The 57,671-nt window shown below is 35.0% G+C and carries 45 protein-coding genes and 4 tRNA genes (2 of these 49 only partly in view); 23 read left to right on the top strand and 26 right to left on the bottom strand.

Annotated features, from left to right (window positions below; all coding sequences use genetic code 11):
* Together J3U66_RS01280 and J3U66_RS01275 are read right to left on the bottom strand one after the other, a co-directional pair.
* Positions 1-1,191, bottom strand: the 5' portion of a protein-coding gene (locus J3U66_RS01280) for an FTR1 family iron permease (protein ID WP_267333488.1). The gene continues 6 nt to the left of window position 1, outside the view; only the first 1,191 of its 1,197 coding nucleotides appear in the window; its start codon is at positions 1,189-1,191; the stop codon falls past the left edge of the window.
* A gap of 12 nt (positions 1,192-1,203) precedes the next feature.
* Positions 1,204-1,833 (bottom strand): nitroreductase family protein, encoded by a 630-nt coding sequence (locus J3U66_RS01275; protein ID WP_267347639.1) that lies wholly within the window; start codon positions 1,831-1,833, stop codon positions 1,204-1,206.
* 405 nt (positions 1,834-2,238) lie between these two features.
* Between J3U66_RS01275 and J3U66_RS01270 the strand changes: the two genes are divergently transcribed.
* Positions 2,239-3,165 carry a TIGR01212 family radical SAM protein gene (locus J3U66_RS01270; protein ID WP_267347638.1) on the top strand — a complete coding sequence of 309 codons (927 nt, stop codon included), beginning with the start codon at positions 2,239-2,241 and terminating at the stop codon, positions 3,163-3,165.
* A 594-nt stretch (positions 3,166-3,759) separates the two neighbouring features.
* Here J3U66_RS01270 and J3U66_RS01265 read toward each other — a convergent pair.
* Positions 3,760-4,698, bottom strand: a complete 939-nt coding sequence (locus J3U66_RS01265) for a DMT family transporter (protein WP_267333492.1) — start codon at positions 4,696-4,698, stop codon at positions 3,760-3,762.
* A 735-nt stretch (positions 4,699-5,433) separates the two neighbouring features.
* Here J3U66_RS01265 and J3U66_RS01260 point away from each other — a divergent pair.
* Genes J3U66_RS01260 through J3U66_RS01250 form a run of 3 tightly spaced genes read left to right on the top strand, consistent with a single transcriptional unit; the run spans position 5,434 to position 8,998 of the window.
* Entirely contained in the window at positions 5,434-6,564 is a 1,131-nt protein-coding gene (locus J3U66_RS01260; RefSeq protein WP_267347637.1) for a glycosyltransferase family 4 protein, read from the top strand.
* Positions 6,551-7,354: a lipopolysaccharide core heptose(I) kinase RfaP gene (gene rfaP, locus J3U66_RS01255; protein ID WP_267333494.1), complete on the top strand. Its 804-nt coding sequence runs from the start codon at positions 6,551-6,553 to the stop codon at positions 7,352-7,354. Before J3U66_RS01260 ends, rfaP begins: the two co-directional genes overlap by 14 nt.
* A gap of 15 nt (positions 7,355-7,369) precedes the next feature.
* Complete coding sequence (locus J3U66_RS01250; RefSeq protein WP_267347635.1) at positions 7,370-8,998, top strand: DUF2813 domain-containing protein; 1,629 nt, start codon at positions 7,370-7,372, stop codon at positions 8,996-8,998.
* Positions 8,999-9,115: 117 nt separating this feature from the next.
* On the opposite strand, the gene J3U66_RS01245 is transcribed toward J3U66_RS01250, so the two are convergent.
* The 5 genes from J3U66_RS01245 to nfsB form a co-directional block, all read right to left on the bottom strand.
* A complete protein-coding gene (locus J3U66_RS01245) occupies positions 9,116-10,708 on the bottom strand; it encodes a hypothetical protein (protein WP_267347633.1) in 1,593 nt (530 codons plus the stop codon).
* Between the two features lie 411 nt (positions 10,709-11,119).
* Positions 11,120-12,787: an energy-dependent translational throttle protein EttA gene (ettA, locus tag J3U66_RS01240; protein WP_267347631.1), complete on the bottom strand. Its 1,668-nt coding sequence runs from the start codon at positions 12,785-12,787 to the stop codon at positions 11,120-11,122.
* A 445-nt stretch (positions 12,788-13,232) separates the two neighbouring features.
* The gene (locus J3U66_RS01235) at positions 13,233-14,885 is read right to left on the bottom strand and encodes a hypothetical protein (protein ID WP_267347630.1); all 1,653 of its coding nucleotides are present in this window, start codon (positions 14,883-14,885) and stop codon (positions 13,233-13,235) included.
* 534 nt (positions 14,886-15,419) lie between these two features.
* Positions 15,420-16,919, bottom strand: coding sequence for a hypothetical protein (locus J3U66_RS01230; protein WP_267347629.1), 1,500 nt, complete (start codon positions 16,917-16,919; stop codon positions 15,420-15,422).
* Between the two features lie 490 nt (positions 16,920-17,409).
* A complete protein-coding gene (nfsB, locus tag J3U66_RS01225) occupies positions 17,410-18,054 on the bottom strand; it encodes an oxygen-insensitive NAD(P)H nitroreductase (protein WP_267333500.1) in 645 nt (214 codons plus the stop codon).
* 343 nt (positions 18,055-18,397) lie between these two features.
* On the opposite strand from nfsB, the gene J3U66_RS01220 reads away from it, so the two are divergent.
* The 6 genes from J3U66_RS01220 to J3U66_RS01195 all read left to right on the top strand — a co-directional run bounded on the left by J3U66_RS01220 (position 18,398) and on the right by J3U66_RS01195 (position 25,954).
* Positions 18,398-20,050 carry a hypothetical protein gene (locus J3U66_RS01220; protein ID WP_267333501.1) on the top strand — a complete coding sequence of 551 codons (1,653 nt, stop codon included), beginning with the start codon at positions 18,398-18,400 and terminating at the stop codon, positions 20,048-20,050.
* A gap of 319 nt (positions 20,051-20,369) precedes the next feature.
* Positions 20,370-21,917 (top strand): 2-isopropylmalate synthase, encoded by a 1,548-nt coding sequence (leuA, locus tag J3U66_RS01215; RefSeq protein ID WP_267347628.1) that lies wholly within the window; start codon positions 20,370-20,372, stop codon positions 21,915-21,917.
* Positions 21,918-21,979: 62 nt separating this feature from the next.
* Positions 21,980-23,059, top strand: coding sequence for a 3-isopropylmalate dehydrogenase (gene leuB, locus J3U66_RS01210; RefSeq protein ID WP_065633829.1), 1,080 nt, complete (start codon positions 21,980-21,982; stop codon positions 23,057-23,059).
* Between the two features lie 64 nt (positions 23,060-23,123).
* Positions 23,124-24,533 (top strand): 3-isopropylmalate dehydratase large subunit, encoded by a 1,410-nt coding sequence (gene leuC, locus J3U66_RS01205; RefSeq protein ID WP_267333503.1) that lies wholly within the window; start codon positions 23,124-23,126, stop codon positions 24,531-24,533.
* 11 nt (positions 24,534-24,544) lie between these two features.
* Positions 24,545-25,147 (top strand): 3-isopropylmalate dehydratase small subunit, encoded by a 603-nt coding sequence (gene leuD, locus J3U66_RS01200; RefSeq protein ID WP_267333504.1) that lies wholly within the window; start codon positions 24,545-24,547, stop codon positions 25,145-25,147.
* Positions 25,148-25,189: 42 nt separating this feature from the next.
* Complete coding sequence (locus J3U66_RS01195; RefSeq protein ID WP_267333505.1) at positions 25,190-25,954, top strand: class I SAM-dependent methyltransferase; 765 nt, start codon at positions 25,190-25,192, stop codon at positions 25,952-25,954.
* A gap of 35 nt (positions 25,955-25,989) precedes the next feature.
* Here J3U66_RS01195 and J3U66_RS01190 read toward each other — a convergent pair whose 3' ends face one another.
* From J3U66_RS01190 to manD, 10 genes are all read right to left on the bottom strand, one after another.
* Positions 25,990-27,405, bottom strand: a complete 1,416-nt coding sequence (locus tag J3U66_RS01190; protein ID WP_416379704.1) for an RNA polymerase factor sigma-54 — start codon at positions 27,403-27,405, stop codon at positions 25,990-25,992.
* The gene (lptB, locus tag J3U66_RS01185; protein WP_267333507.1) at positions 27,405-28,130 is read right to left on the bottom strand and encodes an LPS export ABC transporter ATP-binding protein; all 726 of its coding nucleotides are present in this window, start codon (positions 28,128-28,130) and stop codon (positions 27,405-27,407) included. Before lptB ends, J3U66_RS01190 begins: the two co-directional genes overlap by 1 nt.
* 1 nt (position 28,131) lies before the next feature.
* Positions 28,132-28,683, bottom strand: a complete 552-nt coding sequence (gene lptA, locus J3U66_RS01180) for a lipopolysaccharide transport periplasmic protein LptA (RefSeq protein ID WP_267347624.1) — start codon at positions 28,681-28,683, stop codon at positions 28,132-28,134.
* A gap of 3 nt (positions 28,684-28,686) precedes the next feature.
* Positions 28,687-29,250 (bottom strand): LPS export ABC transporter periplasmic protein LptC, encoded by a 564-nt coding sequence (gene lptC, locus J3U66_RS01175; RefSeq protein WP_267347623.1) that lies wholly within the window; start codon positions 29,248-29,250, stop codon positions 28,687-28,689.
* 99 nt (positions 29,251-29,349) lie between these two features.
* Entirely contained in the window at positions 29,350-29,628 is a 279-nt protein-coding gene (yccX, locus tag J3U66_RS01170) for an acylphosphatase (RefSeq protein WP_267347621.1), read from the bottom strand.
* Between the two features lie 502 nt (positions 29,629-30,130).
* Positions 30,131-30,814, bottom strand: a complete 684-nt coding sequence (locus J3U66_RS01165; protein ID WP_267347619.1) for a GntR family transcriptional regulator — start codon at positions 30,812-30,814, stop codon at positions 30,131-30,133.
* A gap of 138 nt (positions 30,815-30,952) precedes the next feature.
* A complete protein-coding gene (locus J3U66_RS01160; RefSeq protein ID WP_267347618.1) occupies positions 30,953-32,434 on the bottom strand; it encodes a mannitol dehydrogenase family protein in 1,482 nt (493 codons plus the stop codon).
* Positions 32,435-32,446: 12 nt separating this feature from the next.
* Entirely contained in the window at positions 32,447-33,790 is a 1,344-nt protein-coding gene (locus J3U66_RS01155) for an MFS transporter (RefSeq protein WP_267347658.1), read from the bottom strand.
* Between the two features lie 67 nt (positions 33,791-33,857).
* Positions 33,858-34,874, bottom strand: a complete 1,017-nt coding sequence (locus J3U66_RS01150; RefSeq protein ID WP_267347616.1) for a Zn-dependent oxidoreductase — start codon at positions 34,872-34,874, stop codon at positions 33,858-33,860.
* Between the two features lie 15 nt (positions 34,875-34,889).
* A complete protein-coding gene (manD, locus tag J3U66_RS01145; protein WP_267347614.1) occupies positions 34,890-36,104 on the bottom strand; it encodes a D-mannonate dehydratase ManD in 1,215 nt (404 codons plus the stop codon).
* Positions 36,105-36,392: 288 nt separating this feature from the next.
* On the opposite strand from manD, the gene J3U66_RS01140 reads away from it, so the two are divergent.
* Positions 36,393-36,962, top strand: a complete 570-nt coding sequence (locus J3U66_RS01140; RefSeq protein WP_267347612.1) for an anthranilate synthase component II — start codon at positions 36,393-36,395, stop codon at positions 36,960-36,962.
* A gap of 8 nt (positions 36,963-36,970) precedes the next feature.
* The gene (pabB, locus tag J3U66_RS01135; RefSeq protein ID WP_267347610.1) at positions 36,971-38,716 is read left to right on the top strand and encodes an aminodeoxychorismate synthase component I; all 1,746 of its coding nucleotides are present in this window, start codon (positions 36,971-36,973) and stop codon (positions 38,714-38,716) included.
* Positions 38,717-38,766: 50 nt separating this feature from the next.
* Here pabB and J3U66_RS01130 read toward each other — a convergent pair whose 3' ends face one another.
* From J3U66_RS01130 to J3U66_RS01120, 3 genes are read right to left on the bottom strand one after another with little or no spacing between them, the layout of a single operon-like run.
* Positions 38,767-39,351, bottom strand: coding sequence for an ABC-type transport auxiliary lipoprotein family protein (locus tag J3U66_RS01130; RefSeq protein ID WP_267347608.1), 585 nt, complete (start codon positions 39,349-39,351; stop codon positions 38,767-38,769).
* Positions 39,351-40,988, bottom strand: a complete 1,638-nt coding sequence (pqiB, locus tag J3U66_RS01125) for an intermembrane transport protein PqiB (RefSeq protein WP_267333518.1) — start codon at positions 40,986-40,988, stop codon at positions 39,351-39,353. The genes J3U66_RS01130 and pqiB overlap by 1 nt, the downstream gene beginning before the upstream one ends.
* Before the next feature lie 10 nt (positions 40,989-40,998).
* The gene (locus tag J3U66_RS01120; RefSeq protein WP_267343940.1) at positions 40,999-42,249 is read right to left on the bottom strand and encodes a PqiA/YebS family transporter subunit; all 1,251 of its coding nucleotides are present in this window, start codon (positions 42,247-42,249) and stop codon (positions 40,999-41,001) included.
* A 473-nt stretch (positions 42,250-42,722) separates the two neighbouring features.
* Between J3U66_RS01120 and recA the strand changes: the two genes are divergently transcribed.
* From recA to rarD, 10 genes are all read left to right on the top strand, one after another.
* The gene (gene recA / locus J3U66_RS01115) at positions 42,723-43,769 is read left to right on the top strand and encodes a recombinase RecA (protein ID WP_267333520.1); all 1,047 of its coding nucleotides are present in this window, start codon (positions 42,723-42,725) and stop codon (positions 43,767-43,769) included.
* 2 nt (positions 43,770-43,771) lie between these two features.
* Positions 43,772-44,275: a regulatory protein RecX gene (locus J3U66_RS01110; RefSeq protein WP_267333521.1), complete on the top strand. Its 504-nt coding sequence runs from the start codon at positions 43,772-43,774 to the stop codon at positions 44,273-44,275.
* 206 nt (positions 44,276-44,481) lie between these two features.
* On the top strand, positions 44,482-47,115 hold the full coding sequence (alaS, locus tag J3U66_RS01105) for an alanine--tRNA ligase (RefSeq protein ID WP_267343942.1): 2,634 nt from the start codon (positions 44,482-44,484) through the stop codon (positions 47,113-47,115).
* Positions 47,116-47,256: 141 nt separating this feature from the next.
* Positions 47,257-47,457, top strand: a complete 201-nt coding sequence (gene csrA / locus J3U66_RS01100; RefSeq protein ID WP_065633847.1) for a carbon storage regulator CsrA — start codon at positions 47,257-47,259, stop codon at positions 47,455-47,457.
* A 124-nt stretch (positions 47,458-47,581) separates the two neighbouring features.
* Positions 47,582-47,674 (top strand) — tRNA-Ser (locus tag J3U66_RS01095).
* 21 nt (positions 47,675-47,695) lie between these two features.
* A tRNA-Arg gene (locus tag J3U66_RS01090) sits at positions 47,696-47,772 on the top strand.
* Positions 47,773-47,791: 19 nt separating this feature from the next.
* Positions 47,792-47,868: transfer RNA gene (locus J3U66_RS01085), tRNA-Arg, on the top strand.
* Positions 47,869-47,887: 19 nt separating this feature from the next.
* Positions 47,888-47,964: transfer RNA gene (locus J3U66_RS01080), tRNA-Arg, on the top strand.
* Positions 47,965-48,118: 154 nt separating this feature from the next.
* Positions 48,119-49,411, top strand: a complete 1,293-nt coding sequence (gene serS / locus J3U66_RS01075; protein WP_065633848.1) for a serine--tRNA ligase — start codon at positions 48,119-48,121, stop codon at positions 49,409-49,411.
* Between the two features lie 68 nt (positions 49,412-49,479).
* Positions 49,480-50,376 carry an EamA family transporter RarD gene (gene rarD, locus J3U66_RS01070; protein WP_267333524.1) on the top strand — a complete coding sequence of 299 codons (897 nt, stop codon included), beginning with the start codon at positions 49,480-49,482 and terminating at the stop codon, positions 50,374-50,376.
* A gap of 44 nt (positions 50,377-50,420) precedes the next feature.
* Here rarD and pflA read toward each other — a convergent pair whose 3' ends face one another.
* The 5 genes from pflA to J3U66_RS01045 all read right to left on the bottom strand — a co-directional run bounded on the left by pflA (position 50,421) and on the right by J3U66_RS01045 (position 56,376).
* Positions 50,421-51,197, bottom strand: a complete 777-nt coding sequence (pflA, locus tag J3U66_RS01065; RefSeq protein WP_267333525.1) for a pyruvate formate lyase 1-activating protein — start codon at positions 51,195-51,197, stop codon at positions 50,421-50,423.
* 255 nt (positions 51,198-51,452) lie between these two features.
* Positions 51,453-53,735 (bottom strand): formate C-acetyltransferase, encoded by a 2,283-nt coding sequence (gene pflB / locus J3U66_RS01060; protein WP_267343943.1) that lies wholly within the window; start codon positions 53,733-53,735, stop codon positions 51,453-51,455.
* 69 nt (positions 53,736-53,804) lie between these two features.
* Positions 53,805-54,653, bottom strand: a complete 849-nt coding sequence (gene focA / locus J3U66_RS01055; RefSeq protein WP_267333527.1) for a formate transporter FocA — start codon at positions 54,651-54,653, stop codon at positions 53,805-53,807.
* Between the two features lie 374 nt (positions 54,654-55,027).
* The gene (gene mltC / locus J3U66_RS01050) at positions 55,028-56,098 is read right to left on the bottom strand and encodes a membrane-bound lytic murein transglycosylase MltC (protein WP_267333528.1); all 1,071 of its coding nucleotides are present in this window, start codon (positions 56,096-56,098) and stop codon (positions 55,028-55,030) included.
* An 8-nt stretch (positions 56,099-56,106) separates the two neighbouring features.
* A complete protein-coding gene (locus J3U66_RS01045) occupies positions 56,107-56,376 on the bottom strand; it encodes an oxidative damage protection protein (RefSeq protein ID WP_267333529.1) in 270 nt (89 codons plus the stop codon).
* A gap of 212 nt (positions 56,377-56,588) precedes the next feature.
* Here J3U66_RS01045 and argD point away from each other — a divergent pair, with 212 nt between their 5' ends.
* Positions 56,589-57,671, top strand: partial view of a bifunctional acetylornithine/succinyldiaminopimelate transaminase gene (argD, locus tag J3U66_RS01040; protein ID WP_323849493.1) — the 5' portion only. It continues 132 nt past the right edge of the window; the window shows 1,083 of its 1,215 coding nt (coding positions 1-1,083); it begins with the start codon at positions 56,589-56,591; its stop codon lies off the right edge, out of view.

The following is a 57,671-nucleotide window of genomic DNA, read 5'->3' as shown; positions in this document are numbered from 1 at the left end:
GTTTTGTTTATTATGTTTAGCTTTTAAATAAACCACTGATATGATAACAACTAATATCATAAATATTTGTGGTATTAACGTTTCAATGGTTGGATAAATCCCTAAAATATCGATTGAATGCACAAAATCAACCGGCGTTACAGGAATTATATCGGCTTCTTGTAACTCTTTTACTCCACCTCCAGCAAAAGCTATAGCCATAATATACATTAGTGTACTTGTGCCAATAAAAAATGGTCTAATTGGTAATTTCATGGTACCAAAACGAATTAGCATAAAGATAATAGCAAGCACAATACAACCTACAGCTAAACCATACCACACCATATCCATATGATCTTTAGCTTCAGCCAACATTGCTTGGTAAAATAAAATAGTTTCAGCACCTTCACGGAAAACAGCTAAAAAGGCGGCAAATCCCAATGCAAAACGACTACCCGATGAAACTGCCGTTTGCACTTTACCTTCAACATAGTTTTTCCATGCTTTTGCTTCAGCCTTTGAAAACATCCAATTACTGACAAAAAATAGCACGACGGTGGCAAGTAACATTGCAACACCTTCTATCATTTCTTGATTAGCGCCACTAATATCAAAAATAGAGTGAAGCGCAATTGCCGCTAAAACACTGGCAAATATTGCAAATAACGAGCTCATGTAAACAACTTTAACCATAGGTAAGTTGCCTGAACGCACTAAATAGGCCGATATAGCAGCAATAACTAAAATAGCCTCTAATCCTTCACGGAAAATAATAATAAATGAAGCTAATAAAATACTCCAACCGCTCTCTTTTTTACCATCGAGCTCATTGGCATCTTCATGTAGCATTTTTAATAAAACGTCGATTTCTGCTCGTACTGTTTTATTTGGTGCACCATCAGTCATTAAACGTTTTATTTTAGCAAATTGGTATTCGGTATCGGTACCACGTTTGCCAGAAATATATGACATCACAGCCCTTTCGACACCATGCTTTTCATAAAAACCAAAATAGGCGTTATTTACGCGCTCTTTTGCTCTATCACTGTCTTTCATAAAATAGATATCGTAGGAATCATTGAGTATGCTATCCATTTCATCAATGATAGCATTCCAGCTTTGATATTTTTTTTCAGCAGCGTAAGAAGAGGGAGCAAAAACAATCACACTTGTAATTATCAACAATACTACTGCAAGAAATCGTTTCACTTTTTATTCCTTTTATTTTCCTAGTAACATAATACCAATTGGTTTACTATTTTCAGGCAATTGCAACGCTTGGGATATGGCATCTGGTTTAATAGAATGGATATATCTGGCGCTTAATTTTAACGCAGCAGCACTAAGGTAGATGTTTTGACTCATTGCACCCACAGCTATTTGGGCAAAATCATTAGCTTGATCTGCTGGCGTATCTGCAAGGGAGTTTTGATCGAACACAAAAATTAAAGAATAAGCTGCACGCTTGGTAAAGTTTTGCATCGCAATATCGGCACGGATGTCTTTATTATTAATTTCACGTAAATATTGACCATCCCATTCATATAAAAAGGTCCCTTTTTCACTAGCAACATACAAACGAACATAAGGCGCTTTACCATTCGCCATTGGTACCGTCCACCCCGTTTTACCACGATTTAAGCCACTTGCAGCCCAAAGCACTGTGGATAATTCATCATCGGATAAATTACCTATAGGAAAACCACCACCGGGGGTTGAAGCTCGTTTTTTTAGACTTTCAAATAGCCCCATTCCATCTTTGGTTTGAGGATTGGGTAAAGAAATATCTCCATAACATAACGATATTGAAAATATTGATGACAATAAAACAATAACTAATTTGCGCATCATGCAAGGCACAGTCCACCTCTAGCTAACTTGTAATGATTGCGATATCTTATTGCTAATAATGTTAATGATCAACAACAAATAATAATAATTATCATTTGACAATCAAAAAATAGTTATAATTTATTTTTAATAAGATAACTTAATATTTCAGTGGGAATTTTTATTTGATTTGATTTTCAATGTTTTACTTATACCTATCAATACTTAAATTGGTTATATTTTAACCTTAATTTGCGATTTGCTCCGACGCCAATATGGCGTCTGCACTAATTTTAAGAAAAGCTCAGAGATTTTGTCGAAAATAAATTTAATTCAATACAGATTATTGAATTAGGATTTTTGTTATATCTTGATGTTCAATAGCTATCTTCGTAGAATGGGCAAAATTTTTATTTTGGGTTTGTTATGCAATTACATTTAGTGGTTAATACCTTTGGCGCTGATTTGCAGCGACGTTATGGTGAAAAAATTTACAAACTCACGTTACATGGTGGATTTACCTGTCCTAACCGTGACGGTACTATTGGTCAAGGAGGGTGTACATTTTGTAATGTCGCCTCCATTATTGATGAGTCAATTCAAGTTAAGTCGATTGCAGATCAGTTAACTTCACAAGCTCAGCAAATGAAAAAATCGAAACGTTACCTTGCCTACTTTCAAGCTTATACCAGTACTTATGCCGAAGTTGAAATCTTAAAAAATATGTATGAAGAGGCGCTAAATAGTGCTGATATTGTTGGGCTTTGTGTGGGAACCCGCCCTGATTGTGTACCCAATGAAGCACTTAATTTATTAGCTAATTATCAAGCTAAAGGCTATGAAGTTTGGCTAGAGCTAGGTTTACAAACCGCACATGATAAAACGTTGCATGCAATTAATCGTGGACATACCTTTACTGATTATCAGCAAACAGTACAAAAAGCACGTAAGCTGGGTATTAAAGTGTGTACCCATTTAATTATTGGTTTACCAAAAGAGAGTAAACAAGATAATTTAGTGACTTTAGATCAAGTGCTTAATTCTGGTGTGGATGGTTTAAAACTGCATCCATTACATATTGTCGAAGGCAGTATTATGGCTAAAGCGTGGCGTGCAGGCCGGCTTGATGTATTATCTTTGGAGCAGTATGTCGCTATTGCAGGTGATGTTATCAGGCAAACCCCAGCGGATATTTTATATCACCGCATCTCGGCTAACGCCAGAAAACCGACCTTACTTGCCCCTGATTGGTGTGAAAACCATTGGCAATCGATGAATGCTGTCGATCAAAATTTACGTCAATTTGGCGTGCAAGGAAGTGCCATTGGTGACAGTTATTGTTTTAAAGCATAAAAGAGTTTAATGGATAATATCCAGATAGTTAAACATGCATTAAGTGATTTACTAACCGAAAATATTGCTATTAATTAATTGTAAAATATTTTGCCAGCAATTATCAGTAAACCATAGATGGAAAACGATTAGCTACAGTGAATTTATTGCCCATAGGCAATTACTGCATAGTGTAGTCAAATAATTGTCGTTATAGATGCAATAAGTCAATCCGGGGATCAGGTTTACACCCATCATTTTGTTAAAGTGACAAAATAGACAAACGTATCAGTAAATTTGAGGTTTTTACTTTATTTGAGATCGCCAATCACAAAATCATCATTTGTAATGAATAAACTCGGTAATTTTGTGGTAATAGTGATGATAAAGATCTAGGTGCCTAACATTGATTTTAGGTTGGTTGAAATATTGAGTTCAATCACCATAAAAATAACTAGGCGGCGGGTTATCTTTTTTGTTAATTAATGAGATCGGCTTAAGGCAATTATGTTTAACAATTGGTATAAAACATTCGGCACACAGGCCGAATGAGTATACTGCTTCAATTCCAGCAGTTTAGCTATCTCAAATTTTATTGAAAAAATTCGTTAATCTTTATTGATTATCTGCTGTTTTTCCTCGCGTTATTAACTTTTTAAAAATGCTGAGCGGTAATTTAGTTATAGCAAAACCACATAACATAATGATTGTACAAATAATAAAACGGGTTGAAATGATTTTATGCTCATAAATAGAGGAAATCAAAATTGCAACGACTGGAAAAATAATAAAAATGAATGATAAAACAACAGGGCTCATTCTTTTCAACAAAAAGAAATAAGCAATAAAACCAAACACCGAAGCAAAAATACCTAAATAAATTAATGCGAGCCAACTAGTTAAAGAAATAAGTTGGAAATTGTTTTCTTCAAACAAGAAACTTAACAAGCACAGTACAATTCCAGCGACGCCGATAGGTAAGGTATTAAAAGTAAATACATTGATGCCTGCGCCTGCTTTTTTGGAGTATACATACAAAAAACCATGCATCAATGCTGCTAAAAGTATTGATATAACACCTAAAAAATCGGTATACGAAAGAATAAATCCTTCAGAAACTAAAATATATATTAAGCACAAAAAGCCTACTGTAATACCGATTAATTGATTCAAATAAATCTTATCTTTTAAAATTATTTTAGCAAAAATAATAGAAAAAATAGGCATAGTACTAAATAGAAGTGATGTTAAACCTGACGATACATACTGTTCACCAAAACTAATTAAGAAATAAGGAATAGTAAAGTAAAATAGGGTTAATAACAGGAAAAAATGTAATGATTTTCGAGGAAACAATATTGGTGATTTAGCGATAATAGTAATTAATACTAAAAACGGAAATGCAATAACAAAACGTAAACCAGCCGCTAACAGTGGGTTAACGGTTTCAACAGCAAACTTAATGCCAATCCATGTTGTTCCCCATGTAAAACAGACAACAATAAATAACAATAAAATAATATATTTATTGTTAAAAAAAACGTCCTTATTCATTTTAAATTTTACTGACCAGATTATATGTAATAGGTTTGGCAATATAATATAAAATGCATAAGATTGTAAACATCAAAGTATCTCAAGAATTAATAAGCATTTTTTACGGTCAAACGTTTTACTTTCATTAACTTTGTATCGATAAGCAAATGGTGATTGAGTTATTTTGTTTTTAAATATTTGGCAATTAAAATTCTTTCACTAAATTAGTGGATATTTAGATCAACTGAGAATAAACAAGATAAATCGTCTAAAAGCAAGTCTTGCTTTAACCAGATTCAAGCTAAATATACGTTCATTTTAATTAGATATTAATCATCATTAACTTCTTTTTACCCGTTAAAAATAACTGATTTTTCAATACCAATAAAAGATTATGGTTAAGTTTGATCATAAGCTGCAACATAGAATGACACTGATCCTATAACAAGTATCATTATTGATTTAACGTTACCTCTTACCTCTATTTTTTGCTTATAGGGTGAAGTAATATTAATAATATTGAATTTTTTGTCGATAACAGAATGTTCAATAAACGTGATGAATCTTTGTGAAAAAGGATTCATCATTCAAATGATTTACACTTATCGATTATTTCGCTATGAATAAGATTACTCGATACTTATAAACTCGTCTGTACTAAGCATTGTGATAAGGCTCACTACTAAAAATCAAACTTTGCGCAACAATCAATACTGAGTATATAATACCCCTTTATTACTCGAGGCAATTTGCATGCAATTAGCTTTTTGTATCTATAAATATTTTCCTTATGGCGGTTTGCAACGTGATTTTTTGCAAATTGCTAAGGCTTGTTGTGATCGTGGTCATAAGATCCGTGTTTATGTCATGGAGTGGCAAGGCGATATACCTGATGAATTTGAAGTTATAAAGGTCGCCAAAAAGGGCTTTTCAAACCACAGCCGAAATCAATCTTATTATAATTGGGTTAAAGCTCATCTTGAGTCCAACCCTGTTGATTGTATTGTCGGTTTTAACAAAATGCCTGGCTTGGATGTCTATTTTGCTGGCGACACATGTTTTGCCGAAAAAGTAGCACACAAAGGTTTGCTTTATAAATTATCTAAACGATGTCAACACTATTTAGCTTTCGAAGATGCAGTATTTAATGCCGCTCATCATACAAAAATAATGGTGCTAACTAAACAGCAAATTAGTGATTTTGAAAAATATTATCAGACTCAACCTTCACGATTTTATCTGTTACCACCGGGCATTGCATCGGATAGAAAATACCAGTTAGCATCGCCTCTTAAAGGTCAACAATTTAGACAAGCCAATCAAATTGCGCTTGATGCTTTTGTGATAGTGCAAATTGGATCTGACTTTAAACGTAAAGGGGTTGATCGTTCGTTAAATGCTATTGCCTCCTTACCCATTGAGTTGAGGCAAAAAGTAATTTATTTAGTCGTTGGGCAAGATAATGCGCAACCTTATCAAAAAATGGCTAAAGCTTTGAATATTGGCAATCAAGTCAGGTTTTATTCTGGCCGTAATGATATCCCTGATTTTCTTTTTGCAGCCGATCTATTATTACACCCAGCAAGGCAGGAAGCTGCTGGCATGGTATTAATTGAAGGTTTAGCCGCAGGTGTACCAGTCATTGTCTCTGGTATTTCTGGTTATGCTTATCATGTCTACGATGCCGATGCTGGTTTTGTACTGATTGAACCTTTTGTGCAAGCAGATTTAAATTGCGCGCTTGACAATGCGATAACCAATCAAGTGCAACGATTGATCTGGCATAATAATGCTATATATTACGGTCAAACTACTGATTTATACCACTTAGCTGAGCGTGCTGCCGATATTATTTTAGATTGTGATAATCATGAACGAAATTAAACTTAAATCACCTTTTGCACAATTATGGAAAGATAAAGATCCCTTTCAAGAAGTTGAATTAATATCGGGAAAAGTTTATCGGGAAGTAAAACAACGTAAAACATTAAATTTCCAATTTAATGATGAATCTTATTTTATTAAGATTCATCGAGGTACAACAGTTAAAGAGATTGTTAAAAATCTTTTATCACTACGTTTGCCTGTTTTAGATGCTAAACAAGAATGGGATGCGATTGCTCGTTTAGAACAAGCCAAAGTTAATACTATGGATGGACGAGCATTTGGTCGAAAGGGCCTAAATCCCTTAACTCGCCATTCATTTATTGTTACTAAGGATTTAAACCCAACCATTAGTTTAGAAGACTTTACAAAAACATGGCTAACTTCGCCACCCAATTATCATTTAAAACGTTCACTAATTATCTATTTAGCTAATATGACAGCAAGAATGCATGCAGCTGGTGTTAATCATCGTGATTGTTATTTATGTCATTTTTTACTTGATATACCATTATTTGAACATCAAAAACAGATTAAGTTATCAGTGATTGATTTACACCGAGCTCAAACACGTAATAAAGTGCCTAGACGCTGGCGTGATAAAGATCTGATCGGACTTTATTTTTCATCAACGAATATTGGCTTAACAAAGCGCGATATTTGGTTATTTTTGAAAGTCTATTTCAATAAACCCCTAAAAACCATTTTGCTTGATGAGCATAAATTAATTAGCAATACAGAACAAAAAGCAGAAAAAATACGTAAACGCACCGAGAAGTATAATCTTTAACAATAAGGAAATACGATGTTTATTGAACAAATTGATATAGTAGGATTTAGGGGTGTAAGTCAATTATCGTTAAAATTTAATACAGAAGCAAGTGTGCTGATTGGTGAAAACCGATGGGGGCGATCGAGTTTAATTAGCGCTTTAATGTTATTGTCGCTAGACAATAAATTTTATGAATTTGTTGATTCTGACTTTTATCGTGATAAAGATAAACCTAATGACAATCATATCAGTATTAAAGTAACGTATTGTCAATCCTATGCCAACGAGTTCAATAATCAAGCTTATCAAGCATTATTGCCTGTTACTTATCAATCTAAAGAAGATCAATTACGACGGATAACTTATCAAATCACCGCCAAACAACAAAATAGTAAAATTGTAACTCAGCATCTGCTAGTCGACCAAAACAATAATCCTTTTACTATTGAAGATCATAAATTGCTGATTGCTATTGTTCTTAATCTTAATCCTGTAATGGCATTGAAAAACACTTTAAGTGCAGATGATTTACCCATCACTAACCAACCTTTATCAGAATACTTCATTAATGAACTGTCTAATCAATTAAAGCAACATTCAGCCTCGATTAGTGAAGAGGAATTACAACGAGGATTAAAAGCTGCACGTGCTTTGTTAGAATACTATTTTATCGATCCAGCTCAACGTTATCGTTATAAACATTTACCACAAAAAACAAGCCCACATCGTGAAGATTGGAATTCACTTGAACGTATCAATAATGCTTTAGATAATATTAATGATGATTATTTACGAACCGCTTTATTAGGTATTTTTGATTCAATTGTTTACGCTAAAGGTGACAATCCCCTTTCACCTAGCTCGATGCCAATTCTCATTTTAGAAGAACCTGAAAGCCAATTACATCCCATTATTTTATCGGTTGGTTTTCGCCTGCTTAAACACCTGCCAGCACAAAAAATTATTACCTCAAACTCCAGTGACTTAGTATCATTATTTCCATTAGAGAGTATTTATCGGTTAATCCGTCTACCCGGTCAAATTGTGACAAAATATGTTGCCCCTCATTCACTGAGTGCTGATGATAGTCGCCGTATTTTATTTCATGTACTTTATCGTCGACCATTAGCGCTTTTTGCTCGTTGCTGGTTATTAGTTGAAGGTGAAACAGAAGTATGGTTGTTGCGTGAATTAGCCGAACAAAGTGGTTATCATCTAGGTTCTGAAGGTGTGCAATTACTAGAATTTGCGCAATGTGGTTTAAAACCTTTAATAAAATATGCTAATAAGATGGGGATCCATTGGTATGTGATTACTGATGGCGATATGGCTGGAAAAAAATATGCCGATACGGTTAAATCGCTCACCCCACAAAATGAAGATTCGAATGACTATCTTACGATATTACCGGCAAAAGATATCGAGAATTTTTTGTTTAAACATGGCTTTAGTCATGTGTACAAACAGGCAGCTTATAATACAATTGAACATATCGATATGCCTGTATCTAAAATTATTCAAAAAGCCATCCATAAAAGCTCAAAACCGGATTTAGCTATTGCTGTTTGTGATGATGCAAAATCTAGAGGTATAGATGCGATACCAAGCTTATTAACCCATACTTTCGCCAAAATAATTCAGTCATCAAAAGATTTTATTTAACGTTGAAAACAATAAGCTCATAAATCAGATAAAACGCCACCAAATTTGATTGGCGGCGCAGTTAAATTATGAAAAAACACTGTATTATAGCGTGAATAAATTATTTTACTCATGCTTTCAAGGAGACACACAAACAACACGATGTGTTAATGTTGATGGCATATTATAGCCAATATAACCTTGTGAATACATCCCATTATTAATATCATAGATCAAACCATACATATTGGGTACAGCAAGTGATGTCCAGTATATACCTGAACCATCCCAATTTTTTGCAGCAGGATAATCAGTAGAAGTGTTACTCAGATACCCCCATTCATTCATTAAACCACCAACCCACTTATCTCCATTTTTATAACTGATTTGACGACGATAAGAGTTACCCTGCCCTGGAATTCCATTCTCCCAGCCATATCCATTTCCATTAGTAAAATCTTCAACTCCTGGTATTCGATAGGTAGCCCCCAGATTATTACAAAATGCTTTGGCATTTTCGTAACCATTTGCCTGTTCAATCTTAGTTATGTACCAACGCTCGATTTTAAAATTATAAAGCAACTGACTATGATTATTATCAGAATAGAGTTTAAACTCTGAGGGAGTGAAAGATTTATTAGTAGAATCTTGGGTTGGTCCATTTAATAGAATTTTTAACGCCAACTGTGGCTGCCCATTCCAATTCTGTGTCTTTTCTACAGTTAATGACAAATTAACGGTTTTATTACCATTTTCAGGGAAAACGGTAGCACCATTTGCAGCAATAACTTGATTTGGCGTAATACCTGCTAATAATAAATAAAAATGAAGACCATTTGAACCGGTTGTAGGAAAGTTATTTGCAACATTATCAATATTATCGACTCTAAATCCTTTCTTACTCACCCAATTTGGTCCATATGACTGATCCATAGAAAAGTTGGGCTGAGCATAACACACATAAGGCATATCTATCTTTGGGGTAATATAGTAAACACTTGTTGCAGCATTAAAACGCGTAGTATTCGGTATGCCATACTGGGTTGATAATAGACCATCAGTTGTTTGAATATTGAGTTGATAAGGTGCTTCACAGGGATCTAATGCTGTAATTGTATTATTACTAATCATACTGGTAACATTTTGCCCTTGCTTATTTATCCATGAAAGCGTTAACGATCCGGTAGCCGTTACGTTGCCATCACCATCATCATCCCCCCAATAGTTATATAATTTGATTAAACTGTTTAAAGCAACACTCGGATAATTACTATTCCCCTCTTTTTTAAGTGGAACAAATGTTTTTATATTAACAAAATCTAACTCTCCTTTATTTAAAATAATTGGATTTGTCATAGTTGAATCATTAACGATCGCATTTGGATATAAATGTGCCATATCACCGGATGACACATACAGACGACCATCTGGTAACGTTACACTTAACAAACCTTCTGTACTTGTTACTTTCGTTTTACCTTTATCAAAAGTTAAATAAGGTTTACTACCATTAATCTTGTTAATGGTCACCGCAGTTAACGCATTAGCGTTAACCGTAAAAATCATAGATATTAAGCTAACAACAGCAATATAAGAGCTAAAATTGTTTTTTGCTAATGGGATTTTTTTAAAAAGAATAATCCATCTAAAAAAGATAAATAACACTAATTGGTGAGAAAAAGTTAAGATAATACTGATGAAAAATAAACAAACTAGTTTGATACTATTCATTGGCAACCTATTATTAAAAAGTTTTTATTTAGAAAAATATGGTGTTTTCCTCTATATTAATTTTAGATATCCTTATCATAACCTGTTCAATATCGACCAAAATTTAAATATCTTTAATTTTTTTTCAAATTATTTTGAGAATCAAAATTTACATTACGTTTTAGCTATGATTATTTGAGCGTTAATATTGAAAATCATTATGTGTTAATCATTCAATATGATGAAAAAATGGATAAAATTTATATAGATAGATGAGGGCAAAAAAAGTTAGAAACTATCTTTTAAATTAATTAAAAGACACGTTTGGTGAAAAATGCTTGGAAAGTATTTGCTTAACGAATATGGATATAGTTGATATCAATGCTAAAGGATTTCCACTGCAGTAAACAGCAGAAATCCTGCAAAACATGATTATTTTGTGATTTTTTTGTATTTGGCACGTCTCGGCTCTAAGGCTTCTGCACCTAAGGTCCGTTTTTTCCACTCTTCATATTCGGTAAAGTTACCTTCAAAGAACTCAACATGCCCTTCGTCTTGGTAATCGAGAATATGGGTTGCAATGCGATCTAAGAACCAACGGTCATGCGAAATCACTAATGCACAGCCCGGAAACTCCAATAACGCATTTTCGAGTGCTCGCAGTGTTTCGACATCTAAGTCATTGGTTGGCTCGTCGAGTAACAGTACATTGCCACCAACTTGTAATAACTTGGCTAAATGCACTCGTCCACGCTCACCACCAGAGAGTTCACCGACTCGTTTTTGCTGATCAACGCCTTTAAAATTAAAGCGTCCAACATAGGCTCGGCTTGGGATTTCAAAATTACCAATACGCATAATATCTTGCCCATTGGATATTTCGTCCCACACTGTTTTTTTATCATCCATGCTGTCACGAAACTGATCGACTGACGCCAATTGCACCGTATCACCTAAAGTAATGGTACCTGAGTCAGGTTGCTCTTTACCCGATAGCATTCTAAACAGTGTTGATTTACCCGCACCATTTGGACCAATAATCCCAACAATCGCGCCTTTAGGAATACTGAATGAAAGATTATCAATCAATACCCGATCACCATACGACTTGGTTAAATTACTCACTTCGATCACTTTATCGCCTAAACGTGGCCCAGGTGGAATAAACAGTTCGTTAGTTTCATTACGTTTTTGGTAATCATTACTGTTTAATTCTTCAAAACGCGCTAAACGGGCTTTACTTTTTGCTTGGCGGCCTTTCGGGTTTTGGCGCACCCATTCCAGCTCTTTTTCAATCGATTTGCGGCGCGCTGATTCGGTTGCGGCTTCTTGAGCCAATCGCTGATCTTTTTGTTCAAGCCATGAAGAGTAGTTACCTTCCCATGGAATGCCTTCGCCACGATCAAGCTCTAAAATCCAGCCGGCGACATTATCTAAGAAATAACGGTCATGGGTTACAGCCACCACCGTACCTTCATAGTCATGTAAAAAACGTTCTAGCCAAGCCACCGATTCTGCATCTAAATGGTTAGTCGGTTCGTCGATTAATAACATATCCGGTTTTTCCAGCAATAACTGACAAATGGCAACACGGCGACGTTCACCACCGGATAAATTCTCAATTTTGGCATCCCAATCAGGCAGGCGTAGCGCATCGGCAGCGCGTTCTAGTTGGTTGTCCAGATTATGTGCATCTTGCGATTGTATAATTGCTTCAAGTTCAGCTTGTTCTTTAGCAAGTTTATCAAAATCGGCATCAGGATCAGCGTAAGCTGCATAAACTTCATCTAACCTTGCTAATGCCTTTTTGGCATCGCCAACGGCTTGTTCAATTGCATCACGCACAGTTTGTTTTGGATCTAATTTCGGTTCTTGTGGTAAATAACCGATTTTAATACCTGGCTGTGGACGCGCTTCACCCTCAATTTCGGTATCAACGCCCGCCATAATACGTAATAACGTTGATTTACCTGCACCATTCAAACCCAGCACACCAATTTTTGCGCCTGGGAAAAAACTTAAAGAAATATCTTTTAAAATATAACGTTTAGGAGGAACAATCTTCCCCACTCGATTCATTGTATAAACATATTGCGCCATAAAACATCATCCGCTTATTGGGTTAAACCTAGTAAAAGAGACCTTTTACTATAAAAGTATGGCGTATATTGTAACGATTCTGACAATAGGGTCTAGGGTTATTTATAACAATTAACTGATTAACTAGTGATGGAGCGAGTTATTCACCGCAATTGATAGGCTACTTATTATTGACAATATTTATCTGACTTAAATAATAACAAGTTCATCAAGAGGTTAACAAAAAAACAACTCTTTCACATAACAATTTTAGCCGTTTGACGACTCAGCAAAAGTAAAATCTGAGACAATGGGGCTGGATTTTCGAAATAACAGTTTTACGACCTAAGTGGTATTTTGACTATAATTGTAATGTAGTTAAATACCACGTTATGGGCAATTTGTCAGATTATCAATATCTAACCTGACAAACGACTAACAACATATAATTTATTAGGTAATTCTTTTATCTTGTAGGAAGTGTGCTAATTCCATTTTCGCCCCGGCAGAAAATTTGTGCTGATTGAGATTGACCAAGATAAAAACCGTCATCCTTAACGCTTCCCAACACACCATAATCGATTACAGCAAATGGCTTGTTTGTACGATACATTTCAGCTGTCCAAAGATAGGTTCCGAAGTAATAAGGCCCGCCCCATTCACTCATAAAAGTACCTAAATCTCGAGCAGCGGCATATTTGTTGGAATCAACTATTGCGTTAGCTGTCCATTCTGGTGTGTTAGCTTGTAAAGAGTTGGTCAATTCATCTCTTCGATACAGATATTTTTGTCGCCAAGCTTTGCCTGCTTCTGACATATCATTAACCTGAGCGGATGTTGTTTTCGGTATTGCTTGACCATCTATTATTCTTCTACATTCATCGTAGGCCATATAACTATCAAAAAGTGAAAATCCTTTTACTTGCGTAGGTAGTATTGCCCATTTTTGTGGTATAGGGAGCGTAATTTTACCGATGTTTTGCCAAGTTTTGCCTTTATCAGCACTATATTCCATATTAATCGTTAAGGGTGTTGTGGGCTTAGTGACACTGTCATAACGTACTTGGCAATTTGCACCTAAGTCTTTACTTGCGACCGGAGATTGCAATGTAACCCAGTTAGTACTATTGCTGCTATCTAGCTGGCAACGATACTGACTTTGATCGGCTCCCGAGCCGATTAACATGAAAGCTGCATCTTTAAAACCGGTTATTGGTTTAAATTGTTCAGCTTTAAATCCACCACCTTGTTGCAAGTTATTCGACGATGGGCTTGTACCAGAATCCCATACCTCCGGGTTATAACCATTAGGATACTTAGTCATGTAAAAACTATTCTTATTATAAACATTCATATTTGGTATAGAATTCGTACCTGGTTGAACAAAGCATAACTTAGGCCCCCTCTCAAGCATAAATTGGTAAGTAATAACGGGTTGGCTACCATAAATGTTTTTATTAGGTTGACCGTATTTAGTCGATACCGCAACGTTTTGAGCACCAATTTTTAAAAAGTAAGGTCCTCCACACACATTGAATTCACGACTTAAATCATTTATCACGTTATTATTATCATACCAGGTTGCTGTTAGTGTGCCTTCGATGGTTGTGTTTTCAGTAAGGGAAGCATCACCATCATCATCACCAACTTTAAATTGTGATAATGCATTTGCCTGACCATTAGCTGGAACCATCGTAATGATATCAGAAAATTTAGTTCCTTCAGGGATTTGCAAGGTTTTACCACCAAAAGAGAGCGATTCACTTACATCAACGAATTTTAATGCGTTATTATTTTCAGTTGTAGGCATTCTAAAACCAAGTAATTCATTCAATCCTTTGATTTTAGTCCCTACATTTCCGTCTTGATCTGATTTTAATTGTAAATAAGGTGCACTACCTACAATGGTTTTAGCTGTCACATTTGATAATGCTTCAGTATAAGGTGAAAAAAGAATAAATAAAAAATGAATACCAATAATAGATAACGTTGAGTTAAGTTTTAGGTGTATAACCTTATTGGAAGGATTGATCCGTTTAAAAATTAGATGCCATATTAATTGATTAAAAATATTAAATTTAAAATTAATAAAGAATAAGAAAATTAATTTTCGCTTCATTATAAATAACCTATAAATAGGATATTTATCATCTATGAAAAATTTCCTAATTTTAAACATATATCAAACCTATAACATTAGTTATCACTTAACGGTATAACAGCACAATGTTGATTGTTTTTAATTTTCACATATTTGAATATAATAATCTATAAATAATTGTTTAAATTTGTAAATCAATAAATTAATTGACAAGCATAATTCAACACACAATTGATAAAGATTATAGTGATATGGAGTTGAATGACTATAAAGGATTAAAGTCATATCAAAAATGATAATAATATTATTTTTTATGAAGAATTATTGCGTCGAATGAATGAATCGACATAACAATTTTACCCGTTTGACGACTCAGCAAAAATAAAATCTGAGACAATGGGGCTGGATTTTCGAAATAACAGTTTTACGACCTAAGTGGTATTTTGACTATAATTGTAATGTAGTTAAATACCACGTTATGGACAATTTGTCAGATTATCAATATCTAACCTGACAAACGACTAACAACATATAATTTATTAGGTAACCCTTTTATCTTGTAGGGAGTGTGCTGATTCCATTTTCGCCCCGGCAGAAAATGTAATTAGTATCATCATCAGTAAAAAGCTCATCCTCAACGATTCCCACCCGAAGATAGCCTGAAGTGATTGCTACAGCAAATGGCTTGTTTGTACGATACATTTCAGCTGTCCAAGGCACAACTGTTCCATAAGACCTTGCCCATTCACTCGCAAAAGTACCTAAATCTCGAGCAGTGACATATTTGTTGACATCATCTATTGCGTTAGCTGTCCATTCTGGTGTGTTAGCTTGTAAAGAGTTGGTCAATTCATCTCTTCGATACAGATATTTTTGTCGCCAAGCTTTACCTGCTTCTGACATATCATTAACCTGAGCGGATGTTGTTTTGGGTATTGCTTGACCATCTATTATTCTTCTACATTCATCATATGCAGAATAATAACCAAACTTCGATAAAAATGGAGCACGTGTTTTTATTGCCCATTTTTGTGGTATAGGGAGCGTAATTTTACCGATGTTTTGCCAAGTTTTGCCTTTATCAGCACTATATTCCATATTAATCGTTAAGGGTGTTGTGGGCTTAGTGAGACTATCATAACGTACTTGGCAATTTGCACCTAAGTCTTTACTTGCGACCGGAGATTGCAATGTAACCCAGTTAGTACTATTGCTGCTATCTAGTTGGCAACGATACTGACTTTGATCGGCTCCCGAGCCGATTAACTTGAAGGTAATATCTTTAGAACCGGTTATTGGTTTAAATTGTTCAGCTTTAAATCCACCATCTAGTTGATAATTCGACGATGGGCTTGTGCCAGGATCCCACACCTCTGGGTTATAACCATTAGGATACTTAGTCATGTAAGGACCACTATAATAAACAACCATATCATCAGGTTGAACAAAGCATAACTTAGGTCCCCCATCAATCATAAATTGGTAAGTAATAACGGGTTGGCTACCATAAATATTTTTATTAGGTTGACCGTATTTAGTCGATACCGCAACGTTTTGAGCACCAATTTTTAAAAAGTAAGGTCCTCCACACAAATTAAGTTCACGACTTAAATCATTTATCACGTTATTATTATCATACCAGGTTGCTGTTAGTGTGCCCTCTATGGTTGTGTTTTCTGTAAGGGAGGCATCACCATCATCATCACCAACTTTAAATTGTGATAATGCATTTGCCTGACCATTAGCTGGAACCATCGTAATGATATCAGAAAATTTAGTTCCTTCAGGGATTTGCAAGGGTTTACCACCAAAAGAGATCGATTTACTTACATCAACGAATTTTAATGCGTTATTATTTTCTGTTGTAGGCATTCTAAAACCAAGTAATTCATTCAATCCTTTGATTTTAGTCCCTACATTTCCGTCTTGATCTGATTTTAATTGTAAATAAGGCGCACTACCTACAATGGTTTTAGCTGTCACATTTGATAATGCTTCGGTATAAGGTGAAAAAAGAATAAATAAAAAATGAATACCAATAATAGATAACATTGAGTTAAGTTTTAGGTGTATAACTTTATTGGAAGTATTGATCCGTTTGAAAGTTAGAAGCCACATTAATTGATTAAAAATATTAACTGAAAAATGAGTAAAATATAAGAAAACTAGTTTTTTCTTTGTTATAAAAAGTTTACAAATAGAATATTTACTATATATGTGAAAATCCTTAATTCTGAACATACACAAAACCTAAAATCCAAGTCCTTTTGAAGTTTAAATAAACAATCATTTTGATTATTCGTTATTTTTTATTTTTACATATATGAAAACAATAATCTATAAATAACTTTTTTAAATTGAACAAACAATAAGTTAATTTATGCGAACAACTCAACACAACAACACAATATAGATATAGAGTAGAAAAAGTATAAAAGGATTTGTGAGCATATCAAAAACGATAGTAATATTATTTTTTATTGAGAATTATTGCGTCGAATGAATGAATCGACGCAATAATTTTTAATTTCAAAGCAGGAAATTATAGAAAAGTGAAAAGTTGTTCTTTTGGTAAACGTGATTTTGGTCGATGTGCGTTGCCATCATCAGCAGCGCGATAGCCTAATGTCGCAACTACAACACTTTTCAATCCCTTACTTTTAAGATCTAAAATTTCGTCAATTTTAGCTGAATCATATCCTTCGATAGCCGTAGAATCAACACCAATTGCCGCAGCAGCAAACAAAAGTTGCCCCAATGCAATATAAGTTTGCTTTTCTTCCCAACACTGTTGCGATTCAGGGGTTGCACTATTTAAATTAACAAAATAACGTCGACCTTGATCTTGCGATACTTTTAAATCTTCAGAAGGCAGACGACCGTCTTTTTCTTCTTGATTCAGTAGATTCACTAAATGACTTTCATCCAATGGCACTTTTATACAAAAAACAATAGTATGTGACGATCCTGTCACGCGTGGCTGATTAAAATCAGGAAAAGCAGGCAAAATCTTATTTTTTGCTGTGTCTGACTCAATCACATAAAAATGCCATGGTTGAGAATTTACCGATGATGGACTGTTTCTTAAAACAGTTAAAAGTTGCTCAATAATAGCTACAGGTATCTTTTTAGTAGGATCATAATGTTTAGTGGTATAACGTTTTTGCGAAATTTCGACGATATTCATATTTTTGACTCCACCTTATTGGTTAATGATGAACGATAACTTATTTTTTAACTAACTTAATGATTTTCTATTCATTTTAGAATACTATTAATTACCACTTGAATAACAAATTCAACCGATCTTTACTTATCTCTATGCTCCTATATAAAAATGCGTATTATTACACTTCATTTTTTTATAAAAAAACAAATAATAATTATAATTTTCATTTATATCATAGAGTTATTTAACAACAAAACGACACCAATATCTTTACAATAAAAAAAATAGAGAATATTATCTAGCACAATTTTAAAGGCTTTACAGTTTATAGTGATATAAAAGTACCGTTACGGAAAATGTGATGTTTAAAAGTAAACATATATTAACAAAATTATGTGCAGCAGTCTTTTTTTCAAATATTTTTTATTGTTTTTCAGCCAATGCATTAAGTGCCACATCTGTTCAAGTCATAAATGGCACAGAACCTTATATTTCAATAGATAATAATCACACACCAGCAAACATAACTGATTTACTTTGGATTGCAGTAGAAAACGATCAAACTAATGGGACAGAAGAAGTTAACAATGAAAATTCAACTCAGATCGACACGCGAATAAAAAATCCTAATTTAACTTATTATATTCCTGATTTTGATTCATCCCCCGATAAATTAATTGTACTTCCTAAGTCTGTTGAAACTTTTGAAAATATAATAACTTTATTAACTGATTATAATGCAAAAGAAGTGGATATTTTTACTATTCTAAACGATCATCAATATGTTAAAGATGACGATGGTGATAATGGATTTAATGCTAGTGGAACCATGTCTCTCACTATAAAAGATAACAATAATAATACTATTGAGCCAAGCGAAAAATTAAATAACTGTATTGGTTACTACGCGGTAACATTAGCCACAACAGAATCACAGCTTTCAACCACATTTGGGGTACCTAATATTAGGACTTATCCAAGTGTAAATAAAACCTATTATGTCACATCTTCCTCCAAGGATGTGCCTACGATTTGCTGGCTACAACCATCTTTAGAAAAAGGTAATCCACCAGAATTTGCTTATACAAAAGAAGAATACGAAGCGAATTATATTCAGAATACTTGGGAACAAGATATGCCTTGGTGGGATGCCAATAAAGGTTTTTTGCCTCGAGGTTCGTCTGAAGAAAGTTATAATAAGTTTCCTACAACTGCTGCCAATAAATTATATTTTAATGTCGTACTTGCCGGTGCAAACTGGAGTCAAATTTCTTATACTAAAAACCCAACAACATCGCCTATTAGTTTAAAGCTTAGTGGAAAAGATAACGTGCTTCGAGTTGAGTTTACAGGACCCAATTTTTCAGAAAAATTAAAAAATAATATTTCAGCTGCAAATAATACAGTATTTTCTTTAACTGTCGGCAATAAAACTATTTATAGTTTTACTATCACTCAATGGTACCTGATTTCTGAAAATGTAGTTTTTAAAGATCAAAAATCTGCCAAACATTATTGTAGTTGTCAAAACCCAAGAGTCGCGCTGACTTATAGGCGATCATTAACTAATGCAAAAAGTTGGGATTATTTTTTTGGAGAAAATGAAAGAAATAATTACAAACGCACGGTTGGAACGCTTTTATCTGAATGGGGGAATACGGTAAATGAGGTTTATCCAAGCGATTCAACACTTTCAAATGCGCTATCTAATTACGCTTGGACAGATGAACAAGACTACGATATGGGTATAGCTGAGCCGCTAAAATCTAAATTACGAAATTTTAATCCTTTTGATGAAGATAATGGTGATGATGATGAACAAGGCACCTTATATCCCCCACCAATACCTGATGATGGTGACGATGAACTATTTCCAGAAAACGAATGTGATCAAGACCCCATAGATTGGTCTTTCGAAGGAACAAAATTCTATGGTGTTGATTTAACCAACGGAAGTATTGCTTCATTCGATAAAGATACTCAAGGCTTAAAAGCTATCTGCTTTATCGATTAACTGAATTTTGCTGATTAAAATCATAATATTTAATGACCTTTTAAGATTAGATATTGACATTAACTATGTTCTTTGATAAAAATATTGGCATTATTTTGACCAATATAAATTTAGAGATTCGTTTTAATGATTAGAACAACTACTCTCCTCACTAGCTTACTCCTCGCATTATTTTGCGCGGATTGCTTGTGTGTTGAGTAATGAGATAATTTATTAAACAACTCGACAAATTAACAAGAACCCGCGCTAAAGTGCGGGTTTTTTGTTTTCATAACTTGAAATACCGTAATAGCGCTAAAATATAGATAAGGAATAAACAATGAGCGATCAAGTCATTATTTTTGATACCACACTACGTGATGGCGAACAAGCTTTACAAGCAAGTTTAAGTGTCAAAGAAAAACTACAAATAGCGCTAGCTTTAGAAAGAATGCGGGTGGATGTGATGGAAGTTGGTTTTCCTATCTCATCCCCTGGTGATTTTGAATCAGTACAAACGATTGCTAAAACAATTAAAGATAGTCGTGTATGTGCATTATCTCGCTGTATAGATAAAGATATTGATGTTGCAGCAGAAGCGTTAAAAGTTGCCGATCAATTTCGTATTCATACTTTTATGGCAACTTCAACCTTACACGTGCAAGACAAATTAAAAATGACATTTGAAGATGTCGTTGAAAGGGCTGTGCACTGTATTAAACGTGCACGTAATTATACTAATGATGTGGAGTTTTCTTGTGAAGATGCAGGCCGTACCCCAATTGATAACTTATGTCGGATTGTTGAAGCAGCAATTCAAGCAGGGGCAACAACGATCAATATTCCGGATACTGTCGGTTATACTGTCCCTTATCAATTTGGTGGCATTATTCGTACCTTATTTGAACGTGTCCCGAACATTGATAAAGCGATTATCTCTGTTCATTGTCATGATGACTTGGGCATGTCGGTGGCTAACTCGATTAGCGCGATTCAGGAAGGTGCTAGGCAGATTGAAGGCGCGATGAATGGTTTGGGTGAACGCGCAGGTAATACAGCTTTAGAAGAAGTCATTATGGCAATTAAAGTTCGTCAAAATATTCTAAACGTTCACACCAATATTAATCATCAAGAAATCTATCGTACCAGCCAAATCGTCAGTCAAATTACTAATACACCAATACCGGCCAATAAAGCGGTTATTGGTAGTAATGCTTTTGCCCACTCCTCCGGCATTCACCAAGACGGTGTGCTTAAAAATCGTGAAACCTACGAAATCATGACACCTGAATCTATTGGTTTAAATCAAATCCAATTAAATTTAACTTCACGCTCGGGTAGAGCCGCGGTAAAACACCGACTTGAAGAGTTAGGTTATCATGATAACGATTATAATTTAGACCAAGTATACGAAGCATTTTTAGAGCTTGCAGATAAAAAAGGACAAGTGTTTGATTATGATTTAGAAGCCTTAATTTTTATCAATCAATTAAAAGATGAACAAGAACATTATGTGTTGGACTATTTTAATGTTCAATCAGGCTCTACTGTTGTTTCAACTGCATCAGTAAGTTTAATTATTGGCGATCAAAAATTTTCAGATGCAGCAACGGGTAATGGTCCAGTTGATGCAGTTTATCAAGCAATAAATCGTATTACTGGCGAGCCAATAACGATAGTTAAATACCAATTAGCGTCAAAAGGGCAAGGTGAAAATGCTTTAGGACAAGTAGATATCGTTGCTGATTATAAAGGTCGCAAATTCCATGGTGTGGGATTAGCAACAGATATTGTCCATTCCTCCGCATTAGCGTTAATTAATGTATTAAATAATGTTTATCGGGCAAATCAAGTTGCACAGCAAAAACAAAAATTGCATCATGAATAACATATTAAGTTATGTTGTTTTATAAATAAAAAATAAATCAATCAAATTGTTAAGGAATAAAAATGTCACAAAATTATCATATTGCAGTGTTACCTGGTGACGGTATTGGCCCTGAAGTAATGAAGCAAGCTTATAAAGTGCTCGACGTTATTCGTCAAAAATATAATCTTTCAATAACAACCAGTGAATATGATGTCGGTGGCGCCGCTATTGATATCCATGGCTGTCCATTACCAAAAGAGACGCTTGAAGGTTGTGAAAAAGCTGATGCGATTTTGTTTGGCTCAGTTGGGGGGCCAAAATGGACAAACTTACCCCCTGATCAACAACCAGAACGCGGCGCATTATTACCATTACGAAAGCATTTTAAATTATTTGCTAACATGCGCCCTGCTAGTTTGTATCAAGGTTTAGAAGAATTATGTCCTTTACGGGAAGATATTGCAAAACGTGGTTTTGATATTTTATGTATGCGTGAACTAACTGGTGGTATCTATTTTGGTTTACCTAAAGGTCGTGAAGGTTCTGGTCCTCAAGAGCGCGCCTTTGATACAGAAGTTTATCACCGTTTTGAAATTGAACGTATAGCTAAAATGGCGTTCGAAGCTGCCAAAATTCGTCGTAAAAAAGTCACTTCTGTTGATAAAGCTAATGTACTACAAACATCAATTTTATGGCGTGAAGTTGTAAACGAAGTCGCTAAACAATATCCAGATGTCACACTTGAACATATGTATATCGATAATGCAACCATGCAACTTGTTAAAGATCCTTCACAATTTGATGTCATTTTATGTTCAAATTTGTTTGGTGATATATTGTCTGACGAATGTGCAATGATTACCGGTTCAATGGGGATGCTACCATCAGCAAGCCTTAACGAGCAGGGTTTTGGATTATATGAGCCTGCTGGTGGGAGTGCACCGGATATTGCCGGTAAAAATATCGCAAATCCAGCTGCACAAATTTTATCGTTAGCACTACTCGTGCGTTATAGTTTAAAACGTGATGATATTGCCAAAGCTATTGAAAATGCGGTTAATAAAGCTTTAGAACAAGGAACCCGTACTATCGATCTTGCTCGTGGTGGTAGTTATGTTTCAACCGATGAAATGGGTGATACCATTTGTCGTTTAATTTAATTTTTAGACTAAGGGTTAAGCAATCATATTAACCCTTTTAAAGAATATTAAAGGAATATAAGCAATGTCTACAAAACCCAAAACATTGTATCAAAAATTATATGATGCACATGTTGTTTACGAAGCACAAAATGAAACCCCTATTTTGTATATCGATCGCCATTTAGTTCATGAAGTTACCTCACCCCAAGCCTTTGATGGTTTACGTGCGATGAACCGAAAAGTGCGCCAGCCACACAAAACATTTGCAACTATGGATCACAATACTTCAACCAAAAGTAATGATTTAAGTGCGTGTAGTGAAATGGCTCGCATCCAATTAACAGAATTAGCAAAAAATGCTCAAGAGTTTGGCATTTCGTTATATGGTTTACAAAGTCCGTTACGTGGGATTGTCCATGTTGTCGGGCCTGAGCAAGGGATGACTTTACCAGGAATGACCATTGTATGCGGTGACTCCCATACAGCTACCCATGGCGCATTTGGAGCGCTGGCTTTTGGTATTGGAACATCAGAAGTTGAACATGTATTAGCGACCCAAACCCTAAAACAAGGTCGAGCGAAAACCATGAAAATTGAAGTCAAAGGTCAGGTTGCCGACGGCATTACCGCTAAAGATATTATTTTAGCGATTATTGGTAAAACGACCAGTGCTGGTGGTACAGGACACGTGGTTGAGTTTTGTGGTGAGGCGATTAAATCCTTATCAATGGAAGGCCGGATGACATTATGTAATATGGCTATTGAAATGGGTGCTAAAGCAGGATTGGTCGCACCTGATGATGTCACTTTTGAATACTTAAAAGGTCGCCAATTTTCACCTAAAGGAGAAGATTTTGACAAAGCCGTGGCTTACTGGAAAACCTTGAAAACCGATGAAGGAGCGCATTTTGACCGTGTAGTCACCCTTGAAGCAAAAGATATTGCACCACAAGTCACATGGGGAACAAATCCAGGGCAAGTAACCGCTATTGATAAGCAAGTACCCAATCCACACGATTTTTCCGATCCGATCGAAAAACAGTCTGCTGAACGTGCATTAGCCTATATGGGATTAACTGCTGGAACTAAGATGTCTGATATTAAGATCAATAAAGTATTTATCGGATCTTGTACGAATTCACGCATTGAAGATTTACGCGCTGCGGCTGCTATTGCTAAAGGACGAAAGGTGGCACAAGGTGTACAAGCCTTAGTCGTGCCTGGTTCTGGACCAGTCAAAGAACAAGCAGAAGCTGAAGGATTAGATAAGATTTTTATCGATGCGGGATTTGAATGGCGCTTACCGGGTTGTTCAATGTGCTTAGCGATGAATGATGACAAATTAGCACCAGGCGATCGCTGCGCGTCAACCAGTAACCGTAATTTTGAAGGGCGTCAAGGTCGTGATGCTAGAACCCATTTAGTGAGTCCTGCAATGGCGGCGGCGGCTGCCATTACTGGTCATTTTACAGATATTCGTAAACCATTTTAAGGAGACTTGTCATGGCAAAATTTACAAAACATACAGGTCTAGTTGTGCCATTAGATGCAGCTAACGTAGATACGGATGCTATCATTCCTAAACAATTTTTACAAAAAGTCACGCGTACCGGTTTTGGTAAACATGCTTTTCATGAGTGGCGATTTTTGGATGATGCAGGTCAAAAACCTAATCCCGATTTTGTACTGAACAAACCGCGTTATAAAGGGGCAAGTATTTTATTAGCGCGCGAGAACTTTGGGTGTGGTTCATCACGAGAACATGCACCATGGGCACTTGCGGATTATGGTTTTAAAACTATTATTGGTTCAAGTTTTGCTGATATTTTTTACAATAATTCGTTTAATAATCAGTTATTGTTAGTGAACTTATCGGAAGAAGACGTTGACGAACTATTTAAAATAGTTGAAGCCAATGAAGGAATTGAATTTACAATTGATCTTGAGAATGAAGTTGTTATCGCTGGAGATAAGCAATATTCATTTAAAATCGATGCATTCAAACGCCACTGTTTATTAAATGGTTTAGATAACATTGGCTTAACCCTGCAACATGAAGATGCTATTAGTGCATTTGAACATAACATACCGTCATTTTTAGCATAATTTTAACTTTGGGCACAAAAGTGCCCAATACCGAGATTCCCTATGGCAACACATCACGATAACGTAAAACAGCAATTTGGTGAGCAAGCAAATGCTTATCTAACAAGTAAGGTACATGCTCAAGGTCCTGATCTTGAATATTTGGATAAGTTTCTTATCCCCTATTCTGATGCCCAGTTACTCGATATGGGATGTGGAGCCGGTCATGTCAGTTTCATTGCAGCAAAATATGTTAAACAGGTTACGGCATACGATCTATCTGATGAGATGTTATCGGTGGTTGCTTTAACTGCGCAAAGCCGTGGTTTTAGCAACATTTCAGTCAAACAAGGTTATGCTGAGTGTCCACCCTTTGCCGATAACCAATTCGATATTGTGGTAAGTCGTTATTCCGCACATCACTGGCATGATGTCGGTAAAAGTCTACGAGAGTTACACCGCATCATCAAACCTAACGGAAAATTAATCATAATGGATGTTGTGTCACCTGGCCACCCTGTTTTAGATATTTGGCTACAAACTATTGAAGCTATGCGTGATACTTCTCATGTTCGTGATTATACTCCAGGTGAGTGGTTAACATTCTTAACCGAAGCAGGTTTTAGCATAGATAATATAAAACGCCATCGCTTAACCTTGTCCTTTGACACATGGGTTAAACGCATGCGAACACCTGAACGCTTAATTGATGCAATAAGGCTGTATCAAGAAACTGCAGCCAACGACACAAAGACCTATTTTGAACTTCAAACAGATGGATCTTTTACGACAGATATGATGATTATCGAAACAACAAAATTAATCTAGTATTAATTGTTGATAGTGACCAAACAATTTTATCCTTAAAGTTGTTTTCTTTGATTTGATGAAGGTATTGATAAAGCTTCACGGTATTTTGCCACAGTTCGACGAGCAATAATAATTCCTTGTTCTTCAAGAATTGACACTAACTTGCTATCACTTAGTGGCTTTTTACTATCTTCGCCTGAAATATACTTTTTAATTAATGCTCGAATGGCGGTAGAGGATGCTTCACCCCCAGAATCGGTATTTACATGGCTAGAAAAAAAGAATTTTAACTCAAATATGCCACTTGGACATTGTAAATATTTTTGGGTCGTTACGCGGGATATGGTTGATTCATGCATATCAATTGCCGCCGCTACATCCGATAGAATCATGGGTTTCATATACTCTGCGCCATGCTCAAAAAACTGCTGTTGATGTTCAACGATAAATTGGCTTACTTTAAGTAACGTTTCATTGCGATTTTCAACACTTCTGATAAACCAATTGGCATCTTGTAGATGTGATTTTATGTATTGGCTATCACTTTCACTGGCTAACTTTTCCATCGCCGCATACTGCTGGTTAATACGCAGAGCCGGTACTGTATCAGTATTCAAATCAACTATCCATTTGCCATTTACTTTTTTGACTATCACATCTGGGATAATATAATCTGGAGGGGTCGTGTTGACAGCATCACCTGGATAAGGATGTAAATGCTGAATAAAATTAATCGCTTCTTTTAATTGTTCATCACTGGCATTTAATACTTTTTTTAAAGTTCTGTAATCATGAGTTGCCAATAAATCAAGATAATTATCAATAATTTGTTTAACTAATGAAGGAACTGTTACATGTTGAGTTTGAATTGATAAACACTCTTGTAACGATCTCGCACCAACGCCTATTGGATCAAAATGCCAGATTCGCTTTAAAACCGTTTCAACTTCAGTCAATTCAATTTCACTATTACCCTGCTCTTCTAATATTTCATCTAACGTAACTGTTAAATAGCCGCTTTCATCAATCGCTTCAATAATCGATACCGCAATGGCGCGATCAACATCGCTAAAAGGCGTTAATTCAAGCTGCCATTTTAAGTAATCATGCAATGTTTCATGCGTTTCGCCTTGATAAATAGGCAACTCATCATTACGATAGTCAGAATGCGTGCCCGATGGTGTACCTGCTGTGTAAATATCATCTAACGAGGCATCTAATGGTATATCTTCAGGGATCTCTTGACTATCTAACGCTTGTCGAGTATCGATATTTTCATCTGAAGTATTTTGTTCAACACTGATTTCATCATACTGATCAGCCACTTCTAACAAGGGATTATTTTCAAGTGCAGTTTGAATTTCTTGTTGTAGTTCTAAAGTTGACAACTGCAAAAGTCGAATCGCCAATTGTAATTGTGGTGTCATCGATAGTTGTTGGGAAACTTTCAGTTGCAAACTTGGTTTAATCATAATCGGAATTCATTTCCTAAGTAGACTTTTTTAACATATTCGTTACTTAAGATACTATTTGGTGTTCCTTCAGCAATTAAATGACCTTTATTAACAATATAAGCACGCTCACATACATCAAGGGTTTCGCGAACATTGTGGTCGGTAATCAATACACCTAGCCCTCGATCACGTAGATGCTTAATAATATTTTTAATATCAATAACAGAAATAGGGTCGACACCAGCAAAAGGTTCATCAAGTAAAATAAATTTAGGATTGGCTGCCAGCGCCCTTGCAATTTCAACCCTACGCCTTTCACCACCCGATAAAGACTGACCAATACTATCGCGGATATGGGTGATATGAAACTCTTCAAGCAATTCTTCAGCCCGATTTAATTTTTCATTTTTATCGATATCTCGACGCGTCTCTAAAATCGCCATAATATTATCAATTACAGATAATTTTCTAAAAATAGACGCCTCTTGAGGTAAATAGCCAATCCCTTTTTGCGCTCTTTCATGTAGAGGTAAAATACTGATATCATGATCATCAAGATAAATTTTACCTGCATTTAATGTGACTATTCCTACCACCATATAAAACGTTGTTGTTTTACCTGCGCCATTTGGCCCTAGTAATCCAACAATCTCACCTGAGTTGACCGTCAAACTGACATCTTCAACAACCTTTCGTTTTTTATATATTTTGGCTAAATTAATCGCCTTTAAAATTGACATATTATTTTTTTATCTCTTTAATTTGACTTGGGATAATAGTACTTTTTACGCGACCACTTTTAGGCTGAGCCATAATTAGCTGTTTTTTAACATCATAGGTAATAACTTGGCTAACTATATGATTATCTTCTTGAAATAACTCTGCCTTTCCTTGTAAAACGACATTGCTTTGTTTCACATTGTAAATAATTTGATCCGAATGACCTGTAACAATTTTGTTATTCTCTGGCAATATTTGTTTAAACTTTACTGGATTACCATAAGCGGTAATTTTCTGTTTTGTCGAATCTTGCATATCAGTTATCACAACTTTATCTGCCCAAATAGTTAATCCCTCTTGAACAATTTGCACATGACCTATAAAAGTAATAATATTTTTATCAATATCAATTTGTTGGTTATCGGCATCAATAGTGATCGGTTTATTATCAACAAACATCTTTTGATCCGTTTTGGTTAGTGATGTTGGTTCGGCTGGTTCTTGTGCAAAACAAGCAAACGATGTTGATAGCATAAAAAATAATGGAAAAAGTAGCTGTTGTTGCAATTTCATGTTCTATTTTGCCTCGGTATTATAATATGTTTTAACATTCTCAAGTATGTTTGCAGTCTTTGCTTGCAAATCGCCAGCTAATCCTAGACCTGTTGAGTAAAAACCAACACCTTTGATAGTAACTGGATCTTTAGACGTTACAAGTTGTGTATTTAAATCAATGACAGCATTATCGGTATTAACACGCTGTAATTGAGCATTGGGGGTCAAATTATCCAATTGAACTTCATTATAAAGATAAATGTGTTTATCATTAGTCAATGTCGCAGTTTTGGCTCGAATATGCCATGTGACAGTGTGGTCTTGATCATAAAGCGTTAAATTTGGAAGATCAAATTCCGTATTATTTGAATCATCAAAATGTCGTACTTTGCTAGATTCAATCTTGTATACAATTTCGCCTGATAAATCATACACATCTGTTGTCATGTCATCGCTCTGATAAATTGGCGTATCAGTTAAATTAACAGAGGATTGCGTGGTTGCGTCATTGTCTTTTTGATAATTATAATAGACGCCAACTACCACAATAATAAGCAAGATACAGATTATATTTTTTTTATTCATAACATACATTAATCACGCAAATAAGATTGATCAATAATAAGGAAAAATCATTATCTTGAAGTTTAATATTTTTTCCATTTTACTTTATTTTTTATTAAATTAATATCTGACATTGAAAGAAGTTAATCCATTTTCAGGTAATAATTCGCAACTTTTTATATCCGTAATATGAGCGGAAGCTGGTCCTCCCTGCTCAAGCCATTGTGTAAACTGAGTAAGTTGTAAATTATCGCCTTGTATGACAATTTCGACATTACCATTATCCAAATTTTTAACATATCCTAACAGACCAAGCTTTTGTGCTTGTTGATAAGTAAAAAACCGAAATCCTACACCCTGAACAAGGCCGCTAACACATATTTTAATTCGTTTTATCATATTAAAACCGAGTATTTTTATTTTAAAGTTGACAATAATTAATCGCAAGGTAATGGCCATTAAAATAGGTAAACCATTATTTTATTCCTGATAATAAATCAACAATGATAAAATAGAAATCGGTAATTGATTAAATACATCATTATGTTCAAATCACCAATAAAATTAAATGATAAATTGATTCATTATTTAATCTAACTTTAAAAGTTTTGATAACAAAATGCATACCAATTTATCTATCAGTGATAGCCACATTCAGTGGCATCTAAAACAACTTTATCAGGGATAACTAAACCAGAATTTTTTGTTATCCATAATATTATCTAATCAGACAATAATCATGAGTCATTACGGTTAAGGAAAGGGTTAACACTTAACACACAATATTTGCCGTAAAACTGATAGGTTATGCATTAAGCTACTACTATTTATTGGTATAATTATCAAATGCTCTAAAATTTTTAAAAATTATATTAGACAAAATAAATTTGACTAATATAAGTTAATCAACAAACCAAATAGTATGTTGTTGTGATACAATTTTTATTGTTTTTAATATCGTTGCTAAATGCTCATGAAGCGCAAGTGTAGCCATTTCCGGATCATGCTTTTTTAATGCAATAACAATTTTTTCATGCTGTTTAACTAGGTCTTCTGGTGGGGATATATCTTCTAAAGTAAGGTATCTTACCCTGTCCATCATTGCTTTGATATTTTCGACGGTTTCCCATGCCATAGGACAATCAATAACATTCATTATAATCTGATGAAATTCATCATCTTTTTCAAGAAAATAACCAATATTTTTATGTTTGTTAGCATCAATTTGTTCTTTTAGATTTTTTTCGAGTAATAAAAGATCTGAATCACTAATTTCTTGTGCTGCACGTTTAATAATTGCACACTCAACAGCATCGCGAATAAATTGACCATCAATGACTTTTTTAACTGATATTTTCGTTACAAAAGTGCCACGTTGTGGAAGAATTTGGACTAATCCAGCTTCTGCTAGTTTAATAAAAGCTTCACGAACCGGTTGGCGTGAAACATTAAACTGACCCGCAATGTCTTTTTCAGACAATAAAACACCAGGTAATACTTGGCAAGTGATGATTGCCTTTCTTAATTGGCGATAAATTTGTTGATTAACTGGTTCTGAGACAGTTAACGCTTCAGATTTGAACATATATGATTTTTAAATAACAGACTAGAATAAAAAAGAATAGTAGGGGATTTTTGAATATAAGAAAAGTTTTTTATTTAATAATAAAAATGCAATCATCTAATGATCATTGCACTTTGATATTAATTATTGTTAGTGGAATTAAAAATTTTGAGTGATTTGTTTAACTGTTTGTTTTGCGCCTATATCGCGTAAAGAAAGATAAGCGTTAGTTATCTGCTCAATAAACAATGGATTTGTTGGTAGATCCTCTCCAAAAACATGTGTTAAAGATAACAACGCATTAACTCGTTCTTGATTATCAGAACTGTTTAAAACCAACGCTTTTAATTGTTCGACTGCTGGATCGCAAACGTCAATAACGTTACCATTATCATCCACGCCACTCACATAACGCATCCAAGCAGCAATACCCAAGGCTAAACAATCAAATGGAGTACCATTAGCCAAATGATAACGAACAGAATCAAGCATACGTTGTGGGAGTTTTAACGTTCCATCCATTGCAATTTGCCATGTACGATGTTTTAAACCGGTGTTGCGATAACGTTCAAGTAATGAATCAGCATAAGCTTTTAAATCAACACCTTTAACCCGTAATGTAGTTGCTTGTTCATTCAACATTAAATGTCTAGCTGCTTTTACATAATTAGGATCTTGCATGCACGCATCTATATGCAAATATCCAGCTAAATAACCTAAGTAAGCCAAAAAGGAATGACTACCATTTAACATACGTAATTTCATCTCTTCATAAGGCAATACATCATCCACTAATTCTGCCCCTGCTTTTTGCCACTCAGGACGACCAGACACGAAATTATCTTCAATCACCCATTGCCTAAATGGTTCACCAGCGATACCTGCCGAATCATCAATACCACCAAGTTGTTTTTTTATTTTAGCCATTGTTTCTGGCGTTGCCGCAGGTACAATTCGATCAACCATCGTTGATGGGAAAGCCACATTATCCGCAATCCATTGCGCTAAATTTTCATCTCGCTGCTTAGCCAAGGCTAACACAACATTACGAGTAACATGTCCATTTTCTGGCATATTGTCACAAGACATAACGGTGAAAGGTTTTAATCCTTGATCTTTACGTAAACGTAAAGCTTCTACAATAACACCAGGAAGCGATTTAGGTGTATGTGGATTAGCAATATCATGATTAATCAATGGATTATTGGTATCAATTGATGCTGTTGAGGGTAAATAGCAATAACCTTTTTCAGTTACTGTGATCGACACAATCGCAATTTCTGGACGAGTCATCACATCTAAGACTTTGTGTATTCCATCAATATCTGCATGTAATGCTTCTTTTGCAATACCTACAACACGAGTATTCCAGTTATCATAAGACATTTCACAAACACTAAATAAAAAGTCTTGCTGTTTTAAATCTTCAATCTGTTTTTCACCACCGATTAAATTAACTTCACAATAACCCCAATCGCTATTGTGTTCATTAGCTAAAATATCAGCAAATACTGCCTGATGAGCACGATGAAATGCCCCAAAACCAAGATGAACAATTTTGGTTTTAATTTTGCTTCTATCATAAGTTGGGACAACTACCTCTTTAGGTAGTTGTGATAAAGTTTTATTTGATAATTTCATTTTTTATTCCATCTAATTTTTACTATCTGCCGCATCGTGTAGGTCAGCTAAATCACGATCTTTTACCTCCGGCATAAGCATAGCCGAGATGAGGCCAATACATGAGTACACAATAATCATAGCGACAATTGGCCACCAATCATTAACCATTTTACAAAAAATTCCAGCCAGAATTGGACCAAATCCAACAGCAACTAAACCGCCTGCTTCTTTAGATATTGCCATTTGAGTGAATCGATTGCGAGCACCGAACATTTCGGCCATAGTGATGTTTTCTAAGGCAAATAAACCTAAAACTGCAATATTATGAATAAGAATTAAACATACTGTAATCGTATTTACTGAATGATTTTTATCAACAATAATCGATAACATTGGGTAAGCAAGTATAATTGCAGACAATGTTAGTACAATATAAGGAATTTTCCGACCTATCCTATCTGATAACCAACCTAAGAAAGGAATTGTCAAGAAACCAACAATTGAACTAAACATGATTGCATCAGTTGGAATACTTTTATTAAATAACAACGCTTGCACTAAATATCCTGCTAAAAAAGTTTGGATTAGACCAGAATTTCCTGCTTGACCAAAACGTAATCCTGTAGCTAACCAAAATGATTTACTTTTAAACATTGCAAGTAATGAGATATGTTTTGTTACATCACTATCATTTTTTAGTGCAGTAGTATCATTAACCTCATCAAATACAGGGCTTTCTTTTAAATTCATTCTTAGCCAAATTGCAAAAATCATAACAACAACGCTTGCAATAAATGGAATACGCCATCCCCATGCAACTAATTGATCTTTGTCTAATAAAAAGAACATAAATGCCCATATTGCTGTTGCACTTAATGTCCCGCAGTTAGTCCCCATTGCAACTAATGAAGAAATTATCCCTCTTTTCCCTTTTGGTGCATATTCAGCGAGCATTGTACCTGCACCAGAAATTTCAGCACCTGCACCCAATCCTTGAATAATACGCAAAACAACCAACATCAACGGCGCTAAAATACCTACTTGAGCATAAGTTGGCAGTACACCAATGAGTGTGGTACATACTCCCATCATGGTAATAGTAATGAATAGAACTTTTTTACGGCCGATTGCATCACCCATGCGACCAAAAATAAAGGCACCAATAATTCGTGCAACATAACCCGCACCATAAGTTCCCATCGCTAAAATTAACGCCATAATAGCTGATTGTTCTGGAAAGAAAACTTCATGAAAAACTAAAGCAGCGCCTAAAGAATACAATTGAAAATCCATAAATTCTAACGCTGTTCCTAACCAGCCTGATACTGCAGCTTTGACTAAATCCGAAGTATCCCTCTCACTCTTATTTCCCATATTATTCATACTGTTCTCTCTTATAATATTTTCTTTAAAAAGGTTATTCACAAGGCTTTTTTGAGTGCTAATCAAAGGTCAATAAAACTTTGCAGCAATGTTTTTGATCTTTTTCAAACGTTTCAATCGCTTGAATTACTTGCGTATAATCAAATTGATGCGTGATTAACTTTTGCGGGTCGATTAATTTTTTCTTTAACCAATCAATAACAACTGGGAACTTATTGGCATTTAATCGGGATGAAAAAATAGATAACTCTTTACTGGTTATGCCTTGTTGTGTAATTTGACAAGGATCACTTGAAAAGCCCATGATGAGGATCCTTGCAGCAGGAGAGGCAATAGTAATTGCTTCTTGCAGGATCGAAGGATGACAGGCAGCATCAATTATAATCGTCGGTTTAATATCAAGTTTTTCTAGTTCATTCTTTAGTAATATATTTGTATTGTTTATTACTATATCTGCACCACTTGTTTGTGCCATAGCCAAACGTTCATCAATTCGATCGACAACAATAACTTGTTTAACTTTATAAACACCTTTTAGCGCTTGTACTGATGTTAGCCCCATTGGACCCGCACCATAAATTAAGGCAACATCGTTTTCAGTTGGTTTTAAATGACCTGTAGCATTCGCTGCAATAGTGAATGGTTCAATCATCACAGCAAATTCATTACTAATGTCATCAGGAATTCGGTAGGCATTTTTACTTGGCACTGTTGTATATTGACTAAATCCACCATCACGATGAACACCCAAAACAGTTAAAGATGAACAAACATTCGGACGACCAACAGAACAAGGATAACAACAGCCACAACTAATGACAGGATCAACAGAAACTCGTTCACCAATTCTTGATCGATCCACGCCTTCACCCACTTCATCAATGACGCCAAAAAATTCATGCCCAATAACTCTAGGATATTTCGCAAATGGGTTATGTCCTCGGTAAATATGACTATCTGAACCACATATCCCAGCTAGTTTTACTTTAACTCTTACCTCACCTTTGGCTGGTTGAGGAACTTCTCGTTCCTCAATCACGAGTTCATTAGGCTGTTTTATTACAATACTTTTCATATAAACTCCTTGAGCTTACCAATTCCACAATGTGCCATCTTCTAAACGAGCAATCGGCAAATAGGCTGGGTTGTATGGATATTTTTGTGCTAATTTTTCATCAAAATCGATACCTAAACCTGGTTTGTCACTTGGGTGCATATAACCATCAGTAAAGGTCCAGTTTGGCGAGAAGACTTCTAACATCTGCTCTGAGTAACCCATAAATTCTTGAACACCAAAGTTAGGTACCCACATATCAAAATGAAGTGCAGCGGCATGACAGATTGGTGATAAATCTGATGGACCATGTGAGCCAGTTCTAACTTGATAAAGCGACGCAAAATCAGCTATTCGACGCATATGAGTTATGCCGCCTGCATGGGTTATTGTGGTTCGGATGTAGTCAATAAGCTGTTCTTCAATTAACTGTTTACAGTCCCAAATACTGTTAAATACTTCACCTACAGCAATGGGGGTTACAGTGTGTTGACGAATTAAACGGAAACATTCTTGATTTTCGGCTGGTGTTGGGTCTTCCATCCAAAATAGGCGATAATCTTCAATACTTTTACCAAATCGAGCCGCTTCAATTGGTGTTAGACGATGGTGCATGTCATGCAATAAATGTTCATTAAAACCAAATTTATTCCTCACTGCCTCGAATAATTTTGGTGTGAAATCAAGATATTTGTCGGTTGCCCAAAACTGTTCTTCTGGATAGTTACCTCGTGTTGCCGGTTCATAAGCTAAGTTTTTACCTTTACTTTGACCGTAGGTGGTTTTCATTCCCGGTATGCCACACTGCACTCGAATGGCCTTAAAGCCCATTTCTTTATGTTTAGCATAATCATCTAATGCTTCTTCAATATCTTTACCTGTAGTATGGCAATACACCATTACACCGGTACGAGAAGCGCCACCTAATAATTGATAAAGGGGCATATTGGCAACTTTACCTTTGATATCCCATAATGCCATATCAATTGCTGATATCGCTGACATCGTCACAGGGCCTCGACGCCAATAGGCACCTTTATAAAAATATTGAAAGATATCTTCTATTTGACTGGCATCTCGTCCAATTAATTGTGGGCAAAGATGATCTTTAAGATATGATGCGACGGAAAGCTCACGTCCATTGAGCGTCGCATCACCTACTCCATATACACCCTCATCTGTTGTAATTTTTAATGTGACAAAGTTTCTGCCAGGACTACAAACAAAAACGTCTGCTTTTACGATTTTCATTGAATACCTCATAATTAATTTGTGTAGCAACAAATTAATCGATTAAATACTACCATACAAGTAGAGTTGTATGTATTTGTGATTACTGTCACAAAAAGAGACTCAATTTAGTAAAAATTCAAGGAAAGCTAACTGGTTGATATCAAAAAATAAGAGTGAAAATAAAACATCAATTGAAAAGAACGTCTCTTTTTTAAAAAGTTGTTTGTATAATGAAGGCTCGCATGTGATTTTTGATTAACGCAAATTTGTAATAACGTTAATGACTGATAAAAAGTGGATACTATTTTGATTTTACTCATTGATAACTATGATTCTTTCACTTTTAATATTTACGACTACTTGTGCCGAGTGGGTGCTAATGTAAAAGTAATTAAAAACGATGAAATGTCGATTACTGAATTAAAACAACTCGATTTTACTAAAATCGTTATTTCACCAGGACCCGGGACACCGAATCAGGCAGGCATATCACTTGAGGTTATTGCCGAATTTTCTAATACCTGTCCAATACTTGGAATTTGTCTTGGTCACCAAGCTATTGCCCAATACTATGGGTATCAAATTGGAAAAGCGCCACAACCAATGCATGGCAAAATTGATAAAATAGTTCATGATGGTCAAGGATTATTTAAAGACATTAAAAACCCCTTATCAGTTGTTCGTTACCACTCCTTAATTGCCTATGATAATTTACCTTTTGATAAATCCCCTCTTATGATTACTGCGCGCAATAAACAAGGAATAATTATGGGATTACGTCATAAAATATTACCTATCGAATCCGTGCAATTCCATCCTGAAGCAATTAAAACTGAGTTTGGTTTACAAATCATTTATAATTTTGTACATAGGTAAATAATAACATGAGAATATATATCGACTTCGAAGGTCAGCATAAGTATTTTTGCAACCCAATCTCGATAATAAAGACTAATGATACCTCATTAGTCAATCAACATTTACAGGAGATCGAAGGATTTATCCAACAAGGCTATTATGCTGTTGGTTATTTAGCTTATGAAGCAGCGATGGGATTAAATCAATCAAATCAAACCAAAATTAATCGCCATAATAACCAAGATTTACCTTTACTGTTATTTGGTATTTTTGATCAGTATTCCAGTGTTGAGTCTTTACCATATCATGATTACACCCCACAATCACTTGAATTGATGAGTGACACTACAATTAATGAATATCAACAAAAGATCAATTATATCCGTGAACAAATTGAATTGGGCAATACCTATCAAACTAACTATACGATTGCATTTAAAGCACCTTTTACACAATCACCCCTTGATTACTATCATTTTTTACAAAAAAATAATTTTGCCAATTATTGTGCATATTTAGAATTTGATGATTATCACATTTTATCGATATCGCCCGAGCTATTTTTTAAAATAGAAAACAGATTAATAACCACAAAACCGATGAAAGGGACAACGAAACGAGGGATAAATCAGCAACAAGATGCCCAACAATTATCGCAATTAATGTCAGAAAAAAATCTCGCTGAAAATATGATGATAGTCGATCTGCTGCGCAATGATTTAAGTCAAATATCAGAGCCAGGATCTGTCGCTGTTCCTCAATTATTTACTGCAGAAAAATATCCAACTGTTTGGCAATTAACTTCAACAATTCAGGGAAGATTAAAAGAAAATATTCGGTTATATCAGATTTTTCAAGCTATCTTTCCTTGTGGTTCAATCACTGGTGCACCAAAAACAAGTACTATGCAAATTATTGCCAATATTGAAAATTCACCACGTGGGGTTTACTGTGGCACAATCGGCTATATTAATCCATATATGCAGCAAGCAACATTTAATATACCAATACGAACATTAACTATTCATAATCAACAAATGAGTTATGGCGTTGGGGGTGGAATTACATGGGATTCAACCGCAGAAGATGAGTACGACGAAATCCTCGCTAAAACAGCTATATTAACCCGTAAGTCATCAATTCCTGATGCGATTATTGAATCTTTGTTACTTGAAGAAGGCCAATTTTTTTTATTAGAAGAGCATTTAGCTAGGCTTGCTGATTCTGCTAATTATTTTGATGTTCAGTGTGATACAAAATCAATAAAATTTCAGCTCGTTGAGTTAGCAAATCGGTATCGCAAAGGTAACTATAAAGTCAGGTTGTTATTGAAAATTGAGGACGGTAGTTATCACTTAGATATTGATAAAATTGATTGTGGTATGTTGTTAAATAAAATAACGTTGGCGCCAAATTGTGTCAATAGTAATAATGTTTATCTGTACCACAAAACAACGAACCGGCAACATTTTGTGCATATTACCAAAGGACATGAGTATATCAATTTCAATGAAAAAGGCGAAATTACCGAATTCGTTAATGGCAATATTGCCTTATTTATCAATCAACAGTGGGTTACCCCTGTTGTCAGTTCGGGGTTATTGCCCGGAACGATGCGGCAATATTATATAAACAATCACCATTTGGTAGAACAAGTCATCACTAAAGCCCACCTATTAAAAGCACAAAAAATTGCTTTTATAAATAGTGTGCGTAAATGGGTGGAAATAGATAATGAAGTATTTAATCAATTCAAACACAATTTAACTTAAATAACGATTCATATTCCGTCATATTACTGACGGAATATGAATTTTTTAAATTAACGCGTGATTGAATTAGCAAAATCTTGTTCTTCTTCTTGCCAACCTTTAGATAACGCTTTAACCAATGCATCATAACCATTGGTCATAAGAGCAACATGGCGTTCAAAGGGTTTTGTCTCAATGTTATTATGACTATCTGTTATAACCCATCTTCCTTTGATAAGGGCATCGCCTGAATAACTACCATGAAAACCGTCAATAAAGAGTTTTACCGTTAAAGTTGGTGTTGACAGTGATTTACTGGAAACTAAATAATCAGGAAGAAAAACACTTAAGTCTTGAACGACGCGATCTTGAAGTTGTTGCGATAACGTTGATGCCCAAAGATGGTTTGATGCAGTTACATATTTAATATCGTCTGTTTGCAAAACAATTCCAGGCTTATTTAAAAAATTTGCCACATCTACCGTTTCAATCCAAATAAAATGCTGAGTTTTTTTCATTGTGTGTGACGTTTGCTCAGGTAAATCACTCGCTAATTGAAAATAGCTTTTGCTTGGCGCATTAGAAGAACATCCCACTAATAAACTCAGTGATATTGCAACAACAATTGAGATTAGGTATCGTATTATTTTAACCATCATTTTTTACCTTTAGCTTTAGGTTCTTGATCTTTCTTATTCGGTGCAGAAAAAATCAATGCATTACTTTTATCATTGAGGGTATTAAGTAATGGCGTTAATTCATCCATCATTTGTTGCACTTTTTGTAGACTTTCTTTCATTTGATTATTTAAATCAGAACCTGGTTGTAATCCTTTCATGGTCTCATTTAATGAACGCATTGCCTTTTGAAGATCTTTTGGCATATTTTGCATTTCTTTGCTTGCCATAATTTGATTTATCGAGTTCATTAACCGCTCGCTTGAAGCAAGTGATTTATTAAATTGAGACATCGTGTTATTAAGTGGTAAATTATTAAAATTATCAAGTAATTGTATAATTTTAGCTTGTATTTGAGCAATGCCTGTTGATGTGGTGTCAATCGTATCGTAACCAAATTGTTTTGACTTTTTAACATCATACTTATTTTTTAAATCGGAATAGAAATCCAGATCGATATAAAGTGCACCAGTAAACATATTTGATGTTTTCAAAGATGCCCTTAAGCCATTTTTTTGCTCATCCATAATAAGTGTAGCAATATCTATCTTCTGATCTACAAGTTCCGACAAGCGATCTGGTTCAATCCTTATCAGAACAGGAACTTTTTGATTAAGAATTGAAGATTGTTCTAACATTTCTGGGGTATAAAATGGAACCTTCGAAACTGTTCCTAATCGAATACCATGATATTCGACCGGTGCACCTTCAGAAAGCCCTGATATTGAATCAGAGAGCATAATAAGAAATTCTTTATATTCAGTATACTGTGAATCTTGAATGGATTTTTTATTTTCATATAACTTATATACAGAATATTGCTCAGCAGGTGCGCCTAATTTTGATCCATCCGGTAGATCAAAACTGATGCCGCCAGACAATAAAACATCCAATGAAGGCACATTTAAACTCGCACCCATTGATGATAACGTTAAATTAATACCACCTTCTTTCCAAAAACGTACGTTTTGGGTCACTAATGCATCATAAGGTTGAGTGATAAAAATTTGATATTTCATTTTTCGTGAATTAACATCAAACTGTGATGTTTCAACATTCCCAACACGATAACCATGAAACATAACCGAAGCACCACGAGGAACAACACCATTTTGATCACTTTCTAAATTCAACCGTATACCTTTGATACTCGGGTCAGATAACGGTGGTGTATCTGATAAAATAAAAGGATTATTTTTAAAGCTATGTGTATCATTACCTGATGCTAACTCAATATATACACCTGACAATATAGTGTTCAAACCGGTAACACCATCTCGACCTATCTCGGGTTTCACAACCCAAAATATTGAATCATTTTTAAGTAATGGTTTCATATCGTTATAGATTCGACCTTTAACCACCACTTGGTTGTAATCATCCGATAGGGTTACTTCATCAACAATACCCACATCGACACTGCGATTTTTGATTACCGTTTTACCTGCAACAATACCACTTGCATCTTTAGCAAGTAAGGTAAATGGGGTGCCACGGTCAGCATAATGAGAATAAATAATCCAAAGCCCAACAACAGCAGTGACAATTGGTATTATCCATATTGCTGAAATAGCTCTGATTTTAATTATTTTTGCTAATTTACTTGTTGTTACCATATTGTTCCTATTATTCTATTTTTTTATTCGATGTACGATCCCAAATTAATCGAGGATCAAAATTTTGTGATGCAATCATGGTAATAATCACCACTGTTGCAAAAAATATTACGCCTATGTCGGGGTAAACACCCATCATTTGCTGATTTCTAACCAAAGAACAGACAACCGATACCACAAAAATATCAATCATTGACCATTTGCCAATAAATTCAACAGCTGTATATAGTTTCTTCATTTTTAGACAATTATGTCTATGTTTTTTCTTGGCTGCTAAAGCAAAATAACAAAGCCAGCTAAGCGAAATAATTTTCAAAATCGGAATAACTACACTGGCGATAAAAATGACTAATGCAACCGGTATATCACCTGCTTGCCACATATAAATAACACCATCAAGAATGGTAGAACTTGATGGCGAACCAAAAACAACTGTTATCATAATTCCAAACAAATTAGCTGGAATATAGATAATTAACGATGTCACTAATAAAGCAATAGTCCATTGTATTTTATTTCTATTTCTTGTTTGGCTTTTTTGTTTACAACGAGGACATTTGACATAATGTTCAGGTAAAATCGCTTCACAATAATGACACAGTTTTAAATGCTGACAAATTCCTGTCTTACCTACTTTTAATTCATCACTCGCAAAATTATTGTTATGGATTTCGTTCCAAATCGTTTCTGGTGAAAAAATCACATCAGCTTTTATATAAAAAAAGACAAACAAACAAAAGGCCCAAAAAGTTTCAGTTACACCAATGCTACCGTAACTCATTAACTTAACAAAACTCACCAAAATACCGGTTAAAAATATTTCAGGCATACACCAATGTTGTAATTTTTCATAAGCAATTAATAGATCTCTTTTTCGATATTTTGACAATGGCAATTTAGAACAAAGGACAGTGATAATAGCAAGATTAAAAATAGGAAAAGCTAGAACAAATACAATAAATAACGCAGATAGATAACTGTACCTGTCAAAGAACATAATACTAGGAATATCTAAAATACTAACACCATTAAAATTGCCTACTAAGCGTATATCAATAAAAACAAATCTGCAAGCAATAACAATCATAATCAAAGAACAAACTGCATACATCGTTGCTCTAAATTTCATATTAATATTTTTTTTTATCAACGTTGTGTTGCAGCGAGGACATACGGCTTTGTGTCCTGATGTGACTGGTGAAAGTTCAGTGAGTAAATCACAATTTGAACATAATACGTAATGAGGTTGAGCGATGGTCATTATTTTCCTTAATTACAATAAATAATAGCCTTAATTGATAACGTTTTTTCTAGTTAACATTATATTTCATTAAAAAATTGATTCATTAATTCGAAAACAACTATTGGGAATAATTACTTCAACACACTACATATAATGGTTAAGATGTTTCGCTGCTAATCATAACAAATGGTTTTTTTTTATGAAAGTATTACCTAAGCAAATTGCTACAATTTGATGATAAAATTAAATCTATCCTAACAATAAAACTCTAGTTAACTGTATAAAATTTTAAAAGCCATATTTGATAAAAGTTGAGATACAAGCATCTTTAAACCCAAACTTTACTCTATTATTTCATTATCAATAAGTAAAATATTATCAATTAGTTGCTACTATTAATTAAATGCTTATTAAACATAAAAAAAACTTGATACTGTATAACAATACAGTATAATGTACATCAATATCCTTACTAATCGGAATTTTATAATATGAACGAAAACAAACAACGTGCACTTTCAGCAGCATTAAGTCAAATAGAAAAACAATTTGGTAAAGGTTCAATTATGCGTTTAGGGGATACCCAAACGTTAGATGTTGACGCGGTTTCAACTGGTTCATTAGGGCTTGATATCGCATTAGGAATTGGCGGGCTACCAATGGGTAGAATTGTCGAAATCTTTGGACCAGAATCATCAGGAAAAACTACATTAACTTTATCTGTTATTGCGCAAGCACAAAAAGAAGGGAAAACGTGTGCTTTCATCGATGCTGAGCATGCTTTAGATCCAATTTATGCAGCAAAATTAGGTGTGCAAGTTGATGATTTATTAGTTTCACAACCCGATACCGGCGAACAAGCGCTTGAAATTTGTGATGCATTAGTACGATCTGGTGCTGTAGATGTCATTATCGTCGACTCTGTTGCTGCTCTAACACCAAAAGCAGAGATCGAAGGTGAAATGGGCGACTCTCATATGGGATTACAAGCCCGCTTAATGTCACAAGCATTACGTAAATTAACTGCTAACATTAAAAATGCTAATTGCTTAGTCGTATTTATTAACCAAATTCGTATGAAAATTGGTGTTATGTTTGGTAATCCAGAAACAACAACCGGTGGTAATGCACTTAAATTTTATGCCTCTGTGCGTTTAGATATCCGTCGCACTGGTGCTGTTAAAGAAGGCGAAGATGTGATTGGTAGTGATACCCGTGTAAAAGTGGTCAAAAACAAAGTGGCGGCGCCATTTAGACAAGCTGAATTCCAAATTCTTTATGGATGTGGTATTTCTAAAGAAGGTGAATTAATTGATTTAGGTGTAAAACATAAGCTTGTTGATAAAGCTGGCGCATGGTACAGCTATAACGGTGAAAAAGTTGGTCAAGGTAAAGCTAACTCTATCAAGTTTTTACAAGAGCATCCCGAAATCGCCCAAGAACTTGAAACCAAATTACGAGATTTATTACTAAATAGCCCTGCTGTTTTCTCTGCTGATGAGGACGAAGTTTTATCAGAAGAAGATAACAACTTTTAGTTATGAATAAAAAAATCAATAAGTCAATTTTAAATAAAGCTGTGCAATTACTTGCACAGCGCGATCATTCATCTTATGAATTACACAACAAAATAGTGCAATTCTTTGCTAAAAAGATACAATGCTCAGAAGATGAATATCATGAACAGTTAAATCAATTAAAAATAGAAACCTCTGAGGTTATTCAATATTGTATCGATCACAATTGGATGAATGATAGACAATATATCGAAAAATATATTGCTATGCGTGCATGTAAAGGTTATGGTCAATATAAAATTGCATTAGAATTAAAACAGCGTGGCCTAGACGTCGATTTGAGCCGTGAACTATTACAAATAACAGATATTAATTGGAGTGAAATTGCTCATCAACAATTATTGAAAAAGTTTAAACACATTGATATTAAAGAAGATTATCGCCAAAAACAGAAAGTAATTCAATTTTTAACTGCTAGAGGCTATAGCCAAGATAATATTAAAACCGCATGTAATTTATTGACTTAAGTTTGTATAATACCTAGAATATAATACAGTTAAGTTAAACACAGCCCATTACAAAGAAAGCTCACTATATCATTTTTATTTTTCCTTATATTTACTTGTTATATTAGTTAGATTCACCGCAGTATAAAGAATATTTACTTTTCAACTTTAGTTGTAACGGGTATATTACTATGTTTAAAAATCTATCGTTTAATATGGAAGCCTAAATGAAAAGCACTGCAGAAATTCGTCAAAATTTTCTTGACTTTTTCCATAGCAAAGGACACGAAATTGTCGCAAGTAGTTCCCTTGTTCCACATAATGATCCAACTCTTTTGTTTACTAATGCAGGAATGAATCAATTTAAAGATGTATTTCTTGGAATAGATAAGCGTTCCTACACGCGAGCAACTACAGCACAGCGGTGTGTACGAGCTGGCGGAAAACATAATGACCTTGATAATGTAGGTTATACTGCACGACATCATACATTTTTCGAAATGTTAGGTAATTTTAGTTTTGGTGATTATTTCAAACATGATGCGATTCATTTTGCTTGGGAGTTATTAACCAGTAAAGAATGGTTTAATCTTCCTAAAGAAAAATTAACTGTCACTGTTTATGAAACTGATGATGAAGCCTACTCTATTTGGCAAAACGAAATTGGTATACCTAAAGAACGTATTATCCGCATAGGTGATAACAAGGGCGCACCTTATGCTTCAGATAATTTTTGGCAAATGGGTGATACAGGACCCTGTGGACCTTGTACTGAAATATTTTACGATCATGGCGATCATATTTGGGGAGGACCTCCAGGTAGTGCTGAAGAAGATGGTGACCGATTTATTGAAATCTGGAACATTGTATTTATGCAATTTAATCGCCATCCTGATGGGACTATGGAACCTTTACCTAAACCGTCTGTCGATACCGGTATGGGATTAGAACGAATTGCAGCAGTTTTGCAACATGTTAACTCTAACTATGAAATTGATTTGTTCAAAAAACTCATTAAAGATACGGCTCAAATCATTCAAACTAAAGACTTAGAAAGTAAATCACTACGTGTTATAGCGGACCATATCCGTTCTTGTGCTTTTCTAATTTCAGATGGCGTAATGCCTTCTAATGAAGGTCGAGGCTATGTATTGCGTCGTATTATTCGACGAGCAGTACGACATGGTCATATGCTTGGTGCAAAAGATATTTTCTTTTATAAACTAGTTAAACCATTAATTGAGGTGATGGGCAGCGCTGCAACAGAATTAGCGCATAACCAAAAAATGGTTGAAAATACCCTTAAAACCGAAGAAGAACAATTCCTAAAAACTCTTGAACGTGGATTATTTTTACTCGATCAAGAATTAGGTAAAATAACTGGTTCTGTGTTGCCGGGTGAGATTGCCTTTAAACTTTATGATACATATGGCTTTCCATTGGATTTAACAGCCGATGTATGTCGAGAAAAAAACATCACAATTGATGAAGATGGATTTAATAAATGTATGGAAGAGCAACGTAAGCGAGCTCGTGAATCTAGTGCATTTAGTGTCGATTACAGTAATGTTATTAAGCTTGATGATAAAACCGAATTTTTAGGTTATCAGGAAACTGAAGCTTCAGGTAAAGTGATTGCGATCTTCCAAGGTGGCCACAAAGTCGAAAGTATTAATGAAGGTGATGAAGCCATCATTGTTCTAGACAAAACACCTTTTTATGGCGAGTCAGGTGGACAAATTGGCGATAAAGGCGTGTTAACTGCTGCAAATGTTGAATTTAAAGTTATCGATTGCCAAAAATATGGTAAAAGTATTGGACATATAGGCAATATTACTAAAGGATCATTAAAAGTTGGTGATACAGTAACAGCAGCTATTGATGTTGAACTAAGGGAACGTATTCGTCGTAACCACTCAGCCACACATTTATTACAAGCGGCATTACAACAAATATTAGGTAAGCATGTTCATCAAAAAGGTTCCTTGGTTAATGATAGTTACTTACGTTTTGACTTTTCGCACAATCAAGCAATTACAACAGAGCAACTGATTGAAATCGAAAATCTGGTCAACCAACAGATACGTCGCAACTTACCTGTTGAGATAGAATTAATGCCAATTGATCAAGCAAAAAGCAAAGGTGCAATGGCATTATTTGGCGAAAAGTACGAAGAAATTGTACGCGTATTAACGATGGGTGATTTTTCAATCGAACTTTGTGGTGGTACTCACGTTAGTAGAACCGGTGATATAGGTTTATTTAAAATCACTTCTGAGTCGAGCATCGCTTCTGGTGTAAGAAGAATTGAGGCAACATCTGGGCAAAATGCGATGGAATACATCCATTATGAAGCTAATTTGTTAAATCAAATTGGATCACTGATAAAAAGTGACAAATCGACAATTTTAACACGAGTTGAACAGTTAATTGATCAAACTAAAGTGTTAGAAAAAACTATTGAGCAATTGAAGGCTGAAAAAGCTAGCCAAGAAAGCCAACAATTGTTAAATCAATGTGAAAAAATCAATAATAAGAACTTACTAATTGCTAAACTTGATAACGTCGAAGCTAAGCTATTACGCACAATGATTGATGATCTTAAAAATCAATTAAAAACAGGTGTCATAGTTTTAGCTGCTGTCAATGATGGCAAAATCAATTTAGCAGCTGGTGTAACTAATGACTTATTAGGCATTGTTAAAGCTGGCGAATTAGTTTCTCAATTAGCATTAAAAGTAGGTGGTAAGGGCGGTGGGCGGCCTGATTTCGCTCAAGCAGGTGGAATGGATCTTTCGGCGTTACCAGAAGCTTTATCTTCTGTAAAAAAGGAAATCAGTAATAAATTACAAGCAAGTTAGCCAGATATACTCAAGTGAATATTAATTAAACATTAGAGTGTATTCTGTAAAATTCCGTCTTTCTGTCTCACCGATGGAAGGCTGACGAAGCTATATCTTAAAATTGTTTGGATATATACTTAACTGATATTAGGAGATCTAATGTTAATTTTAACTAGGAGAGTAGGTGAAACATTAATTATTGGTGACGATGTAGTCATTACTATTTTAGGCGTCAAAGGTAACCAAGTCAGAATTGGTATCAATGCCCCTAAAGAAGTTTCTATCCATAGAGAAGAAATATATAACAGAATCCATCATTCGCAAGACAAAATTGATGAGATATCTGAGCCCAAAGAGTAATATTGGGCAGGAAATAAACAACTAGTGCGCGCAAACGAAAAAATGTTTGACTTATTTTTTCTAGAACGTAATATGTGCGCCACACATTGTGATTTTGTTGTTGAAACCAAATCACAGTTGTTTTGGTGAGATGGCCGAGAGGCTGAAGGCGCTCCCCTGCTAAGGGAGTATGCGGTCAAAAGCTGCATCGAGGGTTCGAATCCCTCTCTCACCGCCATTTTTAAAAAATTTAAAATATGCATCCGTAGCTCAGCTGGATAGAGTACCCGGCTACGAACCGGGCGGTCAGGGGTTCGAATCCCTTCGGATGCACCATTTTAAAAAATTCTAAAACGCATCCGTAGCTCAGCTGGATAGAGTACCCGGCTACGAACCGGGCGGTCAGGGGTTCGAATCCCTTCGGATGCACCATTTTTTTACGAACTTACACGCATCCGTAGCTCAGCTGGATAGAGCACTCGGCTTCGAACCGAGCGGTCAGGGGTTCGAATCCCTTCGGGTGCGCCATTTCGGTTGAATCCCGGCATAATTCTAGTATACTAAGCTCACAAACTTTATATCTTTTATCAATCTACTTTTTTATTTATATATGTTGTTAGCTAGATTAAAATAACGGTTCAAGTAGATAGATAGCTTTAATAAATAATAATGGACTTTTTTTATGTTGGATCCAAACTTACTTCGAAATGAATTAGATCTTGTTGCCAAAAAATTATCTCGACGCGGATTTAAATTAGATGTTGAAACATTAAGTCAACTAGAAGAAAAACGAAAAGTTTTACAAGTTGAAACTGAAAACTTACAGGCTGAACGTAACGCCCGCTCTAAAGCGATTGGTGAAGCAAAAGCTCGTGGCGAAGATATCACGGCTGTACGTGAAGAAGTCAATAAACTTGGTGAAAAGCTCAATACCGCAAAAGCAGAGCTTGAAATCCTACTTAACCAAATCAAAGATATTGCATCAAATATTCCGAATATTCCTGATGATTCCGTTCCTGATGGCAAAGATGAAAATGACAATGTCGAAGTATCCCGTTTTGGTACACCAAGAACATTTGATTTTCCTGTGCTTGATCATGTTGCTTTAGGTGAACGTTTTGGTGGGCTTGATTTTGCTGCTGGTGTAAAACTTACCGGTGCACGTTTTGTTGTTATGAAATCACAAATTGCACGTCTACATCGAGCAATAACGCAATTTATGCTAGATCTTCATACTGAGCAACATGGTTATGAAGAAATCTATGTGCCTTACCTCGTCAATAAAGCTACCCTATTTGGCACTGGGCAATTACCAAAATTTGCAGGTGACCTATTTCACACTAAACCACTTGATGAAGAGGCTGAAAGCAGTAATTATGCATTAATCCCGACAGCAGAAGTACCCGTTACCAATTTAGTGCGAGATGAAATTCTAGATGAAAGTGTATTACCATTAAAAATGACGGCTCATACGCCTTGTTTCCGCTCTGAAGCGGGTTCTTATGGTAAAGATACCCGTGGCTTAATTCGAATGCATCAATTTGATAAAGTGGAGCTTGTTCAGATTGTCAAACCTGAAGAGTCCATGAAAGCATTAGAAGAGCTAACTGGGCATGCTGAAAAGGTATTACAGCTACTTGAGCTGCCTTATCGAAAAATCGTATTATGTACCGGTGATATGGGCTTTGGCTCATGTAAAACCTACGATCTTGAAGTATGGGTGCCAGCTCAAAATACTTATCGCGAAATTTCGTCTTGTTCAAATATGTGGGATTTCCAAGCTCGTCGAATGCAAGCACGTTATCGCAATAAAGCAGATAATAAAACTTACCTAGTTCATACCTTAAATGGTTCTGGATTAGCGGTAGGACGAACTCTTGTTGCGATTATGGAAAACTATCAACAGGCTGATGGATCTATCAAAGTACCATCAGTGTTAGTACCCTATATGAATGGCGTAGAAGTGATTGGTTAAAGATAAATCAATTTAGCTTAAGATAGCGCTACTAATAGCGCTATTTTTTTATTAATTTAGGTGAAAAAATGATAAAAGGTGTTGTCCTTTCAATACTTGCATCATGTCTTTTTGGATTACTTTATTATTATCCAGTATTACTACAGCCGCTTTCGGTTGTCGATATTTTTTGCTGGCGATTATTAACGTCTTTTCCAGCAATTATTATTCTTATCTGTTTTGAAAAACAATGGTCAGCTATTGCTGATCTATTTTTGCGAATAAAACAACGACCAGTATTACTTTTAGGATTGATAGCATCCTCATTACTTCTGACCATCCAAATGCTTATTTTTATTTGGGCACCGCTTAATGGCCATGGTTTATCTGCATCTTTGGGATATTTTTTATTACCCTTAGCGATGGTTATTTTTGGCAAAGTTTTCTATGGAGAAACATTAACATTTTTTCAAAAAATTGCTGTCACGTTTGCCGCTATTGGTGTCTGTTTAGAAATTTACACAACAAGCGCTTTTTCATGGGAAACAGCCGTGATAGCACTTGGTTATCCAATTTACTTTATGACAAGAAGAAAACTAAAAATAGAAGGCATATCAGGGACCTTTTCAGATTTTTTCTTCATTTTTTTAGGTTGCCTTAGTTATTTTATTTTCAATTATAACGTACAACAAATTATTCATGATTTAACCCATTTTCATATCTTTATCCCTATGCTGGGGATAATTACCGCTATTGCATTTGCTATGTATTTTGTTGCCAGAAGGTTACTACCTATGGGCTTATTTGGATTGCTTGGCTATGTAGAGCCGGTTTTACTAACTTGTGTTTCTTTATTATTCTTACACGAATCTATCTCATCACAGCATATTATTTCATATGGATTTATTTGGTTATCTGTTTGTGTTTTAGCGTTGGAAGGAAGTATATTTGTACTAAGAGCGATAAAACGAAAAAGAATTCGTTAATTAAACAGCCACAAATTTTGTAGCTGTTTAATTTAAGGATGATGTTACTTACTAAATGTCACGGGTTGACCATAGCTTTCTATAATAGATTGAATCCTATCAAGTGTTTCCCTTGGTGGGGCTTCAACGCCTTCCAATTGATACTTATCACCAAACGTTTCCCATTTGTAAGCACCAAGTTTATGATAAGGTAATAACTCTACTCGTTCGATATTACTCATGCCTTGAATAAATTTACCTAACAAATGTGCTGAGTCATCATCATCTGTCCAACCTGGAACAACAACATATCGAATCCAAGTTTTTTTATTAATTTTTTGTAAGTATTTGGCGAACTCTAATACACGTTTATTTGATACACCAACTAACTTTTGATGTATCTCATCATTCAACTGTTTCAAATCAAGCATAACCAGATCAGTCACGTCCATTAACTCTTCTAGAGTATGATCGATCTGTCTAGCATAACCATTGGTATCTAAACAAGTATTAATGCCCTCTTTATGGCAAGCTTTAAACCACTCAGTAATAAATTCAGACTGTAATGTCGCCTCTCCACCTGATGCGGTAACCCCACCACCATTAGGCATAATAAAGCTTTTATAAGAAACTATCTCTTTCATTAACTCATCAACTGTCACTTCCTTGCCCGCTTTTAAATCCCAAGTATCGCGGTTATGACAGTATAAGCAACGCATTAAACAACCTTGAAAAAAAACAATGAAGCGAATTCCCGGTCCATCAACTGTACCAAAAGATTCAAAAGAATGGATACGACCTTTAATCGGTTGTTTTGTTGTCATAATAATATCTTGTTCCATAAATGTTCTCTAATAATTACTCACATTGCTTTTATATTTATTTAAGTATTTTAACTCATATAATGTTATTTTTTACCAATTACATTAATTGAATATACTCTTATTTGTTGCAATTATACAAAATAAATACTAACAAGTATTAAATTTATCCTATCTATTAGCAACATTTCTATAAGTGGATAACCAATAATTCAATTGGCAAAAAAATAGCGCCCAAATTGGACGCTATTTAATGCAAATCATCAATTAACTAAATTACATTGATTGTGTAAAAGTACGTGAAATTACGTCTTTTTGTTGCTCTTTAGTTAATGAATTGAAACGCACTGCATATCCAGAAACACGAATAGTTAATTGTGGATATTTTTCAGGATGATCCATCGCATCTAATAATGTTTCACGGTTAAGTACGTTCACATTAAGATGTTGACCGCCTTCAATAGTTGCTTCATGGTGGAAGTAACCATCCATTAAGCCTGCTAAGTTACGTTTACGTGCACTATCATCTTTACCTAACGCATTTGGAACGATAGAGAAAGTATACGAAATACCATCTTTAGCATAAGCAAATGGAAGTTTAGCAACAGATGTTAATGAAGCAACCGCACCTTTTTGGTCACGACCGTGCATTGGGTTAGCACCTGGACCAAATGGAGCACCAGCACGACGACCATCAGGTGTATTACCAGTTTTCTTACCATAAACAACGTTTGAAGTAATGGTTAACACTGATTGTGTAGGAATTGCATTACGATAAGTTTTAAGTTTTTGAATTTTCTTCATGAAACGTTCAACTAAATCAACTGCGATATCATCTACACGTGGATCATTGTTACCAAATTGAGGGTATTCACCTTCGATTTCAAAGTCCACAGCAAGACCATCTTCATCACGAATCGTTTTAACTTTCGCATATTTAATCGCAGACAGTGAGTCAGCAGCAACAGATAGACCTGCAATACCACATGCCATAGTACGAATAATATCACGATCGTGTAATGCCATTAATGATGCTTCATAGCTATATTTGTCGTGCATATAGTGAATAGCATTTAATGCAGTTACATATTGTTTTGCTAACCAATCCATAAAGTGGTCTAAACGAGCAAAAACTTTATCGAAATCAAGATATTCGTCAGTAATTGGCGCTTCTTTTGGACCTACTTGCATTTTAAGTTTCTCATCCACACCACCATTGATTGCGTATAGAAGAGTTTTAGCAAGGTTTGCACGTGCACCAAAGAACTGCATTTGTTTACCAACGATCATTGGGCTTACACAACATGCGATAGCATAGTCATCGTTGTTAAAGTCAGGGCGCATTAAGTCATCATTTTCATATTGTAATGATGAAGTATCAATAGATACTTTTGATGCAAACTCTTTAAATCCACTTGGTAATTGTTCAGACCAAAGAATTGTCATGTTTGGTTCTGGTGATGGACCCATAGTGTAAAGTGTATTTAAGAAACGGAACGAAGTTTTAGTCACTAAAGTACGACCATCTACACCCATACCAGCGATAGATTCAGTTGCCCAAATTGGGTCACCAGAGAATAATTCATCATATTCAGGCGTACGTAAGAATCGAACCATACGTAATTTCATAACGAAATGGTCAACAATTTCTTGCGCGTCTTTTTCAGTGATTAAGCCGGCTTCAAGGTCACGTTGGAAATAGATATCAAAGAATGTAGAAGTACGACCAAGAGACATCGCCGCACCATTTTGTGATTTAACTGCTGCTAAATAACCAAAGTAAGTCCATTGTACCGCTTCTTGAGCTGTTTTAGCTGGCCCAGAAATATCGTAACCATATTTAGCGGCCATTTCTTTAATTTGACCAAGTGCACGATGTTGCTCTGCAATTTCTTCACGACGTTGCATAGTCATTGCTAAGTCAACACCATTTTCAAAATCAGCTTGTAATGAGTTAAACTGTGCAAATTTGTCTTGCATTAAGTAGTCAATACCGTAAAGTGCAACACGACGGTAATCCCCAATGATACGACCACGACCATAAGCATCTGGAAGACCAGTGATAACACCTGATTTACGACAACGTAAGATATCTGGGGTATAAATATCAAAAACACCTTGGTTATGAGTTTTACGATATTCAGTAAAGATTTTTTTGACTAAAGGATCAAGTGTACGGTTATAAGCCTTACATGAATTCTCGATCATTTTAATCCCACCAAATGGGATAATTGCACGTTTTAATGGTTTTTCAGTTTGTAAACCAACAATCTTTTCTAAATCTTTTTCAATATAACCTGCGTCATGAGCAGTAATTGTCGAAATAACACTTGTATCAAAATCCACAGGGGCATGGGTAGCATTTTCAATTTTAATGCCTTCCATTACTTTATCCCATAACTTAGTTGTCGCATCTGTTGCGCCAGCTAAGAAAGACTCATCACCCTCATATGGCGTGTAGTTCTTTTGGATAAAATCGCGGACATTAACATTATTTTGCCAATCACCATCTTTAAATCCTTTCCAAGCGACTGCTTGTACTTCGTTTAAATTACTCATAGTTTTTCACCTCAGGTTTACAAAAATAGTTATTTACCGCTCATATAGATGAGGGTAAATATTTTAAAATCAATGTGGCTTACGTAAATATAAAGCCCAATAAGGTAGCGCAACAGCTAATCCACCTAAAATATTCCCGATTGTTACCGGGATTAAATTATTTATAATAAAATGCTCAACGGTTAATTCTTTAAATGCATCTGCCGACAATCCAACAGCAGACCAAAACTCCGGTGAAGCAAAATTTTTAATTACAATTCCCATAGGAATCATAAACATATTTGCGATACTATGTTCAAATCCACTTGCCACAAACATAGCAACAGGTAATACCATAACTAACATCTTGTCGAGTAAACTGCGACCAGCATAACTCATCCAAGCAGCCAAACATACCATTAAATTAGCCAGTAAACCTAAAAATACTGCTTCAATAAAAGTATGGTGCAATTTATGATCTGCGGTTTGTAAAACGTTTAATCCCCACAAGCCATTAGCTACCATATATTGACCTGAAAGCCAAATAACTGCTACAAACAGTATAGCACCAATAAAGTTACCAATATAGACAAAAATCCAATTGCGTAGCATTTTTAGCCAACTCACTTTGTGAGTCATTTTAGGTAAAATAGTTAATACTGTTGAAGTAAAAAGATCTGCACCGCAGCAAACAACTAGCATTAATCCTAATGAAAAGCAGATACCACCGACTAATTTTGCTAAACCAAAAGCAACGCTAGCGGTTCCAGTTGTCACAGTGATATAAAATACAAATGCAATAGAAATAAAAACACCTGCAATAATGGCAGAAAGAAGCGTGCTACAAGGGTGTTTATTTACTTTGTAATTGCCGATGTCTTCAGCGATTTGGGTCATTTGCGCGGGGGAAAACGAATCCACGAGTTTATCTGTACTCAAACTAACATCCTCAAAAAAACTAGGGTTTTATGAGAGCCATAGTATACTCAAAATTTGAAGCAGATCACGTTTTTTTTATTAAAAAATTTTATAACAAAAAATCATTATTTGTTAAAGAAATTACTTTTACTATAAAAAATTCATCTAAGGTTATCCAAAAAAATTTAAAATATCTAATTAATTAAATTCATTTTTTTAGCATCAATATAAATATTTTTATAAGATAAACTGTTATAATACCGTTTAAAATTTTTAAAATAATCGATAGATTCACGTCCAAACTATTTTTACAAATTTGTTGTGATTATTTGAAATATATCGTTTTCGCTTCATTACTAATTCTGCAAATGAAGCGTTTTCACTCTACTAGTCGCTTATTTATTATCTAAAATTCGACTCACTTTTATTAAGTAATTTCGGGATTCTTGAGAAACGTGCGAAGTCACTAATTTTCGATAAACTTGCTGTGGAGTCATAGAATTAATAATGTTAATGGCTTCGTTACGGTCGTTAGAAAACGTACGCAATACACTTCCTGCTCCACCATTATAAGAAGTAATCATGGCATATCTTAAAGAAATTGGGTTATTAATGCCTGCTAAATATTTAGTCTTTAATAAAGATAGATAGGCTGTGCCCATATCAACATTATTACGAGGATCGAGCAAAAACTTACGGCTCGGTTCGCCTGACTTACCTTTTAATTTAAAAATGTCACGACCTGCTGTATGTTGCTGAACTTGCATAAGACCTAATGCGTCGGTTCGACTTACTGCGTACGGGTTAAATGCCGATTCAACTTCCATAATCGCTAAAATTAATCGTTCATCAATAAAATAACGATTCGATGCCTCAGTTACAAGTGGTAAGAACTTTTTAGCACGTTGATTAATGTGGTTAGGCACAAGTTTGATTTCAACATAAGTAATTAAATGAGAACCAGATTTACGCTGTTTTAAATTATTCGCTAACACATAATCAGCAAAACTATTAGCTCGTGCACTCCAACGAATGGGCTGGCGTTCTTGGTCAAGAACTTGGTTATATAAAAAAGGTTCTTTTGATAAATCCTGGCTAATTTTATCTTTACGTATAATATCAACAGGTTCAGGCATTAATAGTGTTGAAACGATAGCTTCTTTCAAATTGTCGAGAGGAGAACTGGATAACGTCTCAATGGTAATGACACCAGAAACAAAATTAATATGCACTCGAGTTTGTAAATTATCCTCGTATTGCACATAATCTTTAGGGCCTGCTATAAGCACCTCTTTAGGCCCCCATATTTGTTCAATATTATTTGCATATTGACCAATTAAAATATTAAAAGCATTGGTATCTTTTACATAATAATCTTCGTCAATTTTATTGGAATTTTTACTAGGACAACCACTTAAAAGGCTCACTGTCACAAATAATGAAATAATTTTTATTTTGTTTTTCATTTGAGTTCTCAGTTTTTAGGTTTGTATCCGTCAATGACAATATCTTCACCTTCAAATAAAAATTTTACCATCTCACTTTCGATTTTTTTACGGTGTTCAGGATTCATCATATTATATTTGTTTTCATTAATTAACATAGTCTGTTTTTTTAGCCATTCTTGCCAAGCACTTTTAGAGATTTCATTATAAATTCGTTTACCTAGTTCACCTGGATACAGTTGAAAGTCTAAACCTTCTGCGTCTTTTTTTAAATAATGACAATAAATAACACGGCTCATCTTAGTTCCTATTGAGAGACAATTATCATTTGGCTAACGATTATACCCGAAAATGGTACGATAAAAACAATAAAATTGTTGCCTTAATCAATTTCGTTTACATGCTTTAAAAAGTGAATTTTAATTCAAATATAATGAATAATTATTTACTTTACTAAACATTTAAATCACATAAAATAGATGTAACAATTTAGATAAAATATAAGGATAAAATGATGAACACCAAAATCACTCGAGAATTATTTGATAAAGTTATTTTACCTGTTTATGCACCAGCTCAATTTATTCCGGTTAAAGGTCAAGGCAGTCGTGTTTGGGATCAAAATGGTGAAGATTACATTGATTTTGCTGGTGGCATAGCTGTTAATGCCCTTGGTCATTGCCATCCAAGATTAATTAAAGCACTACAAGAACAAAGCGAGAAATTATGGCATGTTAGTAATGTTTTTACTAATGAACCGGCCTTGACTCTTGCGCAAAAACTAATTGATAACACGTTTGCAGATCGTGTGTTTTTTGCTAATTCAGGGGCTGAAGCCAATGAAGCAGCATTTAAACTTGCACGATACTATGCCACTGAAAAATACAGCCCTTATAAAACAAAAATCATCGCATTTTATCAATCTTTTCATGGTCGTACTTTTTTTACTGTATCTGTTGGTGGGCAAGCGAAATATTCCGACGGTTTTGGGCCAAAACCGGCCGATATTGTTCATGTTCCTTTTAACAATCTAGATGCAGTAAAAGCAATAATTGATGACCATACTTGTGCAGTAGTATTAGAACCGGTACAAGGCGAAGGTGGATTAACTTCCGCAACACCAGAATTTTTGCAAGGTGTGCGTGAGCTTTGTGACCAATATAACGCACTGTTAATTTTTGACGAAGTACAATGCGGCATGGGACGTACGGGTAGCTTATTTACCTATCAACAATATGGAATAACACCGGATATATTGACTTCGGCTAAAGCATTAGGGGGTGGATTCCCTATTAGCGCAATGCTGACCACTAATGAAATTGCCTCGGTAATGCATCCTGGAGTGCATGGTACTACTTATGGTGGTAATCCTTTAGCTTGCGCGGTAGGTTGTGAGGCTTTTGATATTATTAACTCGCCAGAAGTCCTAGAAGGCGTTCAACAGCGAAGAGCAATATTTATTGAAAAACTAGAAGAGATTAATGATCAATTTAAAGTGTTTCGAGAATATCGCGGCAAAGGTTTATTATTAGGCGCCGAACTTCAACCGCAATTTCATGATAAAGCAAGAGAGTTTCTTAATGTTGCAACAGAA

This window comes from Gilliamella sp. B2969, assembly GCF_026536195.1.
Taxonomy (GTDB): Bacteria; Pseudomonadota; Gammaproteobacteria; order Enterobacterales; family Orbaceae; genus Gilliamella.
Note: the sequence above shows the minus strand (reverse complement) of the source record. Positions and strands in the feature narration are given on the sequence as shown.

Excerpts from the sequence above, each read along its gene's own strand:
- J3U66_RS01195 (WP_267333505.1), top strand. The coding sequence starts at position 25,190 with ATGGCAACACATCACGATAACGTAAAACAGCAATTTGGTGAGCAAGCA.
- J3U66_RS01160 (WP_267347618.1), bottom strand. The coding sequence starts at position 32,434 with ATGAAATTATCAAATAAAACTTTATCACAACTACCTAAAGAGGTAGTT.
- csrA (WP_065633847.1), top strand. The coding sequence starts at position 47,257 with ATGTTAATTTTAACTAGGAGAGTAGGTGAAACATTAATTATTGGTGAC.
- lptB (WP_267333507.1), bottom strand. The coding sequence starts at position 28,130 with ATGTCAATTTTAAAGGCGATTAATTTAGCCAAAATATATAAAAAACGA.
- J3U66_RS01120 (WP_267343940.1), bottom strand. The coding sequence starts at position 42,249 with ATGACCATCGCTCAACCTCATTACGTATTATGTTCAAATTGTGATTTA.
- J3U66_RS01220 (WP_267333501.1), top strand. The coding sequence starts at position 18,398 with ATGTTTAAAAGTAAACATATATTAACAAAATTATGTGCAGCAGTCTTT.
- J3U66_RS01165 (WP_267347619.1), bottom strand. The coding sequence starts at position 30,814 with ATGTTCAAATCTGAAGCGTTAACTGTCTCAGAACCAGTTAATCAACAA.
- ettA (WP_267347631.1), bottom strand. The coding sequence starts at position 12,787 with ATGGCGCAATATGTTTATACAATGAATCGAGTGGGGAAGATTGTTCCT.
- leuA (WP_267347628.1), top strand. The coding sequence starts at position 20,370 with ATGAGCGATCAAGTCATTATTTTTGATACCACACTACGTGATGGCGAA.
- pabB (WP_267347610.1), top strand. The coding sequence starts at position 36,971 with ATGAGAATATATATCGACTTCGAAGGTCAGCATAAGTATTTTTGCAAC.
- J3U66_RS01250 (WP_267347635.1), top strand. The coding sequence starts at position 7,370 with ATGTTTATTGAACAAATTGATATAGTAGGATTTAGGGGTGTAAGTCAA.
- J3U66_RS01270 (WP_267347638.1), top strand. The coding sequence starts at position 2,239 with ATGCAATTACATTTAGTGGTTAATACCTTTGGCGCTGATTTGCAGCGA.
- pflB (WP_267343943.1), bottom strand. The coding sequence starts at position 53,735 with ATGAGTAATTTAAACGAAGTACAAGCAGTCGCTTGGAAAGGATTTAAA.
- alaS (WP_267343942.1), top strand. The coding sequence starts at position 44,482 with ATGAAAAGCACTGCAGAAATTCGTCAAAATTTTCTTGACTTTTTCCAT.
- J3U66_RS01150 (WP_267347616.1), bottom strand. The coding sequence starts at position 34,874 with ATGAAAAGTATTGTAATAAAACAGCCTAATGAACTCGTGATTGAGGAA.
- lptC (WP_267347623.1), bottom strand. The coding sequence starts at position 29,250 with ATGAATAAAAAAAATATAATCTGTATCTTGCTTATTATTGTGGTAGTT.
- rfaP (WP_267333494.1), top strand. The coding sequence starts at position 6,551 with ATGAACGAAATTAAACTTAAATCACCTTTTGCACAATTATGGAAAGAT.
- manD (WP_267347614.1), bottom strand. The coding sequence starts at position 36,104 with ATGAAAATCGTAAAAGCAGACGTTTTTGTTTGTAGTCCTGGCAGAAAC.
- J3U66_RS01130 (WP_267347608.1), bottom strand. The coding sequence starts at position 39,351 with ATGGTTAAAATAATACGATACCTAATCTCAATTGTTGTTGCAATATCA.
- recA (WP_267333520.1), top strand. The coding sequence starts at position 42,723 with ATGAACGAAAACAAACAACGTGCACTTTCAGCAGCATTAAGTCAAATA.
- yccX (WP_267347621.1), bottom strand. The coding sequence starts at position 29,628 with ATGATAAAACGAATTAAAATATGTGTTAGCGGCCTTGTTCAGGGTGTA.
- J3U66_RS01260 (WP_267347637.1), top strand. The coding sequence starts at position 5,434 with ATGCAATTAGCTTTTTGTATCTATAAATATTTTCCTTATGGCGGTTTG.
- nfsB (WP_267333500.1), bottom strand. The coding sequence starts at position 18,054 with ATGAATATCGTCGAAATTTCGCAAAAACGTTATACCACTAAACATTAT.
- leuD (WP_267333504.1), top strand. The coding sequence starts at position 24,545 with ATGGCAAAATTTACAAAACATACAGGTCTAGTTGTGCCATTAGATGCA.
- J3U66_RS01245 (WP_267347633.1), bottom strand. The coding sequence starts at position 10,708 with ATGAATAGTATCAAACTAGTTTGTTTATTTTTCATCAGTATTATCTTA.
- J3U66_RS01230 (WP_267347629.1), bottom strand. The coding sequence starts at position 16,919 with ATGTTATCTATTATTGGTATTCATTTTTTATTTATTCTTTTTTCACCT.
- leuB (WP_065633829.1), top strand. The coding sequence starts at position 21,980 with ATGTCACAAAATTATCATATTGCAGTGTTACCTGGTGACGGTATTGGC.
- J3U66_RS01235 (WP_267347630.1), bottom strand. The coding sequence starts at position 14,885 with ATGAAGCGAAAATTAATTTTCTTATTCTTTATTAATTTTAAATTTAAT.
- leuC (WP_267333503.1), top strand. The coding sequence starts at position 23,124 with ATGTCTACAAAACCCAAAACATTGTATCAAAAATTATATGATGCACAT.
- mltC (WP_267333528.1), bottom strand. The coding sequence starts at position 56,098 with ATGAAAAACAAAATAAAAATTATTTCATTATTTGTGACAGTGAGCCTT.
- pqiB (WP_267333518.1), bottom strand. The coding sequence starts at position 40,988 with ATGGTAACAACAAGTAAATTAGCAAAAATAATTAAAATCAGAGCTATT.
- rarD (WP_267333524.1), top strand. The coding sequence starts at position 49,480 with ATGATAAAAGGTGTTGTCCTTTCAATACTTGCATCATGTCTTTTTGGA.
- J3U66_RS01045 (WP_267333529.1), bottom strand. The coding sequence starts at position 56,376 with ATGAGCCGTGTTATTTATTGTCATTATTTAAAAAAAGACGCAGAAGGT.
- pflA (WP_267333525.1), bottom strand. The coding sequence starts at position 51,197 with ATGGAACAAGATATTATTATGACAACAAAACAACCGATTAAAGGTCGT.
- J3U66_RS01110 (WP_267333521.1), top strand. The coding sequence starts at position 43,772 with ATGAATAAAAAAATCAATAAGTCAATTTTAAATAAAGCTGTGCAATTA.
- J3U66_RS01265 (WP_267333492.1), bottom strand. The coding sequence starts at position 4,698 with ATGAATAAGGACGTTTTTTTTAACAATAAATATATTATTTTATTGTTA.
- lptA (WP_267347624.1), bottom strand. The coding sequence starts at position 28,683 with ATGAAATTGCAACAACAGCTACTTTTTCCATTATTTTTTATGCTATCA.
- J3U66_RS01155 (WP_267347658.1), bottom strand. The coding sequence starts at position 33,790 with ATGGGAAATAAGAGTGAGAGGGATACTTCGGATTTAGTCAAAGCTGCA.
- J3U66_RS01275 (WP_267347639.1), bottom strand. The coding sequence starts at position 1,833 with ATGATGCGCAAATTAGTTATTGTTTTATTGTCATCAATATTTTCAATA.
- serS (WP_065633848.1), top strand. The coding sequence starts at position 48,119 with ATGTTGGATCCAAACTTACTTCGAAATGAATTAGATCTTGTTGCCAAA.